The sequence below is a fragment of the Novosphingobium sp. Chol11 genome, from assembly GCF_900218065.1.
Classification (GTDB): Bacteria; Pseudomonadota; Alphaproteobacteria; order Sphingomonadales; family Sphingomonadaceae; genus Sphingobium; species Sphingobium agri.
The window spans coordinates 112,214-168,392 of the sequence record NZ_OBMU01000001.1; the positions used below are offsets into that span (position 1 = coordinate 112,214).

Here is a 56,179-nt window from a genome sequence, read left to right on the forward strand (position 1 = left end):
CGATATTGCAGTTGCAGGCGATTGAGTTCGACGGTCTCAGGATCAGCGACGATGGGATAGAGCGTCTTGCCGTTGACGCCGCTATTATAATCCTCGTCGATGGCCAGCGTCCCTTCCCCTTCCACAAGGAAAGCGAAAGGTCCCTTGGACAGTTCGCCGCCAGCGCGCAGGCGCATGGTGACTGCATCGGCATCACGGCTGCTGGTCAACGGCAGTGGCCCGTCCTGATCGACCGTTTCATAACGCAGCCGCGCTTCGACGATCGGCTTGAACACGATATCCTGGGCCAAGGCTGGCGTCGCTAACGTCGCCAGCGCGGACGCCGACAGCAACATATTCAATCCACGCATAATTCCCCCTCTATTGCTTCCGATGGCTTCTTGAGGCCTTTCAGGGCATCCCCTCTCAATCCCGATATTCTTGACGCCGCCTCGGTGGGCGACTTGTCCCTCACGCAGCGAGCGTCGCCGGATTGCGGTAGCGCTCGTGCAGGAAATGAATGACCGCGCTGCGGGCCTCTGCATATTCAGGCATGTCGATGGCTTCGAGCCGGTTGCGCGGCCTCGCCAATGCCACGGGCCGGTCCTCGCCGATCCGCGCGGCCGGGCCGTTGGTTATCATGACGACGCGGTCAGCGAGCAGCACGGCCTCGTCCACATCATGGGTGATCATCAGCACCGTGTTGTTGAGCCGCGCCTGCAGATCCATAACAACGTCCTGCAGCGCCGCCCGCGTCAGCGCATCGAGCGCGCCGAAGGGTTCGTCCATCAATAGGACGCGCGGGTTCATCGCTATCGCTCGGGCGATGCCCACGCGCTGCTTCATGCCCCCGGACAATTCGCCGGGCCTCTTGCCGGCGGCATGGGCCATCTGCACCAGCTCAAGATTGTGCATGACCCAATCCCTGCGCTCTGCCTTGCTCTTGCCGCGCGCCGTCTTGTCCTCCGCCAGGCGCACATTTTCCTCGACGGTCAACCAGGGCAGCAGCGAATGGTCCTGGAACACGACTGCACGGTCCGGTCCCGGTGCATCCACCACTTCCCCGTCCAGGAAGATCGCCCCGCGGGTCGGTTTGACCAGCCCGGCCACGGCGTTGAGCAAGGTTGACTTGCCGCAGCCCGAATGACCGATCAGCGCTACGAACTGCCCCTTGTCCACTTCCAGATCGATGCGGTCCAACGCGCAGAAACGTCCAGCCTTGGTGGGAAATTCGACGGTAATGCCCTCAAGCGCGAGATAGCTGCGTTGTTTCATGAAACTGCTCTCCCCTTCAGCCTGCCCGGCTGATGATGCGGCCCGCAAAGGCGACGATGCGATCCAGCGTAAATCCGACCAGGCCGATCCAGACGAGTGCGACGATCGTGTCGGTGAGCAACGAGCTGTTGTAGCTGTCCCAGATGAAGAAGCCGACGCCGGTGCCTCCCTGCACCATCTCCGCCGCCACTATCGCCAGCCAACTCATGCCGACGCCGATACGCAGCCCGGTGAACATGTGCGGCACGGTGGCGGGCAGCATAATCCGGACGAAATATTCGACGGGATTGAGCGCGAGCACCTTCGCCACGTTCCGATAGGCCGCCGGAATAGTTTGAACCCCTGCCGCCGTGTTCAGGATGACCGGCCAGATCGCGGTGATGAAGATCAGGAAGATCGCCGCTGGCTGCGCTTGCTGAAAGATGGCGAGACTGATCGGCAACCAGGCGAGCGGCGGCACTGTGCGCAGCACCTGGAACAAGGGATCAAGCGCGCGGAAGGCGAAAACGCTCTGACCGATCAGAATACCCAGCGCCACACCGACGATCGCCGCGATGCTGTAGCCGATGAGGACCCGACTGAGGCTGGTCAGAACATGACCGGCAATGCCGACATCGCCGCCATCCTGGATGCTGAAGTGGGTAAAGCCGATCTCAACGCCCTTGAACGGGTGAGTGATGACGTTATGACTTTCCTGCCAGACTTTCACAGGGCTGGGGAAAGTCGCGTCCGGCGATCCGCACAGAAGCTGCCAGAACAGCAACAGCGCCCCGGTCATGACGACAGTGGGCAGTATGGCGGCAATTAGCGCACGCCCCTTGCTCACGATCGGATTCACCGGCGCGGCTACGGGCTCGAAACTGCGTCGTGCGATCGCTTCTTCCGGATAGGGCAGGATGACCCCCAGTTCGGTGGTGGTGCCGCCGGACGATACCGGCGGCCCTCCATTCCTGCTCTTTGGCGATAACGGAGCCATGGCTTTTTCCTCCCTCATCAGACCCGCTTGATCGCCAGGCTGGCCAGATAGGCCTTGGGGTTGCTGGGATCGAAGGTCTTGCCGTCGAAGAATTTCTCGACGCCGCGGCTATCGCTGGCCGGCCCCTTGCCTCCCAGCATCGCTGCTGCCTTCCGCCAGATGTCGGAGCGATTGACCTTGCTGATCACCCCCTTGGTATCCAGCGACATGGGCAGCTTGCCCCAGCGCTGATTTTCCGTGAGGAACCACAGGTCGTGGCTCTTGTAGGGGAACGAGGCATAGCCGTTGAAGAACTTCATCTTGAACGCCGCGTTCGGGAATTTGCGCCCGTCGCCCATGTTGAAATTGCCCTGCAGGCGGTCGGCAATGTCCGTAACCGGGCACTTCAGATAGTCGCGACCAGCGATCGTACCCGCCAGACGCGCGATATTGCTCGGATTGTCCGCCCACCGCTGCGCTTCGATGATGGCTGCGGTAATGGCGACTGCGGCGCGCGGGTTCTTCGCCACCCAGTCCGACCGCATGGCGAAGCTCTTTTCGGGATGGTTCATCCACATCTGGCCGGTCGAAACCGCCGTGTAGCCCAGATTTTGCGCCACCAGCTGATCATTCCACGGCTCGCCCACGCAGAAGGCGTCCATCGTGTCGGCCTTCATGTTCGCCACCATCTGCGGCGGCGGGATGGTGATCAGCTCGACATCCTTGTCCGGATCGATGCCACCCGCCGCCAGCCAGTAGCGGATCCACATGTCGTGCGTCCCGCCGGGGAAGGTCATCGCCATCGTGATCTTCTTGCCCGCGCCCTTGCGCTGGGCGATCACGCCCTTCATTTTCGCAGAGCTGATGTCGGCTTTCGCGCCCAGATATTCCTTGGAAACCGAAATGGCCTGACCGTTGACGTTCAGGCGGGCGAGAATGCTCATCGGCGTCGCCTTGCCGATCGCGCCCAGCGTCAGCAGATAGGGCATTGGCGTGAGAATATGCGCGCCGTCGATGCCGCCACCGGCGCTGCCCAAGACTAGATTGTCGCGTGTCGCGCCCCAGCTGGCCTGCTTGGTCACTTGCACATCAGGCAGACCATATTTGGCGAAGAAGCCCAGTTCCTTGGCGATGATCACAGGCGCGGCGTCGGTAAGGGCGATGAAGCCCAACTTCGCGCCACTCACTTCCGGCCCGGCACCTGCGGCGAAGGCGCCTGACGGAAATGCCTGATGCACCGCAGCAAAAAGCGCAGCTGTCCCACCGGTTTTCAACGCGCCACGGCGGCTAACGCCTTTCGGATTGTCCCCCTCTGCCATTCCCCAATGTCCTTCTCTGTCAGATCGTCAGCACTGCGACAGGCACGCAGTCAGCCATTCGCCGAAGCACTGCCCGGCGTGTGAAAGATGATGATGAAGGTTCACGGCGCGCATTCGCGTCCGCGTGAGAAACATAATAAAAAAGCCGCCTGGACGAGGTCTGTTCAGACCAGCCCGGGCGGCGTCATTGCCGATTTCGATCCTGTAAGATCGAAGCTGGTTCCTGCCGTCATCGGCGGTCCCAGCCTATGCGTCGAAGCGCCCCTGCCTCGACATGGATTAAGCTGTCACCGATTCGTCCGAGTCGCAAGAAAAATTTTTGCGTTGCACAATTTGCAATCGAAGGGGTGTGCCGCTGCTGAAGTCGCTAAGCTGGCCCACCGTCCGGCATCCATTTCAGTCCCACCCTTCTCAGCCGCCCAGGGCAAATTTGCGTGCACTAGCTGCGGAGGGAATGTCTATCCGTTCTGGTGCGCCGAGATCGGTCTTGCCGGGCGTTCGAGCGCGATCGGAGGCTTAGCGGGCGGTGAGCTTCGAAAACCGCTTAGCGGCAATGCGCGGCATGAAATGCAGCACGTCGATATAGTCGCGACAATGGGCGCGAGCGCGCGATCATATGGGAACGTCTTTGCCGATGATCGACACGGCAAGCCTACGGCTTGTCCCATAAGCCTCCCGCGTTCGGGCCGACTACGCCTGCGTCGGATCGGTCATACTGCTCGTATGTTTCGCCCAGGGTGAGATTGCTGGCCGGGACGGGGGGGCACTGGCTCTGCCTCCACCGGAGCCACATCATGGATCACCTGACGCTTTGCCACGGCATCGTTCGACAACGGTTCGAGCAGCGTCGGGTCGCAGTGAAGGCCACCGGCGCAGCGGTGATGTTCGATCTCTGTTTCGACCCGAGCCATGGCGCTGGCCAACCGGCGTAGGGCGATCTTCAAGCTGTCGGTTTGAAGCGACCGCCATATTTCGGCACGACCCATGAGCGGTCGAGCATCGTGCGGGATCCGGCGAGTAGCAGTTCTTTGTAGCAGACGCTCGCTGGGGACCATCTTTTCGACGATCCCCGGGGCATTATCAATGCTTTGAGAAGAAATGGTGCCCAGAAGAGGACTCGAACCTCCACGACCTTGCGATCGCCAGCACCTGAAGCTGGTGCGTCTACCAATTCCGCCATCTGGGCACGGGGTAGGACGGCGCGATTAGCCGTTGGTCTGCCTAGTGTCAATTCCATCGGAGCTATTATTTTCTTCCTTTCTGGTTTTCCGCGCGCCAGCGTCTATTGGCTTCATGCAAGCCGCATCAAAGGTCGGTGGGAGATAGCCGATGAACCCTATTTCAGCAGTTCCGCTGGCGTCGTTCGCCCGCGCCGATGGCGTGCGCCTCGCCTATCGGCATCGCCCGGGTTCCGGCCCGACCATCGTCTTCCTGCCGGGCTATATGTCCGACATGGAAGGCGGCAAGGCGATCGCCATCGACGCCTGGGCGGCACGGACTGGCCGGGCGATGCTGCGGCTCGACTATGGCGGCAACGGAGCGAGCGAAGGCCGGTTCGAGGATGGTACGCTTGCCAGTTGGCGTGACGATGCGTTGCTGTTGATCGACGCTTTGACGGACGGGCCGCTGCTGCTGGCGGGATCGTCGATGGGCGGCTGGATCGCCTTGCTCATCGCGCTGGCTCGTCCCGAAAGGATTGCCGGGCTGGTCGGGATCGCCGCGGCGCCGGATTTTACCGAATGGGGCTTCAGCGACGCGGACAAGGCGCTGCTGGCTACGGAGGGCCAGTTGCGCGAGCCCACGCCCTATGGCGACCAGCCGCTTGTGACTACGCTCGCTTTCTGGCAGTCGGGCCAGGCGCTTCGTTTGCTCGACCGGCCAATCCCGATCAGCTGCCCCGTCCGGCTGCTGCAGGGGCAAGAGGACCGCGACGTGCCTTGGCAGACGGCCCTGCGGCTTTCCCAGCGCCTGCATTCATATGATGTGCAGACGCTGCTCGTTAAGGATGGTGATCATCGCCTGTCGCGTGACAGCGATATCACGCTGTTGATCAACACCCTTGGCAGCCTTCTGGATATTCTCTGATGCTTCTTCTCCCGCTGCTGCTCTTGACGCCGCAAGCCTATGATCCCGAAATCGAAGCGGTGATGAACCGGCCCAAGAAGGAGGAGCAGCGGGCGTCCACCCCGCGACCGAGCAGTTCCTCCTCTGCCGATGGCCGCATTCCCGTTCCGGAAAAATATGCCGCGCCATTTCAGGCCTGCCTTGATGAAGCGCTCGCGTCGCCGGACAAAGGTGTAGCCTTCGCACAGAAATGGCGGATTGAAGGAGGCACTTTCTACGCGCGCCATTGCATGGGTTTCGCTTATGCCCGCGCGGAGCGGTGGGCGCCCGCCATGGTCGCCTTCGAGCAGGCCGCCGATGAGGCGGAACGGAGCGGCGAGATGGCGCAAAGCGCCCGCTTGTGGGCGCAGGCGGGGAACGCCGCACTGGCGGCAGGCGATGCCGCAAAGGCGCGCAGCAGTTTCGATGCGGCCTTGGCGCGCGGCTTGCCCGATGGCGTTGAAAAGGGTGAGACCTATCTCGATCGCGCCCGGGCTCTCGTGGCGTTGGCAGACGCCAAGGAAGCGCGGGACTCGCTCGATGTGGCGCTCGCTCAAGTACCGCAGGACCCCCTTGCCTGGCTGTTATCGGCCACACTCGCGCGTCGGTCTGGAGAGTTGAAGCTCGCGCAGGCGCATATTGCGCGCGCGGTGCAGCTTTCCCCCGATGATGCGTCGGTCGCGCTGGAGGAGGGCAACATCGCAGTCCTGACCGACCATGACGATGTCGCGCGGTCGGCCTGGCAGCGCGCGATCAGGCTCGCCCCGCAATCCCCCGCTGGAAAGGCCGCTGCCGACAATCTCACCCGGCTGCCTACAGGCGCTCCGGCTCGCTGAACGGGCAACGCGCCCTAATTGAGGTAGAAGTCCACGGTCGTGACGACGCGCACCTTCTTGTAGGGCGTGTCGCTGGACCCGTCCGCCTCGCCGTCGCGCGGATCGATGGAGAAATAGCCCTGGGTCGCGCTCTTGATCCCGCCTACGCTGGCGCCGCTGTCGCGGGCAAATTGTTCGGCCGCCGCGCGCGCATCGCGGGTCGCGGCGGCAACCATGGGCGGCTTGATGTCATTGAGCTTGGTGAAGCTGTAACGCATGCCGGATCCCTCCTGTAAGGTGACGCCCCGGCGGACCAGATCGAACTGTTGCGCGACTGCCTTCTGCGCCTTGGCGATGTCGGTCGTGCGCAACAACATGCGCTGGGTGATGGTGATCGTGTTGACGCCGTTGTTGATATATTGATTGACGCCAGCGCCGGTGGGCGTGAGCGCCTCCGGCTTGAAGCCCAGGCTTGTGAAATAGGCCTTCAGCTCCTGCGTATTGTTGTCGATCTCCGCGCGTACGGCGGGCAGATCAAAGCCCGTCGCAGCATAGCTGATCGACCAGGTAGCGAGATCAGCTGTGACATTGCGCTCCGCTAAGCCGCGGACCGTGACGGACCGATCGGCTGCCTTGGCCCGCTTCAACCCGTCACCCAGCAAATAGCCGCCGCTGACCAATCCCAGCGTCAGCAGCCCGGCACAAGCCAGCAGCACCTTGTCGCGATACTCCAATGCCATTCGCGTCTCCTCTTTCATCGATGCCCAGGCCGCCCTATCTTGGTGGCAACCCTGCCATTGCCGAGATGAACCGTTGCTTGCTGGCGACGAATGGAGCGACTGATTGACCAAATATCTTCATACCATGATCCGTGTGACCGACATCGATCGCACAGTCGCCTTCTTCAAGCTGTTGGGCCTTGAGGAGCAAAAGCGCTTCGACAATGAAAGCGGCCGCTACACACTCGTTTTTCTCGCCGCGCCGGGGGACGAGGATGCTCAGGTTGAACTGACCTATAACTGGCCAGCGGAAGATGGCACGCCTGCTGAACATTATGGCGAGGGCCGTAATTTCGGCCATCTCGCCTATCGGGTGAGCAACATCTATGACGTCTGCCAGCGTCTGATGGATGCGGGCGTCACCATCAACCGGCCGCCGCGCGATGGGCATATGGCTTTCGTCCGCACGCCGGACAATATCTCGATCGAACTGTTGCAGGACGGTCATCTGGAGCCTGCCGAACCTTGGGCTTCCATGCCGAACACAGGCGTCTGGTAATCCCATGCTGAGCGTCGCGCGCATAGCCGTACTGTCCGACAATTATGTCTGGCTGCTGCATGATGATGCCAGCGGCGAAACGGTCGTGATCGACCCTGCGGTGGCGGAACCCGTGCTGGCTGCGGCGGCGGAGCGGGGATGGACGATAAGCCAGATCTGGAACACGCACTGGCATGGCGATCATGTCGGCGGCAATGCGGCGATCAAGGCCGCGACCGGCTGCCGGATCACCGGACCCGCAGCGGAGGCCGCCAAGATCGGTACGCTCGACCGGCAGGTGGGCGAGGGCGACGAGGTACACATTGGCGGCCATGTCGCGACCGTCATGGAGGTGCCTGCCCATACCGCCGGTCACATCGCCTATCATCTCGCCTCCGATCGCATCATCTTTGTCGGCGACACGCTGTTCGCGATGGGCTGCGGGCGGCTGTTCGAAGGGACGGCCGACCAGATGTTCGCCAACATGGCCCGCTTCGCCGCCTTGCCCGACGAGACGGCGGTTTATTGCGCGCATGAATATACGCAGGGCAATGGCCGCTTCGCTTTGACGATCGAGCCGGACAATGAAGCGCTGGCGGCGCGTATGGCCGAGGTGGATGAGGCCCGGGCGCGGGGAGAAGCAACCGTGCCCACCACCATCGGCCTTGAGCGCGCGACCAATATCTTCATGCGCGCCAATGATGTGCAGGAACTCGCCCGTCGACGCAGGGCCAAGGATACGGCCTGACGGTTCGGGCGTTACCGCGATTGCTCCGCCGTGCGGAGACAAGTGCAGGAGAAGTGCCATGCGTGCATGGATGTGTCTGGCGCCGCTGATGCTGGCAGCGTGCGCCGGTGGTGACGAACCCGCGCGTCTTACGGAAAAGCAAGCCGACCGGCTGGAAGCCGCGTTGGACGGCAAGGTCGCCGGTGAGCCGGTCAGTTGCGTGAGCCGCTATCCCGGCTCCAGCCTGACCGCGATCAGCGAAAGCGTGTTGCTGTACCGGGTGAGCGGCCGCCTCGTCTACCGCAATGACCTTAATGGCAGTTGCACTGGACTCGGCCGGGGCGACACGCTCGTCATCAGGCCGACCGGCGCCGGGTCTCAATATTGCCGTGGCGACATCGTGCGCAGCGCCGATCTGGTTACCGGGTCCATCACGGGCGGTTGTGCGCTTGGCTCCTTCACACCCTATCGCACGCCGGATCGCTGACGTTCAACCTTTATACAGGGCGTCCAGCTGTTCGCTGTAGCGCGCCTTGATGACATGGCGGCGGATTTTCATCGACGGCGTCATCTCGCCATTTTCTATTGCGAAGGGCTCCTCGGCCAGGATGATGCGGCGCACCCGTTCGGTCACGGAAAGCTCTTCATTCACCCGGTCCACCGCCGCCCTTAGCGCCGCCAGATATTGGGCGTCTTTCGCAAGCTGATCGGCCGTCTTCCCTTCGGCCAGCGCCCATTCGCGCGTCCACTCGGCATCCGGCACCAGCAGACCCACCAGATGCGGCCGCCGGTCGCCATAGACCATAGCCTGGCCAATCTCGGGCTGCAGCGTCAACATGCCCTCGACCTTCTGCGGCGACACATTGTCGCCCTTGTCGTTGACGATCAGGTCCTTCTTGCGGTCGGTGATCCGGATCCGGCCCTTGTGGTCGATCTCGCCAATGTCGCCGGTATGCAGCCAGCCGTTCTTCAGCGCTTTCTCGGTCTCCGCCGCGTTGCGCCAATAGCCCTGCATCACCAGTTCCCCGCGCACCAGGATCTCGCCATCATCGGCGATCTTCACCTCGACCCCGTCCAACGGCGGCCCGACCGTGTCCATAGCGATGCCAACGCCCGGCCGGTTGCAGCTGACGACCGGCCCGGCCTCCGTCTGGCCATAGCCCTGTAGCAGCGTCAGCCCCATCGCATCGAAGAAAAGCCCAACATCGGGATTAAGGGGCGCTCCACCCGATACCAGAGCCTTCATGCGCCCGCCGAAGCGCTTGGCGATCTTGGGTTTCAGCGTCCGGTTCAGCAACAGCTTCACCGGCAGGTCGGCAATGGACCCCTCGCCCCTCTGCTCCTTGGCCGCGATCCGCAGGGACTGGGCCAGAAGCCAGGCCGGAAACTTGCCCTGCTTCTCGATCGATTTGATGATCCGTGCCCGCAGCACCTCGAACAGGCGGGGGACGACGACCATGATCGTGGGCCGCGCTTCCTCTATGTTGCTGGCAAGCTTCTCCAGCCCCTCGGCATAATAGATCTGCCCCGCCAGCATCATCGGCAGGAACTGGCCGCCGCTATGCTCATAGGCGTGGCTGAGCGGCAGGAAGGACAGGAAGACCTCGTCCCCCCATCCGAAATCCTCCGCCACCAGCTTTCCCGCGCCCTCGATATTGCACAGGATCGCGCCATGATGCTGCATGACGCCCCGGGGCGCACCGCCGGTGCCGCTGGTGTAGATGATGCAGGCAAGGTCGTTCCGCCCGGCGGTCTGTTCCGCCGCGCAGGCATCCGGATCGGCGATGTGCGACGCGATCATGTCCGCCCACAGATGGCAGGACAGATCGCCCTGGGCGCCGCGCAGCGGTTCCATGCCGACGATGAAGCTCGCCTGCGATCGCAGGACGGCGGGCATCAGCGTCTGGGCCAGCTTGGCCGTCGACACGATCACCGCCCGCGCGCCGCTGTCGGTCAGGATATGTTGATGATCGCGCGTCGTGTTGGTGGTGTAGGTCGGCACCGTCACGCAACCGGCTGCCATGATGGCAAGGTCGGCGATGCAGAATTCCGGCCGGTTCTCGCTCACCAGCATCACGGGGTCGCCTGGCTTCAGCCCTTGTGCCTTGAGGGCGGCGGCAAGGCCCGCAACCTGCAACGCCACCTCGGTCCAGCTAAGCGATTTCCAGCCGCCTGCTGTCTTGCGCCACAGGAAAGGCAGGTCGCCCATTTCCTTCGCCCGCGCGAAGAACATGGTCACCAGATTGGGATACTGTTCGATCGCCCGCAAGCAGCGCAACTCCTTGATTGAGGGCGCGTATCACCCGCGCATCCGCTCCTTTGGCCGCTATAGCCGTGCCTTGCCGTAGCGGTCACGCATTTTTCAGTCGAACAGCCCGTCCTGGAGACCGCTGGGTGGATTGAGGCCGAGATGCTTCCAGCCCGGCCCGTTGAGACAGCGTCCGCGCGCCGTGCGCGCAATGAGGCCAAGCTGGATCAGATAGGGCTCGATCACCTCTTCGATCGTGTCGCGCGGCTCCGACAACCCTGCCGCCAGCGTTTCGACGCCCACCGGCCCGCCGCGATAAATGTCGGCGATCATCATCAGGTAGCGGCGATCCATGAGGTCAAGGCCAAGTTGATCGACTTCCAGACGGCTGAGCGCCGCGTCGGCGGCCTTGGCGTCCACCGCTTCGACACCAGCGACGTTCGCGAAATCGCGCACCCGCCGCAGTAATCGCCCCGCGATGCGCGGAGTTCCGCGCGACCGCCGGGCGATCTCGATCGCTCCGTCAGACGTGATGCCAAGGTCGAGCAACCGGGCAGCGCGCCGCACCACCAGTTCCAGTTCCTCGACGGTATAAAATTGCAGCCGCACCGGAATGCCGAAACGGTCGCGCAGCGGCGTCGTCAGCAGTCCCTGCCGCGTCGTCGCGCCCACCAGCGTGAAGCGGGGCAGGTCGATGCGCACCGACCGGGCCGATGGTCCCTCGCCGATCATCAGGTCGAGGGCCCGGTCCTCCATCGCGGGATAGAGGACTTCTTCCACGGCTGGATTGAGCCGGTGGATTTCGTCCACGAACAGCACGTCGCCTTCGTCGAGGTTGGTGAGCAGCGCCGCCAGATCCCCCGACTTGGCGATCACCGGGCCCGATGTTGCGCGAAAGCCGACGCCCATCTCCTTCGCAACGATCTGCGCCAGCGTCGTCTTGCCAAGGCCGGGCGGGCCAAAGAACAGCACATGGTCCAACGCGTCGCCACGCTGCTTCGCCGCCTCGATGAAGACGCGCAGATTTTCGCGCGCTGCCTGCTGCCCGATAAATTCGGTGAGCGATTTGGGCCGCAGAGCTGCGTCCGCATCCTCGGGACGGCGCGTCGAGGCGATCAACCGGTCCTCGCTCACTTGGCCGCCTTCCGCAGCGCCAGCCGCACCAGCGCATCCAGCGTCGCGCCTTCACCCAGCTCTTCTTCCGCCGCGGCAACCGCGCTGCTGGCCTCAACCGGCTTGAAACCGAGATTCTGAAGCGCAGACACGGCATCCGCGCCAAGCCCTCCGGCAGTCGCCGGGATGATGCCGGCGCCCGATATTCCACCCGCGCCCGGCGCGGCGCCGATCTTGTCCTTGAGTTCATTGACGATGCGCAGCGCCAGCTTGGGGCCGACGCCATTGGCGCGCGCCACCATGGCCTTGTCGCCCGTCGCCACCGCGCGATGCAGTTCGGCTGGTTCAAGCGCCGACAAAATGGCCAGCGCCACGCGCGACCCCACGCCCTGTACGCCGATCAGCAGGCGGAACCAGTCGCGCTCTTCACCGCGCGCAAAACCGACGAGCCGGATCGAATCCTCCGACACCAGCATTTCGGTATGCACGGTCACGGCTTCGCCCACCGGCCCCAGCGCAGCCAGCGTCCGCGACGATGCCCCGACCAGATAGCCGACGCCCGCCACATCAATGATCGCATGGTCCAGCCCGGTGCTGTCCAGCCGCCCTTTCAATTTCGCGATCATGCCCCGCACCCTTTGGTCATGGTCTGTTCTTTACAGCGTCTCCAGCGCAGCGCCAGTCAAAAGCGTGTTGTCACGGCACCATTTGGTCTGCTGGGCGTAATGCAGCGAAATCCTCCCTTTTTTCAGGAAGCCATTGATGTCCATGCAAGCGCCGCTGCTCTCGCCGCAGGATTTCGTCTGCCCCGCCATTCGCCTTTCCGGCCCTGTGGACCAGGCGATGTATCTGCACTTCAAGGATGCACTCGCCGCCGCTCCTTCTGAAGGCTTGGTGGTAATAGAAATCGCGACGCTGGGGGGCGATCCCGAAATCGCCCGGATGATGGGCGAGGATATCCGGTTTCATTCTGAGCTCAGCGCCGGCCGCAGGCTTGTCTTTCTTGGCAAGACCGCGGTCTATTCGGCCGGGGCGACCTTCATGGGCTTTTTCGCGAAGGAGAACCGCTATCTCACCCGCGGCACGCGGGTCATGATCCATGAGCGGCTCATCACGAAAGACATCCATTTGCAGGGGCCGCTCACGACCTGCATCGCGCCGCTCAAAGCTGCGCTCAACGAGATTGAATCTTCGATCGCCATTCAAAATGAGGGCTTTTCGAACCTTATCCTTGGTTCCGACATCACGCTTGAGGAAGTCCTGCGCCGCGCCCCCGAAAACTGGTATCTGGAAGCCAATGAAGCTGCGTCGCTCGGTCTGGTGGCAGCGGTGCTCTAGAAGCGCGCAGCATTTGATCTGAAAACTAAAATTGATCCGAAAAACTAAAAGCCGTTCAGGCTGAGCCTGTCGAAGCCTTTCTCATTTTAAAACGTAAAACCCTTCGACAAGCTCAGGGCGAACAGTAGGAGAAGCAAATTCAGGGCGAACGGTAGTGAAAAGAAAAGCCGATTGAGCGCGATCCTGAAATCCTTCTTTTCGCTGCTCTTTGTGCAGTCAGGGGCGAACGGGCGCGCTCAGAAATAGCCCACCCTTGCCAGCCTCCGTTTTTTGCGGCTTCCTGATGGACATGAAGCCTGCCTCTTCGCGTCGCGCACTTTTCCCCTGGCGCTATGGGATGTTCCTGATGCTTCTGGTGACGGCCTTGCCCTTCGGCCTGATGATGCCTTGGCATTAGGCCGTGATGGCGGGGTTCGATTGTGCCTCTTCCGCTTTCATCGCCGCCGCAGCATCGCTCATCCATGCCGATCCGGACAGCATGCGCCGCAATGCCGAAGTGAACGACGCCAATCGCCGCCTCATGCTCCTTCTCACAGGTTTCGTCTCACTGGTCGTTCTGGTTGCCGTGGGCGCTGCCGTCAGCCAGCATGGCGGCCCGAACGCGGCGGTCATAGCCCTGCTGCTCGTGACACTGGCGCTCGCCTGGCTCTTTTCGAACCTTGTCTATGCCATGCACTATGCGCATCTTTTCTATCTGGCCGATGCGCAGGGTTCAGATAGCCAGGGACTCGAATTTCCCGGCACGCCGGAGCCCGGCTACAGTGACTTCGTCTATTTCGCATTTACTCTCGGCATGACATTTCAGACCTCGGACGTCACGGTCACCGGCACGCCCATGCGCCAGGTCGTCACGGCGCACTGCCTCGCTGCCTTCCTGTTCAATCTCGGCATCCTCGCCTTCACGATCAACGTGCTCGGAGGCGCCTGAGCCAAGCTTCACGGCTTGCTTACCATTTACAGGCATAAGCGCGATCATGCCTCCTGCTGCCGACCCCTGCCCCCCATCCGCCGTCAGTCATGGCGTCGGCCTTGTTGGCCTCGCGGGGCTGGGTCTTTGGGCAATGGTGGCCCGGCATTATGGCATGAACGGCCCCAATGCGGGCTTTGCCGCGGTCGTCGCCTGCGGCCTTCCGATGGTCCTTTGGTCGCTGCTGGTGGACAAGGTTCATCGCAATGCTTCGACCGGCATCGATTGGCAGGCGCCACCCCGGCGGCTGCGCGCCGTGCTCGACATCAGCCTCGTAAAGGTCGCCGGACTTTGGGCGACATGGCTGGCGATCGCTATCTTCTACTGTCTCGCCCGCTGGTATTGGAACGGCAACTATCGCTACTCCATGGACCTGTTCATGGACGCCGCCCCCTGGCTGCTCCTGTTTTCCTTTCCCTATGTCGCATGGCTCGACCGGCGGCTGGTTGAGCCTCGTGACGCGACCTACGCTTTTGGCCAATGGGTCATCGGCGGCGCAGCAGGGAAACCCGACATGGCGCAGGTCGCCAATCACGCGCGCGCCTGGGCGGTCAAGTGCTTCTTCCTCGCCTTCATGCTCTCCATCGTGCCGGGCAATTTCGCCAGCATCGTCGACTGGCGGCTGGATCATGCCTTCGCCAACCCTGTGAGCCTGGCGGCCTTCCTGATCGCGGTCATGTTCATGATCGATGTCTGCATGGCAACGGTGGGCTATCTGCTGACATGCAAGCCGCTCGATTCCCACATCCGGTCAGCCAATCCGTTGCTCGCTGGCTGGGTAGCGGCGCTTATCTGCTATCCGCCCTTCGTGCTGATGGGGGGAGGGGGTCCGCTGGACTATCATGCTGGCGGCGCAGAATGGGATGTGTGGACGCAAGGGCACAGGGCGCTGCAATGGCTGCTCGGCGGCTGGCTGGTCCTGCTGACCGCCATTTACGCCTGGGCGACCGTGGTCTTCGGCATCCGCTTTTCCAACCTTACCCACCGCGGCATCCTGACCCACGGCCCTTATCGCTGGAGCCGTCATCCGGCTTATCTCTCGAAAAATCTTTTCTGGTGGTTTTCCGCGCTACCCTTCCTGACGGTTTCGGGAAGCCTCACCGACATGGTGCGCAACTGCGCGATGCTGGCGATCACCAACGCCGTCTATTATTGGCGCGCGCGGACCGAAGAGGCGCACCTCTCCACTGACCCCGCCTACCGCGCCTATAGTGATTGGATGGAGCGCAACGCCCCTGTGCCTCGCCTCTTCGCCTGGATGACGGGGCGCGGGCGCAAGGCCGAACCGGCACTTAACCCAGCGGAATAGGTCAGAAGCTCTCGTCGGCATAGGCGCGGGAAAGATCGCCCGCCCAGTCGCCATGATAGCGCTCCAGCAACTCTTCGGCATGCGTCCGCCCTGCCGCCACGATCGCGTCCAGCGGCGCCAGATAGGCTGCTTCATCCGCGCCGCCATCGTTCAGCCGCGCCCGCGCCTTGAGCCCGCTGCGGCTGATATCCAGCACCTGAGCGGCGATATCCCGCAACTTGCGCCCGCCGGGAACCGGCGCGTCGAGCGCCAGCTTCGGCGCCGCGTCGCGCAACATCTGCCGGTCCTCCATCGTCCAGTCCTTCACCAGATCCCATGCGGCATCCAGCGCGCCCTGGTCATAGAGCAGGCCCACCCAGAATGCGGGCAGCGCCGTGATCCGATCGGCCCTTCCGCCATCGGCCCCGCGCATTTCCAGGAAGCTCTTCAGCCGCACCTCCGGGAAAGCGGTCGAAAGATGATCCTCCCAGTCCTTCTCCGTCGGCTTTTCACCCGGCAGCACCGATAGCCTGCCATCCAGGAAGTCGCGGAAGCTCAGGCCCGCCGCATCGATATAGCGGCCGTCGCGATAGACGAAATACATCGGCACATCGAGCGCATAGTCCGCATAACGCTCATAGCCGAAGCCATCCTCGAACACGAAGGGCAGCATGCCCGTCCGGTGCGGGTCCGTATCCGACCAGATATGGCTGCGATAGGACAGGAAGCCGTTGGGTTTGCCCTCTGTGAAAGGAGAATTGGCAAACAGCGCCGTCGCCAGCGGTTGCAGCGCCAGGCTGACACGGAACTTCTGCACCATGTCCGCCTCGCTGCCATAATCGAGGTTCGTCTGGATGGTGCAGGTGCGCAGCATCATGTCGAGGCCCATCGTGCCCACCCGTGGCATGTGCCGCAGCATGATGTCATAGCGCCCCTTGGGCATCACCGGCAGTTCGTCGCGCGTCTTGTCCGGCCACATGCCCAGGCCCAGGAAGCCCAGGCCCAGCATGCCGCCGACATATTTGACCTGTTCCAGGTGCCGCGCCGTTTCCGCGAAGGTCTGGTGCAGATTTTCCAGCGGCGCGCCGGACAATTCCAGCTGCCCCGCCGGTTCCAGGCTGACCGTCCCGTCAGAGCCCGACAGCGCGATGATATTGTCGCCCTCGAACACCGGGCTCCAGCCATAGCGGGTCAGGCCGATCAGCAATGTGTGGATGCCGCCCTGCTCGTCATAAGAGGGCGCATGATGATCGGCTTTGGAATAGACGAACTTCTCATGCTCGGTGCCGATGCGCCAGCGCTCCCTGGGCTTCGCGCCCTTGGAAAAGGCCAGGATCAGCTGATCGCGGCTTTCGATGACGGGATCGAGTCCCCCTGAGTCGGTTCTGGTGCTCATGCCCCGCCTTGTCTTGCCCCCCTTGCGCGTCAATCGACAGCGCTCAACGACCAAATAGGTTGCGCTGGCTGGGGCTGCAATCCAATTTCGGATTGCAACTGGCCCAGCTTTCCTATCGCCAGTCGCCGTTCAGCGTCATCCAGGCGGCCGTTGCTGCGATCGCGGCCGTCTCCGCGCGCAGGATGCGCGGGCCCAGCGAGACCGGAACGGCCTTGCCGACAGCGCGGATCGCCTCCCGCTCGGCTGGATCGAATCCGCCCTCGGGCCCGATAAGGAACGCCGCTGCGCCCGGATGCGCGCGCAGCGCCTCGTTCAGCGGTTCGCCGCCACTCTCATCGGCAAAGAACAGCCAGCGGTCATCGGGCCACTCCCGCAGCAGTGCGTCCAATTTCACCATCGCGCCCAGTTCCGGCAAGGCGGTGCGGCCGCACTGCTCCGCCGCCTCGACAAGATGCGCGTGCAACCGGTCGAGGTTCAGCTTGTCCACAACGGCCCGCCGCGTCAGCACCGGTTGCAGCTTCGCCACCCCCAGTTCGCACGCCTTTTCGGCGATCAGGTCGATGCGGCCCTTCTTGATCGGGGCGCAGCATAGCCAGAAATCGGGCACCTCTTCCGGCGCTTTCGTCTGGCTCACGCACTCCAGCACCAGGTCGCGCTTTCGCATGTCCCGCACCCGCGCGGCCCATTCGCCGGATCTGCCATCGAACAGCAATATGATGTCATCCGGCTTCACCCGCATGACGCTGATCAGATAATGGGCGGGATTGCCATCGACCGGCACGGCCACGCCATCACCCAACTGCGTCTCGACATGCAGGCGCGGCGCGCTTTGAGGCGGCCAGGCAGGGGTTGCAGTCATCGAACATCCATCCCTTCGGGCTGCGCCATTCAACAAGCGCAGGACAGGCTTGTTGCGGCTCTCCACTCCTCTAAAGAGGAAGAACGGCCTTTCGACAAGCGAGCGTGACGTTGAGTGAGAGTATAGTACCCGACACCCAGGCGCGCAGCCTGCTTGCCCGCCTGCCCGCAACGCCTCGCGCCCTCGCCCTGCTCGCCCGGCTCGATCGTCCGATCGGCTGGTGGCTGCTCTTCTGGCCGGGTGCCTGGGCGGTGGTTCTGGCGGGCGGGGCAGGGGAACGCTGGCCGCTCATCCTATGGCTGTTGCTCGGCAGCATAACCATGCGTGGCGCTGGCTGCGTGTTCAATGACATCGTCGATCGTGACCTTGACCGAAAGGTCGCTCGCACTGCCGCAAGACCGCTTGCCAGTGGTGCGGTCAGTCTGAAGGCGGCCTGGGCATGGCTGATCTTGCTCTGCCTCATCGGGCTGGTCGTCCTGCTGCAACTGCGCCCCTATGCGCAACTCGTCTCGCTCGGCAGCCTCGCGCTGGTGGCCGCCTACCCCTTCATGAAGCGCATCACCGGCTGGCCGCAGATCTGGCTCGGCCTCGTCTTCTCCTGGGCGGCGCTCGTCGGCTGGAGCGAGGTGGCGGGCGCGCTTACCCTGCCGGGGCTACTCCTTTACGCAGGCACCATCTTCTGGGTTGTAGGTTATGATACCATCTATGCATTGCAGGACAGGGAGGATGACGCGTTGATCGGTATCGGGTCGAGCGCCCTTTCTATGGGCCGCCATGTCCGTGCTGGCGTAACACTCTGCTATATGGCCGCACTTGCCCTATGGGCCGCAGCGCTGTGGCAGATCCGGCCGCAATGGCTTGCTCTCGCCGCGTTGCTGCCGATGGCGGCGCATCTCCTCTGGCAGGTGGGAACGCTGAAGGAGGATGGAGCCGATCCTCTCACCAAATTCCGGTCGAACCGCTTTGCCGGGCTCCTCATGTTCCTCGGCTGTCTGGTGGTAGGCAGCGCATGAGCAGCGGTCCCCTCCCGGGCGAGGATTGCTGGCGCATCGCCCGCGCAACCAAGGCCAGCGTGATCATCGACGCCGAAGCCTATTTCCGCCACGCCCGTGCCGCCATGCTCAAGGCGAAGCGCCGCATCATGCTGATCGGATGGGATTTCGATGCAGCCATAAGCCTCATCCGCGAAGATGAGGCGAAAGATGGCGCGCCCGTCATCATCGGCGACTTCATCAGTTGGCTCGTCGCAGAGAAGCCGGAGCTTGAGATTTTCCTGCTGCGCTGGGACGTTGGCGCGATGAAGTCGATGGTGCAGCCCGCCAACCTCTTCACCACCGTCAAATGGATGGCCAACAAGCGGATTCAGGTGAAGCTGGACAGCCATCATCCGCCCGCGGCCTCGCACCACCAAAAGATCGTCGTGATCGACGACTGCTTCGCTTTTTGCGGCGGCATCGACATGACCGGCGACCGTTGGGACACGCGCCACCACCGTGACGAAGACCCTGGCCGCCACCATCCCGATGGCTCGCCCTATGGTCCCTGGCATGACGCCACCACCGCATTGCAGGGCGATGTGGCGATGGTGCTGGGCGACCATGCCCGTGCCCGATGGCAGGGTGCAGGCGGTGGCGAGTTGGAGCCCATCTTCGGCGAACATGATTGCTGGCCCGATGCGCTGCCGGTGCAGTTCGAAAATGTCGACATCGCCATTTCCCGGTCAGCGCCGGAAATGGAGGATCAGCAGCCGCTTCGGGAGATCGAGAAGCTCTATCTGAACCAGATCGCGGCGGCCAGGTACAGCATCTATGCCGAAAGCCAATATTTCGCGTCGCGCCGCATAGCGGAGGCGATCGCTGCCCGGCTCGGCGATCCCGACGGCCCGGAAATCGTCATCATCAATCCCGAACAGGCTGACGGCTGGCTGGAACAGCAGGCGATGGACACGGCCCGCGCCCGGCTGGTGGAAGCGCTGCGCGCCCGCGACACCTATGGCAAGCTGCGCATCTACCATCCTTTCACCGTGCGCGGCGAACCCATCTACGTCCATGCCAAGATCATGATCGTCGATGACCGCAGCGTGCGCGTCGGGTCATCCAACATGAACAACCGCTCGCTGCGGCTCGACACCGAATGCGACGTGACGATCGACACGGTACTGCCTGCGAACGCCGGGCAGAAGGCGACCATCCTTGCCATCCGCGACGACCTCATCGCAGAGCATCTGGACCTGCCTGCGGAACGCGTCTCCGCCGTCATCGCAGAGCGTGGACTGATCGCCGCCATCGAACAGTTGCGCGACAAGCCGGGCCGAACCCTGCGTCCCTATGTGACGCCGGACCTTAACGATGTGCAGGCCTGGCTCGCCGACAATGAGGTGCTCGATCCCGAAGGTCCTGAGGAAATGTTCGAGCCGGTCGCTGGCCGCAGCCTGTTCCGGCGGTTGCGCAAGAAGCGCTGACGGCGCGCTCTTTCACCTGAACCAATGTGCTTTTAACCGGCGCCCGTTTAATTCCGTTCGCCCTGAGCTTGTCGAAGGGCTCAGCTCGAACGGCCGAGTGCTCGGATTTGGCGCCCTCTGCTCTATTCAGCCGCCAGCAGCTCTTCCGCACTACCCAAACTGACGGATACCAGGCGGCTCACGCCGCGCTCCACCATTGTCACGCCGAACAGGCGGTGCATGCGCGCCATCGTGACCGCGTTGTGACTGACGATCAGGTAACGGGTATCGGTCTGGCCCACCATGACGTCCAGCAGGTCGCAGAAGCGCTCGACATTGGCATCGTCCAGCGGCGCGTCGACTTCGTCCAGCACGCAGATGGGCGCCGGATTTGTGAGGAACAGGCCGAATATCAGCGCAACGGCCGTCAGCGCCTGCTCACCGCCCGACAAAAGGGTCAGCGCCGCCAGCTTCTTGCCCGGCGGCTGCGCCATGATTTCCAGTCCGGCCTCCAGCGGATCATCGCTGTCGATCAATTCCAGATGCGCTTGCCCGCCGTTGAACAAGGTGGTGAACAGACGCCGGAAATGGCCGTCCACAGCCTCGAAGGCCGCGAGCAGCCGCTGCCGCCCTTCGCGATTGAGGCTCCCGATCGACCCGCGCAGCCGGTTGATGGCTTGAGCCAGCTCCTCGCTTTCGGCCCGGCTGGCGGCCTGTGTGGCCTCCAGTTCTTCCAGCTCCTGCGCCGCCACCAGATTGACCGGCCCGATCCGCTCGCGCTCCGCGGACAAACGATCATGTTCGCCTTGCTCGCTTTGCGCGATCCGGATTTCGGCGCTGGCGAAGCCCAGCTTTTCGGGAAGAACTGGCGGCGGACATTCAAAGCGTTCGCCTGACAGGCGATTGGTCTCTATCCGCTTCTCGTCCGCCGCTTCGGCCCGCGCTGCGGCAGTGGCGCGCCGTTCGCGTGCCTCAGCCAGTGTTTCGCCCGCTTGCGCGGCCTTGGTCTCGGCAGTGCGCAAAGCCGCTTCCGCCTCGCTCTCCGCGCGCCGCGCCGCCTCGGCGGTGTCCACCAACGCCGCGCCCTCATTGGAAAGCCGTGCGATCGCTTCCGCCAGCTGCTCCGGCTGATCGGTCAAAGCGTCGCGTTCGGCAGTGATCGTCTGGCCCCGATCGACCATGGCGGCGATTCGCTTTGCCGCTTCCCCCGCGCGCGTGCGCCACCCTTTGGCCTCCGCATCGGCCGCCGCCATCCGTTCCCGATCGCTCGCCAACGCCCTGTCGGCCAGCGCCTGATCCGCCTGCAACTGACTGACGGAAAGACGCGCCTTGTCGCTCAGCTGCGAAAGGGACGCGACCAGCGCCCGTGTCTCCGCGCCATCCGGCACCGCCGCCCGGGCGGCATCCGCCTTGTCATGCTCGATCCTGGCGGTCTCCAGGTCAGCACGGGCTTCCGCCAGACGTTCTTCGATCGCCTCCCGCCGACCGGCAAGCCGTTCGAGCGCGGTGGCGGCCTCATCGGCGGCGCGCAGGGCCGCCCGCAAGCGTTGGTCGGCCGCGCCAAGCTGCGTGCGGGCAGTCGCCAGCGCTTGCGCTGCCGCCTTCTCCTGCGCCGCGGCTTCATCCTGTGCCTGGCGAGCTGTTTCGACCTCCGCTTGCGCCGCTGGCCGGGTGGCCTCGATCGCCTCCAGCCGGTTGAGCCGGATCAGCCGCTCGGCCGCCGCCGCTCCGCCCTCGGCCGCGACATAGCCGTCCCAGCGCCGGAGCTGCCCGTCCTTCGTGACCAGCCGCTGTCCCACCGCCAACGGCTGTCCCTGATCTGTGTCCACAACGGCCACCTGCGACAGCCGCCGCACCAGTTCCTCGGGCGCGCTGACATGGGCCGCCAGCGCCGTGCACCCGGAGGGCAAGGCTGGGTCACCTTCCAGCAGCACCGCGCCTCCCCAGCGCCGCGTGCCCTGCGCACCCACCGCAGCTTCCAGGTCGTCGCCCAGTGCAGCGGCCAGCGCGCGTTCGAACCCCGGCGCTGCCTTCACCTGATCCAGCGCCCTTTTCCGCCCGCTGCCGCTCTCGACAGCGCGTTTTAGCGCGGCGGCCTCGCTGTCGAGCGCGGCCAGGCCTGCCCGCGCGGCCGATAGCGCTGCTTCCGCCGCTGCGCGTGCCTCGGACGCCCTCTGCCGCGCGGCTTCCGCCTGCCCGATCGCCGCCTCCGCACTATCGCGATCCGCTCCTGCCTGCGCGTGGGCAGTCAGCGCGTCGTTTCGCTTGGCTTCCAGCGGCGCAAAATCGGGCAGGGCAGCCGCCTCGGCGCCGAGCCGCGCCACCTCACGCTCCGCCCGTTCCAACCGGCTCCGCGCCGCCGCCAGCGCCGCTTCAGCGACGCGCAACTCGGCCTGTTCGCTCGCCTGCCGCGCCATCGCCTTGGCCAGTTCCAGCTCCGCGTCGCGCGCCGCATCCTCCGCCTGCGCGATCCGGCCTGCAAAGTCAGGCCGCATCGCCTCAGTCTGTGCAATTCGCTGTTTCAATCTTGAAATCTCACCCGAAAGCCGGGCAATCGCCTCCGCCGCGTCGTTGGCGAGCGTCCCTTCCCGCGCGCGATCCTCTTCCAGCCGTTCGGACTGCTGCGCCAGATCATGCAGCCGCCGCACCACGCCATCGCGCTCGGTCTTCAGCGCCGATAGTCTGTGGCCCGCCTCATTGGCCTGATCCCGCGCTGCCTGCGCCGCCGCCCGGCGTTCAGCGAGCGTCTCCACCGCGGCATTGGCATGCAGGGCCGCCGCCGCTTGCGCCTCCTGAGCAGTCCGCACCGCGCCTTCAGCCTCGGCGGCTTCCTTCCGCGCGGCATCTGCACTCGCCGACGCTTCACGCCAGCGCGCGAAGATGACTCGCCCTTCGGCTACCCTGATCTGCTCGGACAGCTTGATATAGCGTTCGGCGGCCTTCGCCTGCCGCCGCAGGCTGCTCGCCCGCGCTTCCATGTCGGTCAAAATCTCGTCAAGGCGGGCGAGATTGGCCTCGGCCGCGCGCAGCTTCTGTTCCGCATCCTTGCGCCGGACATGCAGGCCGGAGATGCCTGCCGCTTCCTCCAGCATGGCCCGCCGTTCCTGCGGCCGAGCGGCGATAACGGCGGCGATCCGGCCTTGGCTCACCAGCGCCGGGCTATGCGGCCCCGTCGCGGCATCAGCGAAGATCAGCGATACGTCCTTCGCCCGCACGTCGCGGCCGTTCGCGCGGTAGGCGCTGCCTGCGCCGCGCTCGATCCGCCGCGTGACTTCCAGTTCACCGTCCGCGCCGACCTCGACCGCGTTGAACAGCTCGCCCTGTTCCTGCACGGTCAGCAGCGACACTTCGGCAAAGTCCCGCTGCGGCCGGGTGGACGTACCCGCGAAGATCACATCCTCCATGCCAGCGCCGCGCATCGACTTGGCGCTGGATTCGCCCATCACCCAGCGGATCGCCTCGAGCAGGTTGGACTTGCCGCAACCATTGGGTCCTACGATTCCCGTAAGGCCCGGTTCGATGCGCAACTCCGTCGGATCGACGAAGCTCTTGAAGCCGGAAAGCTTGAGGCGCTTTATCTGCATGACCGTCCGCCGGGGCAGCGCGCCGCCGCCCCGCCTTCAGCGGGCAAGCTCATTGCAGATGTCCGCCCCCCTTCAGTCAATCAGAGACCCGCTTCCTTCAGCTTGGGCTGCAATGTCGCCCAGTTTGCGACGTTGTCCACCTTCACATCGTTGAGGACAAAGGTCGGCGTGCCGTCGATCTTATATTGATTGCTTGCGGTCTCGACACCCTTGGCCAGCTTTTCAGCCGCCGCCGTGTCGGCAAGGCATTGCTTTGCCTTGTCTTCCGCGATCCCGCGCTGCTTGGCGAAGTCGACCAGCCCAACGGCCTCGGCGAGATTGCCGAAGCGCTGCGCCGGAGGGCTGCTCATCAGCTGCTGATATTTCGCGTCGCCCAGCGCCTGCGCCTTTTCGAACATGGCATTCTGGTTGGCGAAGAACTGTTCGCTCAGCGGATAGAAGACATCCTTGCCGCCGCAGCGGGCGAGGAGCGAAGTAGAGATGTCGATCGGATCGCGCACGAAGTTGCGCAATTCATAGCTCATCTTGCCAGTATCGACGATCTTGCGGATTTCCTCGGACGCCTCGGCGGAAAAATCGCGGCAATGGCTGCAAGTATAGCTCGCATATTCGACCAGCTTCACTTTCGCCTGCGGGTTGCCCATGACGAACCCGCCCTCGGGCGTTTCGGTCACTGTGCTGGACCAGTTGGTCCCTGCCGGCGCGGCAACCGCGGCGACGGGCTCGGCGGAAGAGTTGCTGGCCGCGTCCTTTTTCCCGCAGGCGGAAATTGTCAGCGAGAGGGCGATAAGGGCAAGTCCGGTAATGGCTTTCACTGGGTGCAGGCTCCGTTGCTCGGGCGTCGGTATCAGGGGTTTAGTTCACTGCGCGGCGGCGGGCAATGCATCGCGCAAGTTCGTCCAGCTTGACCCCCCGGCCCGCGTCCCGTTGATCGTGAAGGCAGGCGTTCCACCGATCTTCACCTTGTTCCACGCCTCGTCAGTCATCGCCAATATCTGCTTCATCGCGGCCGGATCGGCAATGCACGCATCAAGCTGTGCGGGCGTGAAGCCGCGCTTGCCCATCAACGTATAGAGCCCGGTATTCCGCCCGATGTCCTTGAGCGCGGGGATTTGCTCGGATGGCTTGGCGGCACCACGGTCATAGGCCTGCAACTGCGCCATCCAGGCGTCCTGATTGGCAAACAGTGCCTCGTGATTGCCAAAGAAGCGCTTCGGGCCTCCACAGCGGGCCAGCAGTGCGGCGGCAAGGTCATATTTGTCGCGCACGGCATTACGCACTTCGACGCTCACCTTGCCGCCCTTCACATAGTTCGCCTTCAAGGGTGCACTCGCCTCGCCCACGAAATGCGCGCAGTGCGAACAGGTATAGCTTACATATTCGACCAGCTTCGTAGGCGCGGCAGGATTGCCGAGCACATGGCCGCCGATGGGTGAAAGCGCAACCCGCGCCGTCCAGTTGGCAGCGGGAGCCGCCACCAGGATGGAGGGCAGGGCGAATGAAGCAAGCACGGCAAAGCGGAGTTTCATCATGCGATCACCCAATGAAGCGCCGCCCCTGTACGGCTGTTGAATTGATGCAGGCGGCAGTACCGGTCGCAGCATAGCTGTCAGAACCACGCCCTTCTTTTGCTAGCTGATTTTCGGCAAGCCGTTCGAATTGGCAAGCCCCTGTGCCAGGGATTCCAGCACGGCGCGCAGTTCCGGGTCGCCGATATCCCGCAGCGAATCGCCGAGCTCGATCGGGACTGGCCGCAAGTTGTGCGGCGGCGGCCGCCGCTCGGCCGCTGTTCCACGTACTTCACCCTGCTTCATCGCGATCTTCGCCACCGCGGCATAGCCGAAGAATCGGTTCACCCGCTCGATAATGTCCGGCAGCACATGCTGGATCATCGGGGCATGGCCACTCATGACCGTGAGCTGGAGCGTCCCGCCTGCCTTCTTGCCAACGGGGAAGCGGATCGATTCGGGCGCGGAAATCTCCGCATAATGCGATCCGACAATCTCGGCCCAGCGCGTGACGATGCTGGATTGGACAAAACCGAACTTGCGAAAGGCCGCAGCGCCAATTTGCGGCATCAGGTCGGCGATCTGGCGCGGGCCGCCGACGCGGGGCCGTTCGGCCGCCGCTTCTGCACGGCTTTTCAATTTGGGTGTCGCGGGCCGTTCCGTCATGCGCCGCTTAATGGCATAGGGCGGCCATGCACGTCGAGGGGACCCCGCAGAAAATCGCAGAAGATCTGCTCGCGCATTATGATGTGCATGCCCGCCGCCTGCCATGGCGCGCGCCGCCCGGAAGCAACGCAACAGATCCCTATCGAGTCTGGCTGTCCGAGATCATGCTCCAGCAAACGACGGTGGCGGCGGTCGCCCCTTATTTCGCGAAGTTCACGGCCCGCTGGCCCACGGTGCAAGCACTTGCGGCAGCCGAGGATGCCGATGTCATGGCGGCATGGGCGGGCCTTGGCTATTATGCCCGCGCCCGCAACCTGCTCGCCTGCGCCCGCACCGTGGCGCAGCAGCATGACGGCATCTTTCCGGGTGATGAAGATGGGTTGCGTGCCCTTCCAGGGGTTGGCGCCTATACCGCCGCTGCGGTGGCGGCGATCGCCTTTGGCCGCCGCGCCGTCGTGGTGGATGCCAACGTGGAGCGCGTGGTTGCTCGCCTGTTTGCGATCGATACCCCGTTGCCCGCAGCCCGTCCGGCGATCCGTGCCGCCGCCGATTGCATTACCCCCGATGTGCGCGCCGGGGACTTTGCCCAGGCGATGATGGACCTTGGCGCGACCATCTGCACGCCCCGCAACCCTGCCTGCGGCATCTGCCCGTTGCGCCAGGATTGTGCGGCCTTCCGCACCGCCGATCCAGCCGCCTTTCCGGTCAAGGTCGCGAAGAAGGCAAAGCCGCACCGCCTGGGCCATGGCTGGTGGATCGAGCGACCGGACGGCCATGTCTGGCTAATTCGCCGGCCGGCCAAGGGCCTGCTTGGCGGCATGCGCGCGCTCCCTTCTTCGGACTGGAGCGACGCGCCCACCGCCGCCCCACCCATGGCTGCTGAATGGAAAACAGTTTCCCAACCTGTCGGCCATGTCTTCACCCATTTCTCGCTGGCCTTGACCGTCCATGTCGCCCATGTGGCAAATGAAAGCATACCTCCCGGCGAGGGGGAATGGTGGCCGCTCGCCCGGTTGGAAGAGGCGGGATTGCCGACCTTGTTCCGTCGCGCGGCAGATGTGGCGATGAAGGAGAGTGAAACACATGCCCCTTGAGCAGCTTGGCTATGTCGGCGGTCGTCTCGACAGAGCCGATCATATACGCATGAACCCCGATCAGGCAGCGCAAGCCCTCGCTTCGCCTGGCGCGCGTTGCCTCGTGCTCGATGGATTGGATCCCGTCACGCAGGATAGCCATCTGCTGATGGAGCCGGTCGCGACAGACGCCAGCCTTGACGATCATCTGCTGCTCGGCCTCGACGACGAACAGCGCCCGGTCTTCGTCCGCCTTGCTCAGGAAGTCGGCAGCAATTTCTTCCCCAGCCCCCGTAGCCGTGCCATCGTCACTGAAATCCCGGCCGACGAAGTTGCGCTCTATGGCGCGGCTCGCAGCCTCGTCCATTGGCATGGCCGTCATCCCTTCTGCTCGGTGTGCGGATCGCGCACATCGCCCGAAAAGGCTGGATGGGCACGCCGTTGCGGCGCCTGCAACGCGGAGCATTTCCCCCGTGTCGACCCGGTCGTCATCATGCTTGCCGAGCATGAGGGCCGCGTGCTTGTGGGGCGGCAGCATAGCTGGCCCGAAGGCTTTTATTCCGCCCTCGCAGGCTTCGTCGAGCCTGGTGAGACGATTGAAGAAGCGGTGATGCGGGAGATCAAGGAAGAAGCGGGCGTCACCGTCCATTCCGTCCGCTATGTGATGAGCCAGCCCTGGCCTTTCCCCTCCTCGCTCATGATCGCCTGCATCGGCCAGGCCGACGATGATGCGTTGAAGCTGGACGAGACTGAAATCCAGCATGCCTTCTGGTGCGATGCGGCGGGTGTTCGCGCGGCTCTGGCGGGTAAGGCCGACGCACCCTTCACCGCGCCGCCGCCCATGGCGGTCGCGCATCATCTGCTTAAGCATTGGGCTGATGCACAGGTTGCCCCGCCCCGCCCAAGCGCGTAAGGCCAAAGCCTGACCCCTTATCAGGAACGCCCCGCACATATGCTCAGCCTCGAAGAAGCCCAGTCGCGCGCGCAGGATCTGGTGACGGCGGCACGCAGGGCAGGGGCTGATGCGGCAGATGCCATCTATGCCTGCAATGCCTCCACCACTGTAGCCGTGCGCCTTGGCGCGCTGGAGGATGTCGAGCGGTCCGAAGGTGAGGAAATCGGCCTGCGCCTTTTCGTCGGCCAGCGCTCCGCCAGCATCGCTGCGTCGGACATGAATCCAGCCACCCTTGCTACGCTGGTCGACCGCTGCATCGCCATGGCGCGGGAGGCCCCGGAGGACCGCTATGCGGGACTCGCGCCCGAAGATCGGCTGTTGCGCGGCAGCTTGCCGGAACTCGATATAGCCGACCCGAGCGACCCGGAACCTGCGCTGCTGCGCGCCCGCGCTCTCGAGGCGGAAGGAGCTGCTCGCGGCGTGTCGGGCGTCACGAACAGCGAGGGCGGTGGGGCATCGAACGGCCGGAGCCAGGTTGCCCTCGCAACCAGCCACGGCTTTGTCGGCGCGTATGCTGGTACGAGCCATTCGACCTGGGCCAGCGTCCTCGCAGGCACGGGCGCGGATATGCAGCGTGACCATGCCAGTCACAGTGCGCGCTACCTTGACGACCTTGATGACCCTACGGCGATCGGCCAGCGCGCCGGGGAGCGGGCGGTTGCTCGCCTCAATCCCGCCAAGATTGAAAGCGGCGTCCTGCCCGTTGTCTTCGATCCGCGCATTGGCTCCGGCCTGCTCGGCCATTTGATCGGCGGGATGGTCGGCGCTGCCATTGCGCGGCGGTCGAGCTTCCTCCTCGACTCCCTCGGAGAAACACTGTTCGACAGCGCCATCACCATCATCGACGATCCGCTGCGCCCACGGGGCCTGCGTTCGCGTCCTTTTGACGGGGAAGGGCTTCCCGTCTCTCGCAGCGCCTTGATTGACAAGGGCGTGCTGACGGGCTGGCTGATGGACAGCGCCTCTGCCCGCCAGCTCGGCCTTGCACCCACTGGGCATGCGAGCCGGGGGGGCAGCGGGGCGCCTGGCGCTGGTGTCACCAACGTCCATATGGAGCCGGGCAGTGTTTCGCCAGCCGAGCTCATGGCGGACATCAAGCGCGGCATCTATGTCACCGAATTGATCGGCATGGGCGTCAATGGCGTCACGGGTGATTATAGCCGTGGCGCGGCCGGTTTCCTGATCGAGGACGGCGAAATCACCCGGCCGGTGTCCGAAATCACCATCGCCAGCAATCTCAAGGACATGTTCCGCGTCCTTGTTCCTGCAAACGACCTTGTGTTTCGCTACGGCATGAACGTGCCCACTATCCGCATCGACGGGATGACCGTTGCCGGGGGCTGAGATCGATCTGCGCGCGCTCGTCGGAGCGGTATCGGATGCGGCTGACCGGGCGCTTACCCTCTGGGCGGGCGGGCAGACCCAGGTGCGCCAATGGGAAAAGGTCCCGGGCCATCCCGTGTGCGAAGCGGACCTCGAAATCGACGTCATGCTCCGCCAGAGCCTCAGCCTCATCGATCCTGCGGCCGGATGGTTGTCCGAAGAAACCGCCGATACCGTTCATCGGCTGGACCTCGCCCGCGTCTGGGTCGTCGATCCGATCGATGGCACCCGCGACTATTTGCGTGGGCGTCCTGGATGGGCGGTTTCGGTCGCACTGGTCGAACATGGGGCGGTAAGCATAGGAATACTCGCTGCGCCCGCGCGCAATGAGTTGTGGATTGCCACGGCAGGGGAGGGCGCTACTCGAAACGGCCGAACCCTCACCGCCGGTTCGCGCATGATTCTGCCGGGCGCCCGCGTGCCCGCCGACCATCTGCCCCGTCACGACAGCGATCTCCGCGCTGTCCACAAACCCAACAGCATTGCCCTGCGGATGGCGATGGTCGCCGCTGACGAAGCCGATATCGTCGCCACTGTCCGTTGGGGCAATGAATGGGACGTCGCCGCAGCCGCCCTGATCGCACAGGAAGCGGGCGCAATAGTCACCGACGCGCTCGGCGATCCCCTGTCCTTTAATCGCCCCGAACCCACCGCCTTCGGTCTTCTCTGCACGGCCCCAGGCATCCACGAAGCCGCCACCCACCGCCTCGCCCCCCGCGCGCGTGAGTTGCTGGGGCGTGCTTAGCGCGCGGCCTGTGCCGGTTGTTGGCGGAGTTGGGTTGACGTCAGCCGCAGCGCTCCCGGCTTAGAGCTTGCCATACTTGGCTTCGAAACCGGCGAAATCTCCCGCTGCGAGATATTTCGCCTGATCGATCCACTGATCGCGGACCGGACGCCCTTTGAAGTTGCCGAGTTTCGCGTCGATCGCCGTTAAGTCCGCGTCGGTCCAATTGGCGATCTGCTCATAGCGGGTGACACCCAATTCGATAAGCAGCTGGTTGAGCTTTGGTCCGACGCCTTTCATCCTCAGCAGATTGTCCTGGCCGGCCGGTGCGGGGGCGGTGGCCTGAGACGCGATTGGCGGGGGTGCCACTGGTGCGACTAACGGCTGGGGCTCGGCCGCAATAATCGAGGGAGCGGGCGTTACCGGCTCTGGAATGGCCGCAGCTGTCGGCGCTACTTCCTTCTCGACCAAGGCGGGCCGTTCGGCGGCAGGCGAGTCAACCGACGCCTTGCGCCCCGCGAGCAGGAATATGGCGCCGATCAGGACGAGCAATCCGATCAGCAGCCAAAGGCCATAGTCCATGAAGAATTCCTGCATCGCGCTCCCTCCAGCTTTCAGCCTTTATCTAGTGGCGCTCGACGGGAATGAGCAAGAGGCCGTGTTGAGCGTCTCTCACCGCCCCTCGCGTTCAACCTCGCGCCATCCGATGTCCCGGCGGCAGAAGCCCGTCGGAAAGTCGATTGCATCTACTGCGCGGTAAGCGGCTGCCTGGGCTTCATTGACGCTGTGGCCGCTGGCGGTGACGTTCAGCACGCGTCCGCCATTGGCGACCAGCGTGCCATCCTTTGCTGCCGTGCCAGCATGGAAGACCAGCGCGCCGCCTGCTTCTGCCGCATCGATGCCGGCAATCGCCCCGCCCTTTTCAGGCGTGCCGGGATAACCATTGGCTGCCATCACTACGGTCAAAGCCGTCCGGTCAGCCAGCTTCACCGGGCCCTGCTCCGCAAGGCGTCCCTGCGCAACGGCAAGCAGCAGGTCCACCAGATCGCCGTCAAAGCGCATCATCAGAACCTGGCATTCCGGGTCCCCGAAGCGCGCATTATATTCGATGAGCTTGGGCCCCTCTTCGGTCAGCATGAGCCCGGCATAGAGGACGCCGGAATAGGGCGTCCCTTCAGCCGCCAGCGTTTCCACCGTCGGCCGGATGATCTTCTCTACGACTCCGGCTTCCAGTTCGGGCGTCAGCACCCGCGCTGGGCTGTAGGCGCCCATACCGCCGGTATTGGGACCGGTGTCGCCATCGCCGACGCGCTTATGGTCCTGGGCGGAACCAAACGGCAGTATCGCGCTGCCGTCGGTGAGCGCGAAGAAGCTTGCCTCTTCACCGATCATGAATTCTTCCAGCACAACTTCCGCGCCCGCTGCGCCAAATGCGCCAGAGAACATATCCTCTATCGCTTCTACGGCCTGGCTGTGCGTTTCGGCGATGATGACGCCCTTGCCCGCTGCCAGGCCATCTGCCTTGATGACGACGGGCAGCCCGAAATCGGCCAGCGCTGCAATCGCGCCGTCCTTGCTGTGGACGCGCTCATAGGCAGCGGTGGGGATGCCAGCGCGCTTGCACAGATCCTTCGTGAAACCCTTGGACCCCTCCAGCTGCGCCGCCTTCTTGCCCGGCCCGAATACCGGATATCCCTTCACCCGAAGATTATCGGCAAGGCCGTCGACCAGCGGCGCTTCCGGCCCGATCACCACCAGTCCGATGGAGTGGCGCAGGCAGAAATCGACCACAGCACGATGATCGGTGACATCCAGATCGACCAAAGTCGCATGCTGGGCTATGCCGGGGTTGCCTGGTGCGGCATAAAGGGTCGTGAGGCTGGGCGATTGTGCCAGCTTCCAGGCCAGAGCATGTTCGCGGCCGCCGCTGCCCAACAAAAGGATGTTCATTTCGCCCATGTCCCCGGAATATGAAGCTGGTTTCGATGTGTCGGGCCGCCTGTTAGCGGAGGAAAGGGCGGGGGACAACGCGCCGCCGCTTTCGGTGAGCGAATTGTCCGCCGTGCTGAAGCGCACGGTCGAGGACCGCTTTGGCCATGTTCGTCTGCGTGGCGAGATTTCCGGGTTCAAGCGCGCTGCATCGGGCCATCTGTATCTGTGTCTGAAGGACGACAATGCGGTCATAGATGCAGTGATGTGGAAGGGCGGAGCACAACGGTTGCCGTTCGCGCCTCAGGACGGCGTCGAGGTGATCGCCACCGGCAAGCTAACCACCTATCCCGGCCGCTCCAAATATCAGATCGTGATCGACCGCATGGAACTGGCGGGCGAAGGCGCGCTGATGGCGCTGCTCGAAAAGCTGAAGGCAAAGCTCGCCGCCGAGGGGTTGTTCGACCGCTCCGCCAAGCGGGCGATCCCGTTCATGCCTCGAACCATCGGCGTCGTCACCTCGCCAACCGGCGCGGTGATCCGGGACATCCTCCACAGGCTGGAAGATCGTTGCCCAACCAATGTCTTGCTCTGGCCAGTTCTGGTGCAGGGGCAGGGCGCAGCCGACCAGGTCGCCCGTGCGGTTCGCGGCTTTTCGGCGATGCAGCCCGGAGGTCCCCTGCCGCGCCCGGACCTGGTGATCGTTGCGCGTGGCGGCGGCTCCATCGAGGATTTGTGGAGCTTCAACGAGGAAATCGTCGTGCGGGCGGTGGCCGAATGTTCGATCCCGGTCATCTCCGCCGTTGGTCACGAAACGGACACGACGCTTTGCGACCATGCCGCCGACATGCGCGCGCCCACGCCGACCGCCGCTGCGGAGATGGCGGTGCCTGTTCGCACCGATCTGATGGCGATGCTGACTGAGCAAGGGCTGCGTATGGACAGGGCCGTGCGGCGCGGTGCTGCGCAAGCCCGCGAACGGCTGGAGATGCAGGCCCGGCTCATGCCGACGCCAGACATGCTGCTGGCTCCGCAACGTCAGCGGCTCGACCAATTGTCCGGCGACCTTGGCAACTGCCTGCGTCATCGCGTGTCGGACGCGCGGGCACATCTCAATCAAGCGGGTGGCGCTCTGCGACCGGCTCTCCTGCACCAGCATCTGGCCCGCGCTAAAGAGCGGCTTGATCGTCAACGGCTCCGCCCGGACTATCTGTCGCGCGTTTTTCGTGACCGCGCCACTGCCTTTGACAGGCTTTCCCGCCTGTTCGTTTCGGTCAACCCTGACTTGCCGCTTGCGCGTGGTTTTGCTCGGGTGATGGCGGAAGGCCGACTCGTCAGATCGGTCGCGGAAGCTCAAGCTGCGGGGGCCGTGTTGCTCCATTTCAGCGACGGAGCAGTCGGCGCAGACGTAGGACCAAGATCTACATCGCCAACCCTTGAGATGGCACCGCCGCAAGCTATATCCCCTTCATCACGCTCTTCTCGCAAAGCGCAGGAGAGAGGGGAAAATCGCCAACAGGATTTGTTCTCCTGATGTGCATGACCAAGAAGAAGGCCGTTTGATCTCATGCTGATGTCCAATCGCGATCGTCCGGCCCGTCTCCACTATATGGCCTACAGCTTCCGTGTGCTGCAGGCGGGAGATCATGTCGTGTGCGCGGTCACTGGGCAAAAAATCCCTCTCGACGATCTGCGCTATTGGAGCATCGCCCGGCAGGAGCCCTATGCTAGCGCGGAAGCCTCGGCGCAGGCTGAACTGAAGGCGCGCGGCCTGCGATGAGGCGTTGGGCGGCCGCGCTCCTGCTGATGATAGGCAGTGTGGGGGCGGCAAAAGATCCAACCTCCAACTCCATTACCGACATCATCCTTGATGGTGAAGCACAACAAGGCGGCGTCCTCATCGGCACAGCGCCGGCCGCGACAGCGGAACTGCGCCTTGATGATCAGCCAGTCCGGTTCGATCGGGACGGACGCTTTCTCATCGCTTTCGACCGTGACGCCAAGCCGCAGGCGCGCCTGACCGCGCGCCTCGCCGATGGCCATATGCTTAGCCAGATCATCAACGTCGCCCCTCGTGCTTGGCGGATAGAGCGGGTCAACACGGCACTTCGCCCTGTGCGGGATAATGAAGCCTATCTTGCGCTTCGCCGACCCGAACTGGCCCGGATTGCCGCAGCGCGCAGCGTGGACACAGGCGCGACCGGTTGGCGCCAGCGCTTCCTGTGGCCCCGGGGCGGCCGTATTTCCGGATTGTTCGGATCGCAGCGCGTTTACCAAGGCGTGCCGGGCGCCTATCATGGCGGCATCGATGTCGCGGGGTCGACCGGAGATCCAGTCCTTGCTCCTGCCGACGGCGTGGTGGTTCTGGCCGCTGACCGGCCATTCACGCTTGAGGGCAATCTGCTGATGATCGACCATGGTCATGGTCTCAGCAGCGCTTTCCTTCATCTGTCCCGCATCGATGTGAAGCTTGGGCAAAGCATCCGCCAAGGTCAGCGCATCGGCGCCGTGGGCGCAACCGGCCGCGCGACAGGCCCCCACCTTCATTGGGGTATGCGGTGGAACGAGGCGCGGATCGACCCGCTTCTTCTGACAGGCCCCATGCCTTAGCAGGAATGGGCATGCAGTGGCGCAACTTAGCGCCACTAGCCGCATCCTTGGAGCATCAAAGTTCTACCGGGCTGCTTCCTTCGCCACTAATATTGTTGAACAGCCGTAAAGTCACCTTTTCCCAAGATGTGGCAAATTTACGACAGTGCAACAGCAAAGTGCCTGTGTGTCTGTAGCATTGCTTTACACGCATAAAACGACTGCGCAGACTGTCGCACAGCACGGATGAAGAGGGGTTTGCTGTCGGGCTCCAATGCCCCTCTTCATGCGTCAAACAAAGGACGCGGGTTCGCTTGCGTCGCTCCAGAGCAAGGGACTGGATTGTGAAGAAACTCTCGAACAATGCGTGGCTGCGCAATAGCGCGGCGCTGCAGGCGCTCGCATGCGCGGGCGCGGGCTTTGCGGCGCTCGCCGCCCCTGCCTTTGCGCAGGATACTCCGGCCGGTACGGTGGCTGAAGAACCGGAGGCTACGATCGTCGTCACTGGTTCCATTTTGCGGCAGGACGTCAACAACACGCCCTCGCCTGTTTCCGTTCTCACCTCTGAGTCGCTCGAACAGCGCGGCATTCAGACGACCCAGGAAGCGCTTCAGCGCATTTCGTCCAACAACGGCGCGGCGCTCACGAACAGTTTCTCGGCCAACGGCGCTTTCGCCGCCGGCGCATCTGCCGTGTCGTTGCGGGGCCTGACCACCAGTTCCACGCTTGTGCTGTTCGATGGTCAACGCGCCGCTTATTATCCGCTCGCGGATGACGCGACGCGAAACTTCGTCGATCTCAACACCATTCCAGACGACATCGTCGACCGTGTCGAAGTGCTGCGCGATGGCGCATCATCGACCTACGGCGCGGACGCCATTGCGGGCGTGATCAACGTCATTACGAAAAAGCAGTTCAAGGGCATCGGCGGCCGAATCGAAGGCGGCCTCACCGAGCGCGGCGATGGTGAAAACTATCGCATCAGCCTGACGGCGGGCACCGGCGACCTCGGCCGTGATGGCTACAACATCTACGCCAGTGGCTTCTGGTATCGCCAGAACGCTCTTTATAATCGTGACCGACCATATCCGTATAATTCACAAGATCTGTCCGGTATCTGCCGCGACGGCGTCTGCGGACCGCAGGTTGGCCCGAATGGCGGTTCGATCAACCCGTCCAGCACTGGTTATGTGGGCTGGGCAGACGCGACCTCGTCGAGCGACCGCCGTTCGTTTGCCACGACCTTCTTCGTTGCGCCCACCAACTCCAACAGCGCGCTTGATGACCCGCTTGGCCGATATCAATTCCTCAATCCTGCCGCCGGCTGTATTGCCGGGGAGACGCCTTACACGCTCACTGCGGCCGAACTTGCGGACACGGAGCAGAATGCCTTTGCGCCGACCACCGTCTGCCAAGGTGATTTGGTTCGTCAATATGGCGTCATTTCGCCACGTATCGAACGCTTCGGCGGTGCGTTGAAGGCGACTGTCGCGGTCACGGACGATATTGAAGCGTCCTTCACCGCCAACTATCTGCAGAGCAAGGTCAGCTATACCGGCGAACCGGCGACCATCCGGGCCAATGGGCCCGCCGGCATCGCCTTCCCCCGATTCAGCACGTACAACAGCGGACCGCCCAACGCACCTGGCTCCTTTGCCTTGGCGCTGCCGGTCTTTGTCTGCCCCTTGGTCAATGGTCTCCCGCAAGCGACTTGCGATGCGACCAACGGCACGCTTAACCCCAACAACCCCTTTGCGGCACAGGGATTGCAGGCACGAATTCTCGGACGCATTCCGAACCTGACCGAGTATAATGAGACGCTCAGCCGCACTTATCGCGGTGCCTTCTCGATTTCCGGACCCGTGACCGACAACTGGAACTTTGCGGCGGATGTCGTGGGCATGGTCACCGATCTCACCCGCACGTCGAAAGGCTACGTTTACATCCAAAATCTGCTGAACGTCGTCGCCGACGGCAGCTATAATTTCGTCAATCCGCTGTCGAACAGCCAGTCAGTGCTCGATTATCTGGCGCCAGACAACATTACCAAGTCCAAGTCGGAGCTTTACGCCGCACAGGTCAGCTTTAACGGCACACTGTTTGAACTACCCGCAGGCCCAGTGCAGCTTGGCTTTGGTGGTCAAATCCGTCTGGAAGCGATCGACGCCCCCAGCGCCAACCCCGACTTTGCAGGTCCGACAAACCGCTATTTTGTTCTCAATGCCTTCGGCACAAAGGGTGAACGCGTGGTGCGGTCGGGCTTCTTCGAACTGAACGTGCCTGCGTTCGAAGGTTTCGAAGTCAATGCTTCCGGTCGCTATGACAATTATAACAGCGGTCAGGATGCTTTCTCGCCGAAGATTGGGTTCCGCTACAAGCCGATCGATGCGCTCACGCTCCGCGGCACCTGGTCGCGTGGCTTCCGCATTCCGAGCTTTGCAGAAGCGAATGCGCTGCCAACAACGGGCTTCGTCAACAACACTGCATCGACCTTCCCCGAATCCTATCTGGCTCAATTTGGTTGTACCCGGGACACTTTTACCAGCTGCCCGACCTATCTCAGCTCCAGCAGCTATGGTCAGACGCAATTGGCCAGCCCTGACCTCAAACCAGAAAAGTCGACCAGTTGGACAGCGGGCGTGATCTTCGAGCCAACCCGCAACATCCGCCTCAGCATCGACTATTATAACATCAAGAAGAAGGGCGCGATCATTCCGGCCCCATTCGGCCCGGCTTTGGCGGCCTACTACTCGGGCCAAGCGATCCCGGCGGGGTATAATATCATTCAGGACTCCCCTGATCCGCAGAATCCCGGCGTTCTGCCCCGTGTCGCCTATGTTCAGGCACCGCTGATCAACGCCACGACGATCCGGTCCGAAGGCCTGGACTTCGCCGCTACTGGCAGGTTCGATTTTGGCGATGTGCGTTTCACCAGCTCAGTGGAAGCAACTTACGTCATCAATCTGGACACGACCTTCGCAGACGGCAGCCGCGAAAGCTATGAAGGCACGATCGGAAATTACAGCCTGACGGCGGGTTCCGGCACGCCCGAATGGCACGGCAGCTGGACCAACACGCTAGAATGGAAGAGGTGGACCCTATCTGCCACTGCCGAATTCTTCGGTGGTTATAACCTTTCGGCAGAAGACGTCGAAGGGCCCGGTGCATCGGGCGGGTGCGGCTTGCTCTCGCCTCGCTTCGTGAAGTGCAACGTGGACGACTACATTACCGTCGATCTCACCACCAGCTACAAGCTCAATGACAATTTCACACTCTACCTGAACGTGCTCAATGTCTTTGACGACCTGCCGCCGATCGATCCGGTCACCTATGGCGCGAACAACTATAACCCGGTTCAGGGTGGAACGGGCATTTATGGCCGCGCTTACCGGCTGGGCGTCCGCGCCAACTTCTAAACAAGCGGATATTCAGAAAGGAAGGGGCGCCACTCCGGCGCCCCTTTTTCATGCGAGGCTGAGTTTCAGCGCTCCATCGCCTTCATCCACGCGCACTTGTGATCCATCGGGCACTTCGCCCCGCAGGATCAAATCCGCCAGCGGATCTTGCAGATACCGCTGCACCGCCCGCTTTAGCGGCCGCGCGCCATAGACCGGATCATAACCGACCCGCCCCAGCCACGCCCGCGCGCCGTCCGTCAGGTCCAGCGTCACCTTGCGGTCCTTCAGCAGCTTGCCGATCCGCGCCACCTGGATGTCGACGATCGGCGCCATGTGCGTTGCACCGAGCCGATGGAACAGGATCACCTCGTCCAGGCGGTTGAGGAACTCAGGCCGGAAATGCGCGCGGACGATGTCCATCACCTGATCCTCGACCTTCTCCACCGGTTCATCATCGGCAAGGCCCGCGATGAACTGGCTGCCCAGGTTCGACGTCAGCACAATGATCGTGTTGGTGAAGTCCACCGTCCGGCCCTGCCCATCAGTAAGGCGGCCATCGTCCAGCACCTGCAGCAGCACATTGAACACGTCGCCATGCGCCTTCTCGACCTCATCGAACAGCACGACCTGATAGGGCCGCCGCCGCACCGCTTCGGTCAGCACGCCGCCCTCCTCATAGCCGACATAGCCTGGCGGCGCGCCGATCAGCCGCGCGACCGAATGTTTCTCCATGAACTCGCTCATGTCGATCCGCACCATTGCGCTATCGTCGTCGAACAGGAATCCGGCGAGCGCCTTGGTCAATTCGGTCTTGCCGACGCCGGTCGGTCCCAGGAACAGGAACGACCCAAGCGGCCGGTTCGGGTCCTGCAAGCCCGCGCGCGAACGTCGCACTGCGGTCGACACGGCCCTTACCGCATCGGCCTGCCCGATCACGCGCTTTCCGAGTTCCTCCTCCATGGCCAGCAGCTTTTCGCGCTCACCCTCCATCATCTTGTCGACGGGAATGCCGGTCCAGCGCGACACGACCGAAGCGATGTCCTCACTCGTCACTTCCTCGCGCAGCATCGCGTCTTCGGTCGCGCCCTCTACTTCGGCGATCTTGCGCTCCAATTCAGGGATGCGGCCATAGGCAAGCTCGCCCGCCTTGGTGAGGTCGCCAGCTCGCTGCGCCTGCTCCAGCTCGACGCGCGCGGCTTCGAGCTGTTCCTTCAGCTTGCTCTCGCCCGCGATCTTGTCCTTCTCCGCCTGCCAGCGTTGCGTCAGCGCGGCGGATTGCTCCTCCAGATTGGCCAAGTCTTCCTCGAGCGCCTCCAACCGATCTTTCGACGCCTTGTCAGTCTCCTTGCGCAGAGCCTCGCGCTCGATCTTGAGCTGAATGATCCGCCGGTCGAGCGTCTCAATCTCCTCGGGCTTGCTCTCCACTTCCATCCGGAGCCGCGAAGCCGCCTCGTCCATAAGGTCGATGGCCTTGTCCGGCAGGAAACGGTCGGTGATGTAGCGGTTGCTGAGCGTTGCGGCTGACACGATCGCGCCATCAGTTATCCGTACGCCATGGTGCAACTCGTATTTCTCCTTAAGCCCGCGCAGGATGGAGATGGTGTCCTCCACCGTCGGTTCGCCCACGAACACGGGCTGGAACCGCCGCTGGAGCGCAGGGTCCTTCTCGACATATTTGCGATATTCATCGAGTGTTGTCGCGCCGATGCAATGCAACTCGCCACGCGCGAGGGCAGGCTTCAAAAGGTTGCCCGCGTCCATCGCGCCCTCAGACTTGCCCGCGCCGATAAGCGTGTGCATCTCATCGATGAACAGGACGATCTGGCCTTCGCCAGCTTTCACCTCGTCAAGGACGCCCTTGAGGCGCTCTTCAAATTCGCCGCGATATTTGGCGCCCGCGATCAGCGACCCCATGTCGAGCGCCATCAGCGTACGGTCCTTCAGAGTGTCGGGTACGTCCCCATTGGCGATGCGCAGCGCGAGGCCTTCGGCGATCGCGGTCTTGCCGACGCCAGGGTCGCCGATCAGCACAGGATTATTCTTGGTCCGCCGCGCCAGGATCTGGATCGTCCGCCGGATTTCCTCGTCCCTGCCGATCACGGGATCGAGCTTGCCCTCCCGCGCCGCCTCGGTCAGGTCACGCGCGAATTTCTTGAGCGCGTCGTAACGATCTTCCGCGCCAGCAGTATCGGCGGTGCGCCCACCGCGCAGATTGTTGATCGCCGCGTTCAGTGCCTCCGCCTTCACGCCCGCTGCGGCCAGCGCCTTGCCCGCCATGCTCGTGGTTGCCAGCGTCAGCGCCAGCAACAGCCGTTCGACCGTCACGAAGCTGTCGCCAGCCTTCGCCGCCACCTGCTCCGCGCTGTCCAGCACCCGCACGGCATCATTGTCGAGCCCCGGCGTCTGCTGCGCCCCGCTGCCCGACACGGCAGGCACCTTGGCCAAAGCCGCATCGGTTTCGCGTAATGCGACCGCCGGGTCGCCGCCCGCCGCCTTGATAAGGCCGGACGCCATGCCCTGATTGTCTTCCAACAACGCCTTGAGCAGATGCTCGGGACTTATCCGCTGATGGCTCATACGGATCGCGACGGTCTGCGCCGACTGGAGGAATCCCTTGGCGCGATCAGTGAATTTATCGAGGTTCATAAGAAGCCCTTCGTGAAACTTGCCACGATGTAATGTTGCATAAAAGCAACACAAGAGGCGCTACGCAAATATCCTTGCCATCAGTCAAAAATCCACCACGAACCCGTTTGCTCCAACGCGGACCGCCATCGCCAGGTAGGCGATGCCTGTTGCGCCGTGGACCTGCGCCGCTATGTTGCTGCAATCCTTGGCCGGTTCTGCGGCTATGACCCCGACCTTGATGAGGGCGCTTCATGAGATTCTTCCCCCGTCCGTTGACGCTCGGCCTTTTCTCCTTGGCTGTCACGGCCATGGCAGTTCCGGTCCCGGCCATGTCGGCTGCTCCGGCGAAAACGGATGCAGCGGCACCCGCAGCGCTTTCCAGCTTGGTCGCAGCCGTGAATATTCCCTATGAGCAGTTCACGCTGAAGAATGGCCTTCGCGTGATCGTTCATACCGACCGGAAAGCGCCCGTCGTCGCCGTGTCGGTCTGGTATCATGTGGGTTCGCGCTTTGAACCGGCAGGCAAGACCGGCTTTGCCCATTTGTTCGAACATCTGATGTTCTACGGCTCCGAAAATGCGGACGGCCCTTTCTTCGGGCGTCTGGAGGATATCGGCGCGACCGATTGGAACGGGACGACCTGGTTCGACCGCACCAATTATTTCGAAACGGTCCCGACCGGTGCGCTCGACCGCGCGCTGTTTCTTGAAGCCGACCGCATGGGCCATCTGCTCGGCGCGGTAACGCAGGCGAAGTTGGATACGCAGCGCGGCGTCGTTCAGAATGAAAAGCGCATGGGCGAAAACCAGCCCTACGGCCTTGTCGAATATGCGCAACTTGCCGCCATGTTGCCGGAGGGGCATCCCTATCGTCACTCGACCATCGGTTCGATGGCTGACCTGAACGCGGCCAGCCTGGCGGACGTGCAGAACTGGTTCAAAACCCATTATGGGCCCAACAACGCCGTTCTTGTGCTTGCTGGCGACATTGATGTGGCGACGGCAAAGGCAAAGGTGGAGAAATGGTTTGGAGCCATTCCATCCGGCCCAGTTCCAAAGGATGTGGATGCGACCGTCCCAACCTTGCCGCGAGACGCTGAAAAGCTGATGCACGACAATGTCGCGGCGACCCGGCTCTATCGCAACTGGATCGTGCCCGGCGTCAATTCCGCCGACCTGCCACAGCTGGATCTCGCGATGGCGGTGTTTGGCGGGCTTAAATCATCGCGGCTCGATAATATCCTGGTCCGCGGCGAAAAAGTCGCCGTAGGCGTGAGCGCAAGCATCCAGCCTTTTGAAAAGCTGAGCATCGCCGAAATTACCGTCGATGTGAAACCGGGGCAGGATGCTGCGGCCGTGGGCAGGCGGCTCGACCAGTTGCTGGCTGACTATCTTGCCAAGGGGCCGACCGCCGATGAGGTGCAACGCGCGGCCACCCGTCAGCTTTCCGGCACGATCGGCGGTCTTGAGAAAGTTGGCGGATTCAGCGGCAAGGCTGTGACTCTGGCGGAAGGCGCCGTTTATTCCGGCGATCCGGGGAAATATAAGAAGGACCTTGTGCTCTATGCTGCGGCAACACCACAGTCCGTCGGTGCGGCTGCCCAGAAATGGCTGGGGCGGCCAGTGTTCCGCCTGACCGTCGCGCCGGGTGAGCGCTCGGCTGAAGATAATGCGCTTGCGGGCAACGCGACCCATCGCCCTGCCTTCTTCCGGGACCCGAAGAAGCCCGCCCCCTCCGCTGGCACGCCGCCGCCAACCAAGGTCCCTGAACCTGCCATTGAGCCAGTCAAGGACCTGGAGTTTCCAGAGGTGGAGCATGCCACCTTGAAGAATGGGATTCCCATCCTGTTCGCGCGCCGGGCGACCGTGCCGGTGGTCCGAGTATCGGTTGCGTTCGACGCGGGTAATGCCGCCGATGACAAGGCAAAGCTAGGCACGGCCGGATTGGTGACTGCCTTGCTCGACGAGGGGACCAGGAGCCGTAACTCGATCCAGATCGCCGAGGAGCAGGAGAGGCTGGGCGCATCGATAAGCGCGGGCAACGGCATGGATACGACCAATGTCGGCCTCTATGCGTTGAAGCCAAATCTGGACGCGTCGCTCGAACTGCTGGCGGACGTGATCCGCAATCCCGCTTTCGATCCGAAAGAGGTGGAGCGTCTGCGCGGTCAAGTGCTGACGCGGATCGCTGCTGAAAAGACCGAGCCCATGCCGATCGCGCAGCGCCTGCTGCCGCCGCTCCTCTATGGGCAGGCGCACCCCTATGGCATCCCGTTCACGGGATCGGGGACGGAAAGCGGCGTCAAGGCGGTGACGCGGGCGGACTTGGCCGCCTTCCACGGCAAATGGCTACGGCCCGACAATGCGACCATTTTCGTAACGGGCGACACGACATTGGCCGAGATCCTGCCGCTGCTGGAGAAGCGCTTCGGCGACTGGAAATCTCCGCAGGGAGAGAGAGGCAGCAAGCTGTTTCGCATGGACAGGATGATGCGGCCAGCACGGATCATCTTGGTCGACAAGCCGCAAAGCCCCCAGTCTCTGATCCTGGCCGGACTGCTCACGGGCAAGCGCGGGACCGACAATCCGCTGACCCTGCTGACCGCCAATGAGGTGCTTGGCGGCAGTTCGACATCCCGTCTGATCATGGATCTGCGCGAAACCAAGGGGTGGGCCTATTCCGCCGGCACCAGCATGCCGGGGGTCAAGGAAACGATCCCGCTGCTCGTCTATGCGCCGGTGCAAACCGACAAGACTGGCGATTCGATCATTGCCGCGCGCAAGGACATCGCCGAATTTCTGACGAGCAAGGGCACGACGGCCGCCGAACGGAACCAGACGATCAACAGCCAGATCCTGTCTCTGCCGGGCAGCTTCGAAACCTCATCCGACCTGCTGGGCGCGATGATGCGCAATTGGCTGCTGGGGCGGCCTGATGATTTTTATGAAAAGCTGCCGGGGATATATCGGGCGATGACGCCCGTTGACCTGGACAAGGCGGCGCGTGAGGCGATCGATCCTGATCGGCTGATCTGGGTGGTGGTAGGTGACGCGAAACTGGTGCGGCCGCAGCTTGACGCTGTCGGGCTGCCGGTCGAGACGGGCACGCTCGCGGATTGAGGGTTGATAAGGAGAATGAAGATGGCAGGTGTCGACGGAGCTTATGATTGCGTGGCGAAAACGCCGCTGGGTGAGCAGAAGGGCGTGCTGACCGTCATCAGCTCGGGCGACAGCTTTCACGGGACCTTCGCGGGCATGATGGGATCGCTGGATGTTGCCGAGGGCAAGGTTCAGGGGAACAAGCTCAGCTGGAAGATGAACATGACCATGCCGATGCCGATCACGATGGATTGTGAGGCGGAAGTCAGCGGAGACAGCATCAACGGGACGATGCAGTTGGGTGCGTTTGGGGCGGCTGGTTTTTCCGGGACGCGGCGGGTTTGAGCCACGGATTCCGGGAGTTTTGAAGCTCCCGGAATTTAAATGCATTAATGAAGTGGCGGATTAACGGGGTGCAGACTTGAACAGGGGTATTAGTTAGCTATCTAAGCGCCATGTCGAGATCGGAAATGAAGCGGGTGCTGGCGCACAAAATGCCGCAGGTGGCGCGCAACTGGCGCATGTTGGCGGATGAGGCGCTGGCGGAGTTTCGTGTGTCAAACAGCGCGGGCTGGTGCCTGGTGCATCTGTCCAGGATGGAGCCGGAGGCGCGGCAGGCGGACCTGGCTGAACAGTTGGGGATTACCCAACCGTCGCTGGTACGTACGCTCGATCAGTTGGAGGCGATGTCCTTGGTAGAGCGGGTGCCCAACCCCGACGACAAGCGATCGAACCGTATTGCCCTCACTCCTGCGGGCAAGGAACTGGCGGGCCGGATCGAAGAACGGCTCGACAATCTGCGCCGCGAACTGCTCGACGGCGTGCCGGACGCCGCGATCGAGATCACCGTAAACCTCATGGAGCTGCTCGGCCGCCGCATCGCCGAGCGCCGCCAACAGGCATGAGCGCGCGCTTCGGCTGGCCCGCGGCGCTTTTTTCCCTGAAATGTTTCGGGGCCAGCATGTTGGCCTTGTTCGTTGCACTCAGCATCGGGCTGGAGCGGCCCTATTGGGCGTTCCTGACATCCTATATCGTGGCCCAGCCCATGGCGGGCGCCGTGGTCTCGAAGGGATTGTTCCGGGTGATCGGCACCATGGCCGGCGGCGCGTTCGCGGTCGCGATCGTGCCGCCGCTCGTCAACGCGCCGGAACTGCTGTCGCTGGCGATGGCGTCGTGGCTGGCGCTCTGCGTCTTCGTGTCGCTGCTCGACCGCACCCCGCGGGCCTATATGTTCGTTCTGGCGGGTTATACCGCCTGCCTCATCGTCTTTCCCAGCGTCGATGTGCCGGATACGATCTTCACCGTGGCGAGCCTGCGCGTGCAGGAGATCATGATCGGCATCGCCAGCGCGAGCCTGGTGCATAGCGTCATATTTCCCGGATCGGTCAGCAACGTCCTGCTCGCGCGGGTGAAGGCGATGCTGGCCGATGCCGAGCGATGGTCGCATGACGCCATCGCCATCCATCCCGTCGAGGGGCTGGAGGATGAGCGGCGCAGGCTGGCGCAGGACATCAGCGAACTGCACCAGCTGTCGATCCACTTGCCGTTCGACACGTCGCGCCTTGCGCCGCGCGTGCGGACAGTGCGCGCCTTGCAGGATGAACTGGCCCAATTGCTGCCCCTTGGCGCGGCGGTCGAGGACAGGCTGGCGGCGCTGAAAAGCGCGAGCGGCGGCGTGGTGCCGCCCGAAACGCAGGCGCTGATCGCCGATGTGCGGGATTGGCTCGCCGCGCCGGGCGAGGACCGGCCCGAGCGCAGCGCGGCGGCGCAGGCGCTGATCGACCGTTGCGCCGCGATGGAACCGGCGGCCCGGCGCGACATGGATTGGGGCGAGATGATGCGGATGAGCCTGTTCGCGCGGCTCGCCACGCTGATCGCCGCGCATCGCGACTGCCGGGACCTGTATGAACAGATGGCCGTCCACAGCCGGGAACCGGTGACGCCCCGCGTGGCCGAACTGTTGGAGGGAAGGCGCAGCCGTGAGCTGCACAGGGACGTGGCCGGTGCCGCGCGAGGCGCGTTCGGCGCCTTCGTCACCATCATCACCGGCTGCGCGCTGTGGATCGGCAGCGGCTGGACCGACGGCAGCACGGCGGTCATGCTGGCGGGCGTTTTCCTGGCGCTGTTCGCCGGGTCGGACAATCCCGCCGCGCCGATCAAGGGTTTCATGATGGGCACCCTGATCGCCTCTGCACTGGCGGCGGTCTATGGCTATGCGATCCTGCCCCGGCTGGACGGCTTTCCGATGCTGGCCGCCGCCTTCGCGCCGATGCTGCTGGCGCTCGGCGCAATGCTGGCATCGCCGCGCTTTTCCGGTATCGCCCTGCCGGTGCTGCTCGGGCTCGGGAGTCCCGCGCTGATCGCCGATCGCTATGTCGGCGAGTTCGCGGCGTTCCTGAATGGCACGATCGCGCAGCTGGTAGGGGTCTGGTTCGCGATCATCATGGCCGGGCTGTTGCAGTCGGCGGGGGTCGAAAATGCCATCCGGCGAACGATCCGCGCCACATGGACCGACCTGGCCACGCGCAGCACGATGATGACCACGCCCGATGTGCGCGGCTGGGTAAACCGGATGCTCGACCGCATCGCTCTGCTGGCGCCACGGCTGGCGACCGCGCGGCGGGACGGAGGCGACCTGCTGTTCCATGCGCTGCGGGATCTGCGCACCGGCGTCGCCATCGGCGAATTGCGGCAATTGCGGCTGACATTGCCGGCGCAAGAGGGGCAGCCGCTGGCGGAGGTGCTGTCGGGCGTCGCCCGCCATTATCGCGGGCTGGACCCGGACGCGCCACAGCCTGCCGAACCGGCGCTGCTGACCGGGATTGACCATGCCGTGGACGCGTTGTCGGACAATGAGAGCGCGGCGGTGCGCAGGCAAGGCGTGCTGGCGCTCGTCAGCCTGAGGCGGAACCTGTTTCCAGAAGGGCCACCCTATCGGAGGATGGCGGCATGACAGGCGAGATCGCCCTGGGTGGGGTGTTCATGCCGACCCTGCTGCTGCTGGGCGTGATGGCGCTGGTCATCAGCTGGGGCGTCACGCGGCTGATAGGCGCCTTCGGGCTCTACCGTTTCCTTGCCTATCGGGCGATCGTCGACCTCAGCATCTTCGTCCTGGTGCTGGGCGGCCTTAGCCTCCTTCTCCCCTTCCTTGGGATTCGTCCATGAACCGTCTGTCGAGCGGGCTGGCGCGCAGCGCCGCCACCATCATCATCGTCGCCCTGGCTGTCATCGCCGCCATCGCCATGTGGAACCATTATGAGCGAAGCCCGTGGACGCGCGACGGGCGGGTGCGCGCCGATGTGGTGCGGGTGACGCCGGACATTGGCGGGCTGGTCACGTCCGTCGCGGTGCGGGACAATCAGGAAGTGAAGGCGGGCGATCTGCTGTTCGTGATCGATCGGCCCCGCTATGCACTCGCGTTGCAACAGGCCGATGCGCAGGTAGCGAGCGCAAGGGCGACGCTGGGGCAGGCGCGGCGGGAGGCGAAGCGCGATCTGGCGCTGGGCGATCTGGTGGCGGCGGAGGCGCATGAGCAGAATGTCGCGCGGGTTGCCACGGCTGACGCGGCGCTTGCGCAGGCGATGAGCAGCCGCGATGCCGCCGCGCTCAATCTGAAACGCACTCAGGTGACGGCATCGGTAAACGGCGTTGTGACCAACCTCGACCTGCATGTCGGCGACTATGTGGCGGCGGGCAAGCAGGCCATGGCGCTGGTGGATCGCGACAGTTTGCGGGTGGAGGGCTATTTCGAGGAGACCAAGCTGCCGCTGGTGTGCGTCGGCGCGCCGGTGACAGTTCGGCTGATGGGCGAAGCGGCGGACCTGCATGGGCGGGTGGAGAGCATCGCCTATGGCATCAACGACACGACGCGCAGTGATTCGGGCAATTTGCTGCCGACGGTGCAGCCGACCTTTTCCTGGGTGCGGTTGGCGCAGCGCATTCCGGTGCGGGTGAAGCTCGACAAGGTGCCGGCCAGCGTGCGCCTGATCGCTGGGCGTACGGCGACGGTGACGGTGGAACCCGTGGAGAAGGATCGGGCGGGGAGCTGCCGCCATGCGTGAGGGCGATATCAGTAATTCATACTCATCTGCGTTCGGGCTTTTTGAACGAGCCGCTCATCTCGTGCGAATGTCGAAGCGCTTCTTTTACCTGACGGGAAGGAAGACCCCTCGACAAGCTCAGGGCGAACGGGGGAGAGGGGGTGTCTGGCCACTCGGGGCGGCTTTGGCGCTCACCGCTTGTTCGACCGCTGGCCCCGATTATCGCCCGCCCGAACATGACGTCGCCACGGCTCCAGCGGCGCAAGGGAGCTTCCAGTCCGCGCAAGGGACCGTGTTCAGCAATGCCGATCTGCCCGATCACTGGTGGCGGCTTTACAATGATCCGCAGCTGGATGGTCTGGTCGAGCAGGCGCTGATCGCCAATGCCGACCTTCGCCGGGCCGAAGCGAATGTGAATGCAGCCCATGCCGTGTTGCGCGAGGCGGAAGCCGGGCGGTCGGTCAGCACGGCGTTGAGCGGCGGCGCGACGCTGGCGCGGCCTTCGGGAACGGCTGAAAGTCTGCCGGGTGTCGTGGGCTATGACCTGGGGCTGAGCGCGTCCTATCCGCTCGACCTCAACGGTCGGATCAGGCGGGCGATCGAAGCGAGCACGACTGACCTGGAGGCGATGGTGGCGGCGCGCGACTATTTGCGGGTGAGCGTCGCGGCGGCGACGGCGCGCGCCTATGCGCAGGTGTGCGCGGCCAATTATTCGCTGGCCGTCAACCGGCAGGTGGTCGGCCTGCAGCGGCAGACGCTGGACGCGACGGGTCGGCTGTTCCGGGGTGGACGGGGAACGGCGTTCGACGTCAGCCGCGCGCAGGCGGCGGTGGAAGCAAGCGCGGCGAACCTGCCCGCTTTCGAAGCGCAGCGGCAGGTGGGGCTTTATCTGCTGGCGGCATTGCTGGGGCGGCCGCCTGCCGACTACCCGCGTGAGGTGGAGGGCTGCGCTGCCCTGCCGGTGCTGGGCGGCGCTTTGCCGGTCGGCGATGGTGCGGGGCTGATCCGGCGGCGGCCCGACATCAGGCAGGCGGAGCGGACGATCGCGGGCGACACGGCGCGGCTGGGGGTCGCGATGGCGGACCTTTACCCGCAGGTGCGGATTGGTGGGTCGGTCGGCCTGTCCGGGCCGCTGGAAACTTTGGGGTCCGGCACTGCGCTGGGGATCAGCCTGGGGCCGATCCTCAGCTGGAGCTTTCCCAACCGTCCGGTGGTGCGGGCCAGGATCGCGCAGGCCGATGCGCGGGTGCAGGGCAGCATCGCCTCCTTCGACGCGGTCGTTCTGGAGGCGCTGCGGCAGGCTGAAACGGCGATGGAAACCTATCGGCGGGATGCGCAGCAGGCGGCGGCGCTGGAACGGGCACGGACGAGCGCGGCGGTGTCGGCGGGGCAGGCGGGCAAGCTGTTCCGCTTCGGGCGCGGGGACTTCCTGTCGCTGCTCGACGCGCAACGGAGCCTGGCGAGCGCGGAAGCGGCGGCTGCTGCGGCGCGAGTGCAGTTGGTGCAGGATCAGGTGGCGGTATTTCTGGCGCTGGGTGGCGGCTGGAGGTGAGGGGCATGAAAAAGCCCGCCGATGCTGTGACCGGCGGGCTTTCCCGTAGCTGTTGGAGGGAACCGAAGGCCTCAATATTGGACTGTGACGGTCACCGCGCGGCGGTTCTGTGCCCAGGCGGCCTCGTCCGAACCGAGCGCGGCGGGGCGTTCCTTGCCATAGCTCACGGTGTTGATGCGGCTGGGGTCGATGCCGAGCGAGGCGAGATAGTTTTTCGCGGCGTTGGCGCGGCGGTCGCCCAGCGCGATATTATAGTCGCGGGTGCCGCGCTCGTCGGCATGGCCTTCGATCGTGACGCGGACATTGGGGTTCTGCTGGAGCCAGGCGGCCTGGCTTTGCAGCGTCTGCTGGTCCTGCGCGTCGACATCATATTGATCGGTGTCGAAGAAGATGCGGTCGGACGAGACGGAGGCGACGAAATCTTCCTGGCTGCCCTTGACCGGGGCGCCCGTGCCGGTGCCCGTGCCGGTCCCGGTCTGCGCGCTGCTGTCAGTCGCGGGCGGGGGCGGCAAATCCTTGGGCGCTTTCTTGCCACAGGCGGCGAGCGCCAGGACCGAGACGGCGATGAGGAGGGGGCGGTTGAGTTTCATCAGGGGTCTCCTTGAAGAGCATAGGGTCGTTACGTCTGCGCGACGATGTTGTTCCCGATCAGGGGAGCAGCGGACCCCAGGCGGGGTCTGAACCGCTCAGCGGCGTGGGGATGCGGCGTTCGTTGACGCCGGTCAGGTCGACTTGCCAGACCTGGCTGGTGCCTTCGCGCCCGGCGGTGGTGCGGAAATATTGCAGGACGCGGCCGTTGGGCGACCAGGTGGGCTGCTCATCCTGCCAGCCATTGGTGAGGATGCGTTCATTGCCACCATCCGGCGTCATGACGGCGATCTTGAAGTCGCCGCTGATCTTGGTGAAGGCGATGAGGTCGCCGCGCGGGCTCCATTCTGGCGTCGCATAGCGGCCGCCGCCATGGCTGATGCGGCGCTGGCCCGAACCATCGGCGTTCATGACATAGATTTGCTGGCTGCCCGAACGGTCGCTTTCGAACACGATGCGGGTGCCGTCGGGCGAATAGCTGCCGCCGACGTCGATGCCCGGCGCGGTGGTGAGGCGGACGGGTTGGCCGCCCTGCGCCGAGACGCGGTAGATGTCGGTATTGCCCGCGACCGCCATCGAAAAGAGGATGTTGCGGCCGTCGGGCGACCAGCGCGGCGCGAAGGTCGCATTGTTGCTTTCGGTGACGAGCCGCTGACGACCGGTGCCGATGTCATAGACATAAATGCGCACCCGGCTGCCGATATAGCTTACATAGACGATCGACTTGTAGTCGGGCGAGAAGCGCGGGGTGAGCGCGATCGACTGGCCGTTGGTGATGAAGCGGTGGTTGGCGCCATCGCTATCCATGATGGCGAGGCGCTTGGTGCGGTTCCCCTTGGGGCCGCTCTCCGCGATATAGGCGATGCGGCTGTCGAAGAAGGGGCTTTCGCCCGACAGGCGGGCATAGATGGCATCGGCGCATTTATGCGCGGCGCGCCGCCAGTCGCGCGGGGCGACGACATAGCCCTGGCGGGTCAGTTCCTGCTTCAATGCGACGTCGTAGAGATAGCAGCCGACCGTGATGTCGGCTTCGCCGCCGGTGGTGCGGACGAAGCCCTGCACCAGCGCCTGGTAAGCGCCCCATTTGTCATAGGCGGGATTGGTGACTTCGGGAAAGCCGATGGCGGGAATGCCGGCCGGGCCGGATGGATCGAACAGGCCCGAGCCCTTGAGGTCCGTGGCGATCACTTCGGCGATCTTGCGGCCAAGTTCGGACGATGAGCCAGCGGGCGTCGATACTTCGGCCTGCGGCGGCAGGGCGGGCACGACGATCTTGAGGTTGCTGTCGATCTCGCCCGTCACATCGACCGACAGCTGCGCCATCGCAGGGCTGGCAAAGGCTGCGCAAAGGGCGAGCAGTGCGGTTATTCCAAAGCTTCTCATCGCGCTTTCCTTGCGTAGACTCTCAACGGTTTGAGCCATTTCCATTGTTCATAATATTCGTCCGGCAGCCCCTGGAAAGGGGAAGCCTGCATAACCGCCTGCACGGCGCGTTCCTTGTAGATGGAGACCTGTGGCTTGTTGCTGGCGGTCTGGCCCTGCACGTCGATGACTTCGGGCCTGCCGATCACCCGGCCGTTGCGGTCGATCTTCACCTCCAGGAAAGCCACCAGCTGTTCGACATCCGCGCCGGAAGGGAGCTTCAGGTGCCGGTAGATCTGGTCTCCGATCAAGCGGTCGAGCGCGGCCTTTTGCGCGGGGCCCATCGCCGCGGCGGGCGGCGGCGCGGCCTTGCGCGGGGCGTCGGCTTCGGTGTCGATGCCCTTCAGGAAGTCCTTGCCGAGTAGCGAACCCTTGGGCTTTTCCGCCTTGCCCTGACCGGATGCGCGGGCCGGGGCATCAGGTTTCGCCTTGGCAGCAGGCTTTTGCGCCGACTTGGCTGGGACGGGCTTAGCGGCGGCGGCGGGCTTCGCCTTGGCTGGCGTGGGCTTGGCCGCTGGCTTTTCGGGCGCGGGCTTGGGCTTTGGCTTGGCCTTGGCCACGTCCTTCTTCGCCGGAGCGGGTTCGGGCTTGGCAGGAGCAGGCTTCTCCACCTTCTTGGGTGGAGCAGGCTTTGGCGGCGGCGGTGCGGGTGAAGGCTCGGGCTCAGGAACAGGCGCGGGCTCTGGAACGGGCGCAGGGGCCGCGTCCTCGGTCGGTCCCTCTTCCGGCGCGACGCTGGGCGGGGGGGGCTGGGTCGAGATTTGCGGCGCGGTCGATTGGAGCGCCGCTTCATCCACCAGGCTGACGTCCATCGGCGGGGAGTTCAGCTTGAGCGGATTGGGCGTGGCCAGGAATCCGGCGGACAGCAGGCCGAACAGCAGGACATGTCCCGCCGTCGCGACGCCAAGGCCGATCTTCTCCGCGCGTTCCATCCGTTAAGTCCCTATGGCCCTATTCAGAACCGCCGCTGGCAGCGGCTTCGTCGCCGCCGGTGCTGACCAGCGCGACCTTGTTCAGACCGACGCGGTTGAGTTCGCCCATCACGCGCAACACCCGGCCATAGTCGAGCCCGGTGTCGGCGCGCAGGAAGATCTGAGGCGGCTCGGCCTTGCCCGCATTGGCGGAAACGATCTCCGCCAGACGGTCCGGCAATTCAGCGTCGCTGATCTGCGTCTCGTCAATATAGAGGCCGCCGTCGCGATCGATCGAGACCACGGCTGGCTTGTCGTCCTGATCAAGGCCCTTGGCGCGGGTTTCGGGCAAGTTCACCGGCACGCCTGTGACGAGCAGCGGGGCGGTCACCATGAAGATGATGAGCAGCACCAGCATGACGTCCACCAAGGGCGTGACGTTGATGTCCGCCATCGGCGCGCGACCACGTCCACGGCGGTGGGATGGGGGGCCGGACATTGCCATTTACGCGATCTCCGCCAAATTCGTCATCCCAGCGAAAGCTGGGATCGCAGGCCGGATAGGGCGGAGGGTGAGGCATGAGATGCCAGCGTTGGCTAACGCCGCCCTTCGGGTCGCTGGCATGACGAAAATGGTCGGGTTGACTTGTGCTGCCGTCATCACCGCTGCGCCTCCAGCTCCCGGCTCAGCGTCGAATAAAAGCCGTCAGCAAAGCGGGTCAGCTTGGATTCCATGCGGTTGATGCCATGGCTGAAGCGATTGTAGGCGATGACGGCCGGGATCGCCGCGAACAGGCCGATGGCGGTGGCGAACAGCGCTTCGGCGATGCCGGGCGCGACCACGGCAAGCGAACTATTCTGTTCCTTCGCGATGGCGGTGAAGGCGCGCATGATGCCCCAGACGGTGCCGAACAGGCCGACGAAGGGCGCGACCGAGCCGATCGTTGCCAAGATGTTGAGCCGGTCGGACAGGCGATCGACCTCGGCCGCGATCATGCTGGACATGGATGTGGCCAGCCGGTCGCGCGTGCCGTCGCGGTCGATCACCTTTTGCGCGGTCGACCGGCGCCATTCGGTGACGCCCGCTGCCATCACCTTGGCAGCAGGAAAATCGGCCTTCCGGCGTGCTTCGTAGAAGCGGTCGATGTCCTCCGCTTTCCAGAAGTCGGCTTCGAAGGCGCTGCTCTGGCGGCTCGCCTTGCGCAGCGTGAAGCTGAAGCCGATGATCATCGCCCAGGTCCAGATGCTGGCGAGCAACAGCCCCAGCATCACCAGCTTCACGACGATGTCCGCCTGAAGGAACAGGGCCAGCGGCGAAATGGTCGCGGCTTGGGTGGCAGCGCCCACCGCTGCGCCAACGTCAGGCATCGAAAGGCTCATGAGTTGATGTCTTCCCCTCTCATCAAACGGCTGAAAATGTCGGTCCAGGGCTTTGGTTGCCGCGTCGGGCGGCCCTGATCGTTAAGGAAGGCGACCGAGACTTCGCCGTCCGTCAGTATTTCATCGCCGCGCCTGACTCTTTGATGAATGGTGCAGGCGACAGGGCGGATTGCGGTTACGCGGCTTTCCACCATCAGATCATCGTCGAGCCGGGCCGGGCGCTTGTAATCGATGTGCAGGCTGGTCACGGCATAAACGCCGGTTCCATCTTCCTGCGCGGCGCGCTGATTGATTCCCGCGACCCGCAGCATGTCGGATCGCGCGCGTTCCATGTAGCGAAGATAATTGGCGTGGTAGACGACGCCGGACAGGTCCGTATCCTCAAAATAGACGCGCACGGGAAAATGATGCACGGCGGCGATGAACCTTCCGGCCGCCGGCTCGGGCATGGGCGCTGTAACGGACATGCGCGGCCTTTTAACCATCAAGCAGGCGGCAGGCAAAGGCGGAAATGAAAGAAGCGTGCGCGTCCTGCCGGGCAGCCGGGGCAATCCATCCCACAAAGGGATCACGCTAAGCCCTGATTAACACGGCGCCTGTTGTGATGATGTTCAAAAGCGCTGGCCCACTGCTTGCCATGGCGCTAGTGGGCGGCAAATTGATTTATGCAAGGACATTTTGGCATGACCGACATTCAGACCGTTGGCGTCATCGGCGCCGGTCAGATGGGCGCGGGGATAGCGCAGGTCAGCGCGCAGGCTGGCTATGACGTGATCCTGTGCGACGTCGATCTGGCGCGCGCGCAAAAGGGACTTCAGGGCATTTCCAAGCAGCTCGGCCGGGCCGTGGAGAAGGGCAAGCTGACCCCGGAAGAGTCCGAAGCCGCCTTCGCCCGCATCCGCCCGAGCGGCGATCTTGCCCCCCTCGCCGGTGCGCAGCTGGTGATCGAGGCGGCGACCGAGCGGGAAGAGATCAAGCGCACGATCTTCACCAATGTCGGCGCGGTGATCACGCCCGGCACGATCCTGGCGAGCAATACATCCTCCATCCCCATCACCCGGCTGGCGCAGGTGGTTCCCGATCCGGCGCTGTTCGTCGGCATCCACTTCTTCAACCCTGTCCAGGTCATGGCGCTGATCGAATTGATACGGGGCCTTGCGACCTCGGATGAAACGGTGGCCACCGTGGAGGCCTTTGCCGCCAGCCTCGGCAAGAATGTCGTGCAGGCGTTCGACTCCCCCGGTTTCGTGGTCAACCGCATCCTGTTGCCGATGATCAACGAAGCGATCTTCGCGCTGGGCGAGGGGGTCGCCAACATTCGCGACATCGACATGGGCGTGCGGCTGGGGCTCAACCATCCCATGGGGCCCCTGACGCTGGCGGACTTTGTAGGGCTCGACACCTGCCTTGAGGTGCTGAACGTGCTGCGGTCAACCACTGGCGATTCCAAATATCGCCCCGCGCCGCTGCTGGTCAAATATGTCGAGGCCGGCTGGCTCGGGCGGAAGACCGGCAAAGGCTTTTACGACTATTCCGGGGCGGAGCCTGTGCCGACGCGCTGAGGCGGGAAGGGTGGCAAGGGGGTTTCAGTCTGCCCCCAGGCGATGCTTCCGCATGCAGTGGCGCAGCTGGTCATAGCTTAGGCCAAGCGCCTTGGCAGTGGCGCGCTGGTTGAAGCGGTGGCGCTCCAGCGCCGCTTGCACGATGGCGGCTTCATGTGCGTCGACTGCGGCGCGCAGGTTGCTGACGGGGGCGAGGCTGGGCACGGGGGCGGATTGGGGGTCCTCGCCCGCTTTTGCTGGCCGTTGCGGCTGCCAGGGTGAGGCGAAGGGATCGAAGACGATCTGCGCGACGGCGCGACTTGGCTCGTTCCAGCGGTATACGGCGCGCTCCACGACGTTGCGCAACTCGCGGACATTGCCGGGCCATGCATGCGCTTCCAGCGCGCCCAGGCAGTCCGTGGAGAAGCCGGGCCATTGCGGCCATCCCAGTTCAGCCGCCATGCGCCTGCCGAAATGATCGGCAAGGACGGCCACGTCGCCATCGCGGGCGCGGAGCGGCGGGAGGGTGATGACCTCGAAGCTCAGCCGGTCCAGCAGATCGGGGCGGAAGCGGCCTGCCTCCGCCAGTCCGGGCAGGTCTTCGTTGGTGGCGGCGATGATCCGGACATCCACCGTCATCGGCCGCGACGCGCCGATGCGGGTGACTTCGCCATATTCGATGACGCGCAGCAGCCGTTCCTGCGCCGCCATGGATAGTGTCGCCAGTTCATCGAGGAACAGCGTGCCGCCATCGGCCTCCTCGAACCGGCCTGCGCGCGATCGGGTGGCGCCTGTGAATGCGCCCTGTTCATGGCCGAACAGCTCCGCTTCGATCAATGTTTCCGGCAGCGCGGCACAATTCATCACGATCAGAGGCTCGCCCCAACGGGGTGAGAGGCGGTGGAGCCGCTCGGCAACCAGTTCTTTGCCGGTGCCGCGTTCGCCGACCACCAGCACGGGGCGGTTGAGTTCGGCAGCGCGGCCTGCTTGCTCGACTGCATCGAGGAAGGCGAGGGACTGGCCAACGAATTGCGTGTTGCGCTCCATGACCAACATATGGCGAAAATTACCATCATTTGGCAATGATCAGATTGGCGAACATTTCGAAGCGTCGAGAAACCGGCGTTTCTC

The 56,179-nt window shown here is 63.9% G+C and carries 50 protein-coding genes, 1 tRNA gene and 2 pseudogenes (1 of these 53 only partly in view); 27 read left to right on the forward strand and 26 right to left on the reverse strand.

What is annotated here, in order from left to right:
* The 4 genes from NCHOL11_RS00530 to NCHOL11_RS00545 all read right to left on the reverse strand — a co-directional run.
* A protein-coding gene (locus tag NCHOL11_RS00530; protein ID WP_097090599.1) for an alginate export family protein crosses the window boundary here: on the reverse strand, nucleotides 1-350 show its beginning. 922 nt of this gene lie to the left of the window's left edge; only the first 350 of its 1,272 coding nucleotides appear in the window; its start codon is at nucleotides 348-350; its stop codon lies beyond the left edge, outside the window.
* Between the two features lie 100 nt (nucleotides 351-450).
* Entirely contained in the window at nucleotides 451-1,254 is an 804-nt protein-coding gene (locus NCHOL11_RS00535; RefSeq protein ID WP_097090600.1) for an ABC transporter ATP-binding protein, read from the reverse strand.
* A 16-nt stretch (nucleotides 1,255-1,270) separates the two neighbouring features.
* Nucleotides 1,271-2,230 carry a nitrate ABC transporter permease gene (gene ntrB, locus NCHOL11_RS00540; RefSeq protein WP_255254668.1) on the reverse strand — a complete coding sequence of 320 codons (960 nt, stop codon included), beginning with the start codon at nucleotides 2,228-2,230 and terminating at the stop codon, nucleotides 1,271-1,273.
* 17 nt (nucleotides 2,231-2,247) lie between these two features.
* Entirely contained in the window at nucleotides 2,248-3,528 is a 1,281-nt protein-coding gene (locus tag NCHOL11_RS00545; RefSeq protein WP_097090602.1) for a CmpA/NrtA family ABC transporter substrate-binding protein, read from the reverse strand.
* Nucleotides 3,529-4,322: 794 nt separating this feature from the next.
* On the opposite strand from NCHOL11_RS00545, the gene NCHOL11_RS18120 reads away from it, so the two are divergent.
* The gene (locus NCHOL11_RS18120; RefSeq protein ID WP_176502153.1) at nucleotides 4,323-4,460 is read left to right on the forward strand and encodes a hypothetical protein; all 138 of its coding nucleotides are present in this window, start codon (nucleotides 4,323-4,325) and stop codon (nucleotides 4,458-4,460) included.
* 3 nt (nucleotides 4,461-4,463) lie between these two features.
* Here NCHOL11_RS18120 and NCHOL11_RS18765 read toward each other — a convergent pair.
* Together NCHOL11_RS18765 and NCHOL11_RS00550 are read right to left on the reverse strand one after the other, a co-directional pair.
* Nucleotides 4,464-4,583 (reverse strand): annotated as a pseudogene (locus NCHOL11_RS18765) (DUF6538 domain-containing protein); the annotation flags it as partial.
* A 44-nt stretch (nucleotides 4,584-4,627) separates the two neighbouring features.
* Nucleotides 4,628-4,714: transfer RNA gene (locus NCHOL11_RS00550), tRNA-Leu, on the reverse strand.
* Nucleotides 4,715-4,857: 143 nt separating this feature from the next.
* On the opposite strand from NCHOL11_RS00550, the gene NCHOL11_RS00555 reads away from it, so the two are divergent.
* Both NCHOL11_RS00555 and NCHOL11_RS00560 read left to right on the forward strand, forming a co-directional pair.
* Entirely contained in the window at nucleotides 4,858-5,613 is a 756-nt protein-coding gene (locus NCHOL11_RS00555) for an alpha/beta fold hydrolase (RefSeq protein ID WP_097090603.1), read from the forward strand.
* On the forward strand, nucleotides 5,610-6,467 hold the full coding sequence (locus NCHOL11_RS00560) for a hypothetical protein (RefSeq protein WP_097090604.1): 858 nt from the start codon (nucleotides 5,610-5,612) through the stop codon (nucleotides 6,465-6,467). The genes NCHOL11_RS00555 and NCHOL11_RS00560 overlap by 4 nt, the downstream gene beginning before the upstream one ends.
* A 14-nt stretch (nucleotides 6,468-6,481) precedes the next feature.
* Here NCHOL11_RS00560 and NCHOL11_RS00565 read toward each other — a convergent pair whose 3' ends face one another.
* On the reverse strand, nucleotides 6,482-7,186 hold the full coding sequence (locus NCHOL11_RS00565) for an SIMPL domain-containing protein (protein WP_097090605.1): 705 nt from the start codon (nucleotides 7,184-7,186) through the stop codon (nucleotides 6,482-6,484).
* Between the two features lie 103 nt (nucleotides 7,187-7,289).
* On the opposite strand from NCHOL11_RS00565, the gene NCHOL11_RS00570 reads away from it, so the two are divergent.
* The 3 genes from NCHOL11_RS00570 to NCHOL11_RS00580 are packed head-to-tail and all read left to right on the forward strand — an operon-like array spanning nucleotide 7,290 to nucleotide 8,917.
* A complete protein-coding gene (locus NCHOL11_RS00570; RefSeq protein ID WP_097090606.1) occupies nucleotides 7,290-7,724 on the forward strand; it encodes a VOC family protein in 435 nt (144 codons plus the stop codon).
* Between the two features lie 4 nt (nucleotides 7,725-7,728).
* Nucleotides 7,729-8,451, forward strand: coding sequence for a hydroxyacylglutathione hydrolase (gloB, locus tag NCHOL11_RS00575; protein WP_097090607.1), 723 nt, complete (start codon nucleotides 7,729-7,731; stop codon nucleotides 8,449-8,451).
* A 58-nt stretch (nucleotides 8,452-8,509) separates the two neighbouring features.
* Complete coding sequence (locus NCHOL11_RS00580; RefSeq protein ID WP_097090608.1) at nucleotides 8,510-8,917, forward strand: hypothetical protein; 408 nt, start codon at nucleotides 8,510-8,512, stop codon at nucleotides 8,915-8,917.
* A gap of 3 nt (nucleotides 8,918-8,920) precedes the next feature.
* Here the strand turns inward: NCHOL11_RS00580 and NCHOL11_RS00585 are convergent, their stop codons facing one another.
* The 3 genes from NCHOL11_RS00585 to ruvA all read right to left on the reverse strand — a co-directional run bounded on the left by NCHOL11_RS00585 (nucleotide 8,921) and on the right by ruvA (nucleotide 12,417).
* Complete coding sequence (locus NCHOL11_RS00585) at nucleotides 8,921-10,663, reverse strand: AMP-dependent synthetase/ligase (protein ID WP_097092624.1); 1,743 nt, start codon at nucleotides 10,661-10,663, stop codon at nucleotides 8,921-8,923.
* 129 nt (nucleotides 10,664-10,792) lie between these two features.
* Entirely contained in the window at nucleotides 10,793-11,812 is a 1,020-nt protein-coding gene (gene ruvB, locus NCHOL11_RS00590) for a Holliday junction branch migration DNA helicase RuvB (RefSeq protein WP_097090609.1), read from the reverse strand.
* Complete coding sequence (gene ruvA, locus NCHOL11_RS00595) at nucleotides 11,809-12,417, reverse strand: Holliday junction branch migration protein RuvA (RefSeq protein WP_097090610.1); 609 nt, start codon at nucleotides 12,415-12,417, stop codon at nucleotides 11,809-11,811. The genes ruvB and ruvA overlap by 4 nt, the downstream gene beginning before the upstream one ends.
* A 136-nt stretch (nucleotides 12,418-12,553) precedes the next feature.
* Here ruvA and NCHOL11_RS00600 point away from each other — a divergent pair, with 136 nt between their 5' ends.
* The 3 genes and pseudogenes from NCHOL11_RS00600 to NCHOL11_RS00610 all read left to right on the forward strand — a co-directional run bounded on the left by NCHOL11_RS00600 (nucleotide 12,554) and on the right by NCHOL11_RS00610 (nucleotide 15,405).
* Nucleotides 12,554-13,129, forward strand: a complete 576-nt coding sequence (locus NCHOL11_RS00600; protein WP_097090611.1) for a peptidase S14 — start codon at nucleotides 12,554-12,556, stop codon at nucleotides 13,127-13,129.
* Between the two features lie 289 nt (nucleotides 13,130-13,418).
* Nucleotides 13,419-14,057: pseudogene (locus NCHOL11_RS00605) on the forward strand (DUF1345 domain-containing protein).
* Nucleotides 14,058-14,103: 46 nt separating this feature from the next.
* Nucleotides 14,104-15,405, forward strand: a complete 1,302-nt coding sequence (locus NCHOL11_RS00610; protein ID WP_097090613.1) for a methyltransferase family protein — start codon at nucleotides 14,104-14,106, stop codon at nucleotides 15,403-15,405.
* Between the two features lies 1 nt (nucleotide 15,406).
* On the opposite strand, the gene NCHOL11_RS00615 is transcribed toward NCHOL11_RS00610, so the two are convergent.
* Complete coding sequence (locus NCHOL11_RS00615; protein WP_097090614.1) at nucleotides 15,407-16,780, reverse strand: glutamate--cysteine ligase; 1,374 nt, start codon at nucleotides 16,778-16,780, stop codon at nucleotides 15,407-15,409.
* A 112-nt stretch (nucleotides 16,781-16,892) separates the two neighbouring features.
* Nucleotides 16,893-17,639: a 16S rRNA (uracil(1498)-N(3))-methyltransferase gene (locus NCHOL11_RS00620; protein WP_097090615.1), complete on the reverse strand. Its 747-nt coding sequence runs from the start codon at nucleotides 17,637-17,639 to the stop codon at nucleotides 16,893-16,895.
* A gap of 110 nt (nucleotides 17,640-17,749) precedes the next feature.
* Here NCHOL11_RS00620 and ubiA point away from each other — a divergent pair, with 110 nt between their 5' ends.
* Nucleotides 17,750-18,652, forward strand: a complete 903-nt coding sequence (gene ubiA, locus NCHOL11_RS00625; RefSeq protein WP_097090616.1) for a 4-hydroxybenzoate octaprenyltransferase — start codon at nucleotides 17,750-17,752, stop codon at nucleotides 18,650-18,652.
* On the forward strand, nucleotides 18,649-20,100 hold the full coding sequence (locus NCHOL11_RS00630; protein WP_097090617.1) for a phospholipase D-like domain-containing protein: 1,452 nt from the start codon (nucleotides 18,649-18,651) through the stop codon (nucleotides 20,098-20,100). Before ubiA ends, NCHOL11_RS00630 begins: the two co-directional genes overlap by 4 nt.
* Nucleotides 20,101-20,222: 122 nt before the next feature.
* Here the strand turns inward: NCHOL11_RS00630 and smc are convergent, their stop codons facing one another.
* The 4 genes from smc to NCHOL11_RS00650 all read right to left on the reverse strand — a co-directional run bounded on the left by smc (nucleotide 20,223) and on the right by NCHOL11_RS00650 (nucleotide 25,837).
* The gene (gene smc / locus NCHOL11_RS00635; protein WP_097090618.1) at nucleotides 20,223-23,663 is read right to left on the reverse strand and encodes a chromosome segregation protein SMC; all 3,441 of its coding nucleotides are present in this window, start codon (nucleotides 23,661-23,663) and stop codon (nucleotides 20,223-20,225) included.
* An 80-nt stretch (nucleotides 23,664-23,743) separates the two neighbouring features.
* On the reverse strand, nucleotides 23,744-24,478 hold the full coding sequence (locus NCHOL11_RS00640) for a thioredoxin domain-containing protein (RefSeq protein ID WP_097090619.1): 735 nt from the start codon (nucleotides 24,476-24,478) through the stop codon (nucleotides 23,744-23,746).
* A gap of 45 nt (nucleotides 24,479-24,523) precedes the next feature.
* The gene (locus NCHOL11_RS00645; RefSeq protein WP_097090620.1) at nucleotides 24,524-25,195 is read right to left on the reverse strand and encodes a thioredoxin domain-containing protein; all 672 of its coding nucleotides are present in this window, start codon (nucleotides 25,193-25,195) and stop codon (nucleotides 24,524-24,526) included.
* 99 nt (nucleotides 25,196-25,294) lie between these two features.
* Nucleotides 25,295-25,837, reverse strand: a complete 543-nt coding sequence (locus tag NCHOL11_RS00650; protein ID WP_097090621.1) for a DUF721 domain-containing protein — start codon at nucleotides 25,835-25,837, stop codon at nucleotides 25,295-25,297.
* 26 nt (nucleotides 25,838-25,863) lie between these two features.
* Between NCHOL11_RS00650 and mutY the strand changes: the two genes are divergently transcribed.
* The 4 genes from mutY to NCHOL11_RS00670 are packed head-to-tail and all read left to right on the forward strand — an operon-like array spanning nucleotide 25,864 to nucleotide 29,993.
* The gene (gene mutY, locus NCHOL11_RS00655) at nucleotides 25,864-26,931 is read left to right on the forward strand and encodes an A/G-specific adenine glycosylase (protein ID WP_097090622.1); all 1,068 of its coding nucleotides are present in this window, start codon (nucleotides 25,864-25,866) and stop codon (nucleotides 26,929-26,931) included.
* Nucleotides 26,921-27,823 carry an NAD(+) diphosphatase gene (nudC, locus tag NCHOL11_RS00660; protein ID WP_097090623.1) on the forward strand — a complete coding sequence of 301 codons (903 nt, stop codon included), beginning with the start codon at nucleotides 26,921-26,923 and terminating at the stop codon, nucleotides 27,821-27,823. Before mutY ends, nudC begins: the two co-directional genes overlap by 11 nt.
* 39 nt (nucleotides 27,824-27,862) lie before the next feature.
* On the forward strand, nucleotides 27,863-29,209 hold the full coding sequence (locus NCHOL11_RS00665) for a TldD/PmbA family protein (protein WP_097090624.1): 1,347 nt from the start codon (nucleotides 27,863-27,865) through the stop codon (nucleotides 29,207-29,209).
* Nucleotides 29,196-29,993 (forward strand): inositol monophosphatase family protein, encoded by a 798-nt coding sequence (locus tag NCHOL11_RS00670; RefSeq protein WP_097090625.1) that lies wholly within the window; start codon nucleotides 29,196-29,198, stop codon nucleotides 29,991-29,993. The genes NCHOL11_RS00665 and NCHOL11_RS00670 overlap by 14 nt, the downstream gene beginning before the upstream one ends.
* Nucleotides 29,994-30,053: 60 nt before the next feature.
* On the opposite strand, the gene NCHOL11_RS00675 is transcribed toward NCHOL11_RS00670, so the two are convergent.
* Entirely contained in the window at nucleotides 30,054-30,569 is a 516-nt protein-coding gene (locus NCHOL11_RS00675; RefSeq protein WP_097090626.1) for a hypothetical protein, read from the reverse strand.
* A 75-nt stretch (nucleotides 30,570-30,644) separates the two neighbouring features.
* A complete protein-coding gene (gene purD, locus NCHOL11_RS00680) occupies nucleotides 30,645-31,922 on the reverse strand; it encodes a phosphoribosylamine--glycine ligase (protein WP_097092625.1) in 1,278 nt (425 codons plus the stop codon).
* A 7-nt stretch (nucleotides 31,923-31,929) separates the two neighbouring features.
* Between purD and xseA the strand changes: the two genes are divergently transcribed.
* From xseA to NCHOL11_RS00700, 4 genes are all read left to right on the forward strand, one after another.
* Nucleotides 31,930-33,435 (forward strand): exodeoxyribonuclease VII large subunit, encoded by a 1,506-nt coding sequence (gene xseA / locus NCHOL11_RS00685; protein ID WP_097090627.1) that lies wholly within the window; start codon nucleotides 31,930-31,932, stop codon nucleotides 33,433-33,435.
* Nucleotides 33,436-33,468: 33 nt separating this feature from the next.
* Entirely contained in the window at nucleotides 33,469-33,681 is a 213-nt protein-coding gene (locus NCHOL11_RS00690; protein WP_097090628.1) for a DUF2093 domain-containing protein, read from the forward strand.
* Complete coding sequence (locus NCHOL11_RS00695) at nucleotides 33,678-34,511, forward strand: M23 family metallopeptidase (RefSeq protein ID WP_097090629.1); 834 nt, start codon at nucleotides 33,678-33,680, stop codon at nucleotides 34,509-34,511. Before NCHOL11_RS00690 ends, NCHOL11_RS00695 begins: the two co-directional genes overlap by 4 nt.
* Before the next feature lie 323 nt (nucleotides 34,512-34,834).
* The gene (locus NCHOL11_RS00700) at nucleotides 34,835-37,906 is read left to right on the forward strand and encodes a TonB-dependent receptor plug domain-containing protein (protein ID WP_255254670.1); all 3,072 of its coding nucleotides are present in this window, start codon (nucleotides 34,835-34,837) and stop codon (nucleotides 37,904-37,906) included.
* A 48-nt stretch (nucleotides 37,907-37,954) separates the two neighbouring features.
* Here the strand turns inward: NCHOL11_RS00700 and clpB are convergent, their stop codons facing one another.
* Complete coding sequence (clpB, locus tag NCHOL11_RS00705) at nucleotides 37,955-40,534, reverse strand: ATP-dependent chaperone ClpB (RefSeq protein WP_097090630.1); 2,580 nt, start codon at nucleotides 40,532-40,534, stop codon at nucleotides 37,955-37,957.
* 233 nt (nucleotides 40,535-40,767) lie between these two features.
* Between clpB and NCHOL11_RS00710 the strand changes: the two genes are divergently transcribed.
* From NCHOL11_RS00710 to NCHOL11_RS00740, 7 genes are all read left to right on the forward strand, one after another.
* The gene (locus NCHOL11_RS00710) at nucleotides 40,768-43,635 is read left to right on the forward strand and encodes a M16 family metallopeptidase (RefSeq protein WP_097090631.1); all 2,868 of its coding nucleotides are present in this window, start codon (nucleotides 40,768-40,770) and stop codon (nucleotides 43,633-43,635) included.
* Between the two features lie 21 nt (nucleotides 43,636-43,656).
* The gene (locus NCHOL11_RS00715) at nucleotides 43,657-43,959 is read left to right on the forward strand and encodes a hypothetical protein (protein WP_097092627.1); all 303 of its coding nucleotides are present in this window, start codon (nucleotides 43,657-43,659) and stop codon (nucleotides 43,957-43,959) included.
* 110 nt (nucleotides 43,960-44,069) lie between these two features.
* On the forward strand, nucleotides 44,070-44,519 hold the full coding sequence (locus tag NCHOL11_RS00720; protein WP_097090632.1) for a MarR family transcriptional regulator: 450 nt from the start codon (nucleotides 44,070-44,072) through the stop codon (nucleotides 44,517-44,519).
* Complete coding sequence (locus tag NCHOL11_RS00725; RefSeq protein WP_097090633.1) at nucleotides 44,516-46,567, forward strand: FUSC family protein; 2,052 nt, start codon at nucleotides 44,516-44,518, stop codon at nucleotides 46,565-46,567. Before NCHOL11_RS00720 ends, NCHOL11_RS00725 begins: the two co-directional genes overlap by 4 nt.
* The gene (locus NCHOL11_RS00730) at nucleotides 46,564-46,779 is read left to right on the forward strand and encodes a DUF1656 domain-containing protein (protein WP_097090634.1); all 216 of its coding nucleotides are present in this window, start codon (nucleotides 46,564-46,566) and stop codon (nucleotides 46,777-46,779) included. The genes NCHOL11_RS00725 and NCHOL11_RS00730 overlap by 4 nt, the downstream gene beginning before the upstream one ends.
* Nucleotides 46,776-47,675 carry an efflux RND transporter periplasmic adaptor subunit gene (locus NCHOL11_RS00735; RefSeq protein WP_097090635.1) on the forward strand — a complete coding sequence of 300 codons (900 nt, stop codon included), beginning with the start codon at nucleotides 46,776-46,778 and terminating at the stop codon, nucleotides 47,673-47,675. Before NCHOL11_RS00730 ends, NCHOL11_RS00735 begins: the two co-directional genes overlap by 4 nt.
* Nucleotides 47,676-47,742: 67 nt before the next feature.
* On the forward strand, nucleotides 47,743-49,206 hold the full coding sequence (locus NCHOL11_RS00740) for an efflux transporter outer membrane subunit (RefSeq protein WP_097090636.1): 1,464 nt from the start codon (nucleotides 47,743-47,745) through the stop codon (nucleotides 49,204-49,206).
* Nucleotides 49,207-49,277: 71 nt separating this feature from the next.
* Here NCHOL11_RS00740 and pal read toward each other — a convergent pair whose 3' ends face one another.
* From pal to ybgC, 6 genes are all read right to left on the reverse strand, one after another.
* Nucleotides 49,278-49,796 (reverse strand): peptidoglycan-associated lipoprotein Pal, encoded by a 519-nt coding sequence (pal, locus tag NCHOL11_RS00745; RefSeq protein WP_097090637.1) that lies wholly within the window; start codon nucleotides 49,794-49,796, stop codon nucleotides 49,278-49,280.
* A 58-nt stretch (nucleotides 49,797-49,854) separates the two neighbouring features.
* A complete protein-coding gene (gene tolB, locus NCHOL11_RS00750) occupies nucleotides 49,855-51,177 on the reverse strand; it encodes a Tol-Pal system beta propeller repeat protein TolB (RefSeq protein ID WP_097090638.1) in 1,323 nt (440 codons plus the stop codon).
* The gene (locus NCHOL11_RS00755) at nucleotides 51,174-52,148 is read right to left on the reverse strand and encodes a cell envelope biogenesis protein TolA (RefSeq protein WP_097090639.1); all 975 of its coding nucleotides are present in this window, start codon (nucleotides 52,146-52,148) and stop codon (nucleotides 51,174-51,176) included. Before NCHOL11_RS00755 ends, tolB begins: the two co-directional genes overlap by 4 nt.
* A 19-nt stretch (nucleotides 52,149-52,167) precedes the next feature.
* Complete coding sequence (gene tolR, locus NCHOL11_RS00760; RefSeq protein ID WP_097090640.1) at nucleotides 52,168-52,632, reverse strand: protein TolR; 465 nt, start codon at nucleotides 52,630-52,632, stop codon at nucleotides 52,168-52,170.
* A gap of 155 nt (nucleotides 52,633-52,787) precedes the next feature.
* Nucleotides 52,788-53,507, reverse strand: coding sequence for a protein TolQ (gene tolQ / locus NCHOL11_RS00765; protein ID WP_097090641.1), 720 nt, complete (start codon nucleotides 53,505-53,507; stop codon nucleotides 52,788-52,790).
* Nucleotides 53,504-53,974, reverse strand: coding sequence for a tol-pal system-associated acyl-CoA thioesterase (ybgC, locus tag NCHOL11_RS00770; protein WP_097090642.1), 471 nt, complete (start codon nucleotides 53,972-53,974; stop codon nucleotides 53,504-53,506). The genes tolQ and ybgC overlap by 4 nt, the downstream gene beginning before the upstream one ends.
* A gap of 216 nt (nucleotides 53,975-54,190) precedes the next feature.
* Between ybgC and NCHOL11_RS00775 the strand changes: the two genes are divergently transcribed.
* Entirely contained in the window at nucleotides 54,191-55,069 is an 879-nt protein-coding gene (locus tag NCHOL11_RS00775; protein WP_097090643.1) for a 3-hydroxyacyl-CoA dehydrogenase NAD-binding domain-containing protein, read from the forward strand.
* A gap of 24 nt (nucleotides 55,070-55,093) precedes the next feature.
* On the opposite strand, the gene pspF is transcribed toward NCHOL11_RS00775, so the two are convergent.
* Nucleotides 55,094-56,095 (reverse strand): phage shock protein operon transcriptional activator, encoded by a 1,002-nt coding sequence (gene pspF, locus NCHOL11_RS00780; RefSeq protein ID WP_097090644.1) that lies wholly within the window; start codon nucleotides 56,093-56,095, stop codon nucleotides 55,094-55,096.
* Nucleotides 56,096-56,179 lie beyond the last annotated feature (84 nt).

Coding starts and splice junctions, on each gene's coding strand:
- NCHOL11_RS00535 (WP_097090600.1), bottom strand. CDS start 1,254: ATGAAACAACGCAGCTATCTCGCGCTTGAGGGCATTACCGTCGAATTT.
- ntrB (WP_255254668.1), bottom strand. CDS start 2,230: ATGGCTCCGTTATCGCCAAAGAGCAGGAATGGAGGGCCGCCGGTATCG.
- NCHOL11_RS00545 (WP_097090602.1), bottom strand. CDS start 3,528: ATGGCAGAGGGGGACAATCCGAAAGGCGTTAGCCGCCGTGGCGCGTTG.
- NCHOL11_RS18120 (WP_176502153.1), top strand. CDS start 4,323: ATGGATCACCTGACGCTTTGCCACGGCATCGTTCGACAACGGTTCGAG.
- NCHOL11_RS00555 (WP_097090603.1), top strand. CDS start 4,858: ATGAACCCTATTTCAGCAGTTCCGCTGGCGTCGTTCGCCCGCGCCGAT.
- NCHOL11_RS00565 (WP_097090605.1), bottom strand. CDS start 7,186: ATGGCATTGGAGTATCGCGACAAGGTGCTGCTGGCTTGTGCCGGGCTG.
- gloB (WP_097090607.1), top strand. CDS start 7,729: ATGCTGAGCGTCGCGCGCATAGCCGTACTGTCCGACAATTATGTCTGG.
- NCHOL11_RS00580 (WP_097090608.1), top strand. CDS start 8,510: ATGCGTGCATGGATGTGTCTGGCGCCGCTGATGCTGGCAGCGTGCGCC.
- NCHOL11_RS00585 (WP_097092624.1), bottom strand. CDS start 10,663: ATGTTCTTCGCGCGGGCGAAGGAAATGGGCGACCTGCCTTTCCTGTGG.
- ruvA (WP_097090610.1), bottom strand. CDS start 12,417: ATGATCGCGAAATTGAAAGGGCGGCTGGACAGCACCGGGCTGGACCAT.
- NCHOL11_RS00600 (WP_097090611.1), top strand. CDS start 12,554: ATGTCCATGCAAGCGCCGCTGCTCTCGCCGCAGGATTTCGTCTGCCCC.
- NCHOL11_RS00610 (WP_097090613.1), top strand. CDS start 14,104: ATGCCTCCTGCTGCCGACCCCTGCCCCCCATCCGCCGTCAGTCATGGC.
- NCHOL11_RS00615 (WP_097090614.1), bottom strand. CDS start 16,780: ATGAGCACCAGAACCGACTCAGGGGGACTCGATCCCGTCATCGAAAGC.
- NCHOL11_RS00620 (WP_097090615.1), bottom strand. CDS start 17,639: ATGACTGCAACCCCTGCCTGGCCGCCTCAAAGCGCGCCGCGCCTGCAT.
- NCHOL11_RS00630 (WP_097090617.1), top strand. CDS start 18,649: ATGAGCAGCGGTCCCCTCCCGGGCGAGGATTGCTGGCGCATCGCCCGC.
- smc (WP_097090618.1), bottom strand. CDS start 23,663: ATGCAGATAAAGCGCCTCAAGCTTTCCGGCTTCAAGAGCTTCGTCGAT.
- NCHOL11_RS00645 (WP_097090620.1), bottom strand. CDS start 25,195: ATGATGAAACTCCGCTTTGCCGTGCTTGCTTCATTCGCCCTGCCCTCC.
- NCHOL11_RS00650 (WP_097090621.1), bottom strand. CDS start 25,837: ATGACGGAACGGCCCGCGACACCCAAATTGAAAAGCCGTGCAGAAGCG.
- mutY (WP_097090622.1), top strand. CDS start 25,864: ATGCACGTCGAGGGGACCCCGCAGAAAATCGCAGAAGATCTGCTCGCG.
- nudC (WP_097090623.1), top strand. CDS start 26,921: ATGCCCCTTGAGCAGCTTGGCTATGTCGGCGGTCGTCTCGACAGAGCC.
- NCHOL11_RS00665 (WP_097090624.1), top strand. CDS start 27,863: ATGCTCAGCCTCGAAGAAGCCCAGTCGCGCGCGCAGGATCTGGTGACG.
- NCHOL11_RS00675 (WP_097090626.1), bottom strand. CDS start 30,569: ATGCAGGAATTCTTCATGGACTATGGCCTTTGGCTGCTGATCGGATTG.
- purD (WP_097092625.1), bottom strand. CDS start 31,922: ATGAACATCCTTTTGTTGGGCAGCGGCGGCCGCGAACATGCTCTGGCC.
- xseA (WP_097090627.1), top strand. CDS start 31,930: ATGTCCCCGGAATATGAAGCTGGTTTCGATGTGTCGGGCCGCCTGTTA.
- NCHOL11_RS00690 (WP_097090628.1), top strand. CDS start 33,469: ATGCTGATGTCCAATCGCGATCGTCCGGCCCGTCTCCACTATATGGCC.
- NCHOL11_RS00695 (WP_097090629.1), top strand. CDS start 33,678: ATGAGGCGTTGGGCGGCCGCGCTCCTGCTGATGATAGGCAGTGTGGGG.
- clpB (WP_097090630.1), bottom strand. CDS start 40,534: ATGAACCTCGATAAATTCACTGATCGCGCCAAGGGATTCCTCCAGTCG.
- NCHOL11_RS00710 (WP_097090631.1), top strand. CDS start 40,768: ATGAGATTCTTCCCCCGTCCGTTGACGCTCGGCCTTTTCTCCTTGGCT.
- NCHOL11_RS00715 (WP_097092627.1), top strand. CDS start 43,657: ATGGCAGGTGTCGACGGAGCTTATGATTGCGTGGCGAAAACGCCGCTG.
- NCHOL11_RS00720 (WP_097090632.1), top strand. CDS start 44,070: ATGTCGAGATCGGAAATGAAGCGGGTGCTGGCGCACAAAATGCCGCAG.
- NCHOL11_RS00725 (WP_097090633.1), top strand. CDS start 44,516: ATGAGCGCGCGCTTCGGCTGGCCCGCGGCGCTTTTTTCCCTGAAATGT.
- NCHOL11_RS00730 (WP_097090634.1), top strand. CDS start 46,564: ATGACAGGCGAGATCGCCCTGGGTGGGGTGTTCATGCCGACCCTGCTG.
- NCHOL11_RS00735 (WP_097090635.1), top strand. CDS start 46,776: ATGAACCGTCTGTCGAGCGGGCTGGCGCGCAGCGCCGCCACCATCATC.
- NCHOL11_RS00740 (WP_097090636.1), top strand. CDS start 47,743: ATGTCGAAGCGCTTCTTTTACCTGACGGGAAGGAAGACCCCTCGACAA.
- pal (WP_097090637.1), bottom strand. CDS start 49,796: ATGAAACTCAACCGCCCCCTCCTCATCGCCGTCTCGGTCCTGGCGCTC.
- tolB (WP_097090638.1), bottom strand. CDS start 51,177: ATGAGAAGCTTTGGAATAACCGCACTGCTCGCCCTTTGCGCAGCCTTT.
- NCHOL11_RS00755 (WP_097090639.1), bottom strand. CDS start 52,148: ATGGAACGCGCGGAGAAGATCGGCCTTGGCGTCGCGACGGCGGGACAT.
- tolR (WP_097090640.1), bottom strand. CDS start 52,632: ATGGCAATGTCCGGCCCCCCATCCCACCGCCGTGGACGTGGTCGCGCG.
- tolQ (WP_097090641.1), bottom strand. CDS start 53,507: ATGAGCCTTTCGATGCCTGACGTTGGCGCAGCGGTGGGCGCTGCCACC.
- ybgC (WP_097090642.1), bottom strand. CDS start 53,974: ATGTCCGTTACAGCGCCCATGCCCGAGCCGGCGGCCGGAAGGTTCATC.
- NCHOL11_RS00775 (WP_097090643.1), top strand. CDS start 54,191: ATGACCGACATTCAGACCGTTGGCGTCATCGGCGCCGGTCAGATGGGC.
- pspF (WP_097090644.1), bottom strand. CDS start 56,095: ATGGAGCGCAACACGCAATTCGTTGGCCAGTCCCTCGCCTTCCTCGAT.